The sequence below is a fragment of the Olsenella sp. An293 genome, assembly GCF_002159495.1.
In the GTDB taxonomy this organism is placed as follows: domain Bacteria; phylum Actinomycetota; class Coriobacteriia; order Coriobacteriales; family Atopobiaceae; genus Thermophilibacter.
In genome coordinates, this window is the sequence record NZ_NFIT01000004.1 from 169,255 (window position 1) to 210,067 (window position 40,813).

Here is a 40,813-nt window from a genome sequence, read left to right on the forward strand (position 1 = left end):
TGATGACGGTGTTGGAGAAGTCCACGTGACGGCCCTGGCCGTCGGTGAGCCGGCCCTCCTCCAGGATCTGGAGAAGCACGTTGAAGACGTCGGGGTGAGCTTTCTCGACCTCGTCGAAGAGCACGACCGAGTAGGGACGCCGGCGCACCGCCTTGGTGAGCTCGCCGCCCTCGTCGTAGCCAACGTAGCCGGGAGGGGCGCCCACGAGCTTGGAGACGGTGTGCTTCTCCATGAACTCGGACATGTCAAAGCTGATGAGCGCCTCCTCGGAGCCAAAGAGAAACTCCGCGAGCGCCTTGGCGAGCTCGGTCTTGCCCACGCCCGAGGGGCCCAGGAAGATGAACGAGCCGCCCGGTCGGCGCGGGTCCTTGAGCGGGGAGCGGCTGCGGCGGATGGCCTTGGCGACCTTGGTCACGGCCTCGTCCTGGCCCACGACGCGCTGGTGCAGCACGTCCTCGCAGCGCAGGAGCTTGGAGGCCTCCGCCTCGGTGAGGCTCGAGACGGGCACGCCGGTCATGGAGGAGACCACGTCGGCGATATCGTCCTCGTCGACGGTCACCACGTTGGCGGCGAGCCGCTCGCGCCAGGCGGTCTCGAGCTCGTCGCGCTGGGACACGAGGGCCTTCTCCTCGTCGCGCAGGCGCGCGGCGTCCTCGAACTCCTGGGCCGCCGCGGCGGCGGACTTCTCCTCGCGCACGCGTGCCAGGTCGGCGTCGACCTGGGCGATCTCGGGCGGCAGCGCCATCTTGTGGACGCGCGTGCGAGCGCCGGCCTCGTCGAGCACGTCGATGGCCTTGTCCGGCAGGAAGCGGTCCTGGACGTAGCGGCTCGAGAGCGTCACCGCGGCCTGGACGGCGTCGTCGGTGTAGCTCACGTGGTGGTGCTTCTCGTAGCGGTCCTTGAGGCCCTCGATGATCTTGACGGTGTCCTCGGGGCTGGGCTCGCCGATGCTGACCGGCTGGAAGCGGCGCTCGAACGCCGAGTCCTTCTCGACGTGCTTGCGGAACTCCTCGGCCGTGGTGGCGCCGATGACCTGGATCTCGCCGCGCGAGAGGGGCGGCTTCAAGATCGATGCGGCATCAATGGAGCCCTCGGCCGAGCCGGCGCCGATGACGGTGTGGATCTCGTCGATGAATAGGATGTCGTTCTCGGACTCCTCGAGCTCGCGCACGACCTTCTTCATGCGCTCCTCGAACTCGCCGCGATACTTGGAGCCGGCGACGAGACTCGCGAGGTCGAGCGTCCAGATCTGCTTGCCGCGCAGGATGTCGGGCACGTTGCCCGAGGCGATGAGCTGCGCGAGCCCCTCGACGATCGCGGTCTTGCCCACGCCCGGGTCGCCGAGGATGAGCGGGTTGTTCTTCTGGCGGCGCGCGAGGACCTGCATGACGCGCTCGATCTCGCGGTCGCGGCCGATCACCGGGTCGAGCTTGCCGTCCGTGGCCAGCTTGGTGAGGTTGCGGCCGTACTGCTCGAGCACGGAGCCCTCCTCGCCGGGCTGCTGCGGTCCGCCAAAGCCCGCCATGCGGACGTCGGCGGCCGCCGGCTGGCGGGGGGCCTCGCTTTGCTTGGAGGAGAGCTCGGCCACGGCGTTGCGGACGGCGTCGCCCGAGACGCCCATCTGGCGCAGGGCGTCCATCGCGCGGCCGTTGCCCTCGGAGACGATGCCGAGCAGTAGGTGCTCGGTGGCGATGTAGTTCTGGCCGTGCGTCATGGTCTCGCGGTAGGCACCCTCCAGCACGCGCTTGGCGCGCGGCGTGAAGGGGATGTGGCCGCCGGGGACGGGCTCGTTGTCGCTGGCAGTGAGGCCGCGGACCGTGGCGAGCGTCTCGTCGTAGGTGATGTCGAGCTTGGCGAGGGCCTGGGCGGCGACGCCCTCGCCCTCCTTGATGAGGGCGAGCAGTAGGTGCTCGGTGCCCACGTACATTTGCCCGAGGCTTCTGGCTTCGTCCTGCGCGAGGCTCATGACCTTGCGCGCCTTGTCGGTGAACTTCTCAAACATTGAGGTTGTCCTCTCGCGATAGTTTCACAGCTATAGTTTGTACCCACACGCCCGTCCGCGCAAACGGGGCGTCACTTCTCTGTGACGCACGTGACGATGAGCGCACTTCTCGCCGGAGCCCGGGAGCCCGCCCGCACTTCTCGCCTGAGCCCAGAAGCCCGCCCGAACGCCCGCCCGCACTTCTCGGCATCGGTCGAGAAGAACAACGCACTTGGAGACTTCGCGCATTGAGTGCGGGCTCCAACGCACTGGATGCGAACACTCGACGACAAATTCCGAGAAGGACCGCGCACTCGAGGTCGCCCCGCCCAAAAACCGCCCGCACTTCTCGCCCGCACTCATAAGTGCGCGCATAGAGTGCGGCCCAGCGCGCACTTCTCGCACAAGGCCTCCTCCGGGGACGAGCGCCAGCATCTCGCCTAATCCTTCGAACAGGCAAAACATCGCGACCCGTGGATTTCCCGTGCAGAGCCGCGCCCATCCCGCGCGAACGGAGCCCTCTTGTTCCGGTGCCGTGTCCTGCGCGGCCCCTCTCACCCGCGGCCATCCGAAAGCTGCGCGAAAGCTCCCACCAAGCTAAGACGCAGCTCTCCGTACGCTCGCCTTGCTAGGCTTTTCCGCCAAGAAGCCAACCCCCTTAAGGAGGACCACTCGAAAGGAGGCTCGCGTGGACGTCTTTCTCGCCGGAACCGACTCGCTCAAGCTGACGCGCATCGCTCGCAAGGACCCGGACCTCGCCCTCGTGCCCGCCGGCAACGCCCACCGCCGTTCCCGCCAATCCCCCATTGACATCGCCGCCCTCAGGCTCGCTCTACCGGAGGACCTGTGCTCGTTCTCTCCCGCCGAGCCTCTCTCGCTCACGTTCTTCTCGCGCGAAAGCCGCTCGTCTGCCGCGTGCCTCTCGTCCCGCGCCCTTCTCACCCGCCTTCCCGAGGACTCGTTTCTAGAGGTCATTCAGGCCAGCGGGGATCCTTGGCCCTATGCGGGGAGCGGCGAGCTCCACCTGTTCGTCGAGTCCCCCGGACTGAGCCTGGTGCGCATGGAGCAGCAGGTCCAGAGGCTCGTCAAACGTGACGCCCTCACGCCAAACGCCGCCTTCATCAAGCTGCTCACGTTTCCCATGGAGGCGTGCGGGCTATACGCCCGCGACCCAAGCGACCCCGCGCACGGTCCCTGCGCCTTCGAGCTCGAGCCGGTTCAATCACCCGAGAAAATCGTCGGGCTTCTGGGCAACCTCGAGGGAATCCGGGGGCTGAGACAGGCGCGTCACGCAGCCGCGCTCGTGCAGAGCGGCGCAGGATCGCCAGAGGAGACGCTGCTCTCGCTCGCGTTCAAGCTGCCCGAGCACCTCGGCGGCATCGAGGCTCCCGCCTTTCTTGAGAACGAGCCCATCGACTGGCCACAGGATGTGCACCATCTCATCGAGCACAAGCAGATGCGGCCGGACTTTAACTGGCCCGGACACCTGACTGCCGGGGAGTACAACGGCAAGGACCACATAAGCGAGGCGGCCTTCGAGGAGGACCAGCGACGGATTCGAGACTATCAAAGGTGCGGCATCTCCGTCTTCCCCGCGAGCTACAAGAACGTGCGCACCGTCCACGCCCTGAGCGGCTACCTCGCGAGCATCGCGCACTCGCTCGCCAAGACCGAGGGGCCGGAGTTCGAGGCACGGGTTCGACGCACGCTCGAAGACGCAGGGGCGACGCACGCGAGGAAGGTCCTTCTCAGCCAGACGCTTCCCGCCATACCCAGCGAGAAGCCCAGCTGGTAGTGAGGGCGCCCGGCACCCATTGGCCCGGCGCCCCTTGGCGTGGCGCCCCCCTGGCCCGGCACCCCTTGGCGTGGCGCCCCCCCATCGAGAAAAGCCCGCACTTCTTGCGCGCACTTACGAGTGCGGGCGAGAAGTGCGGGCGGGCTCGCAGGCGCGGGCGCTGCCGGGGAGGCGCTACTTGCCAAACGTGTCGCGGTCCGGCGCGATGGCCTGCATCGCGGCGATCGTGCGGGCGAAGAGCTCGTCGAGCTCCATGCCGCAGAGCTCGGCGCCCTGGCGGATGACGTCGCGGTTGCAGCCCGCGGCGAAGCGCTTGTCCTTGAACTTCTTCTTGAGCGACTTCACCTCGAAGTCCATGACGGACTTGCTCGGGCGCATGATCACCGCCGCGCCGATGAGGCCCGTGAGCTCGTCAACGGCAAACAGGACCTTCTCCATGGGCAGCTCCGGCGCCGGCAGGTCGGGGTTGTTCATCGAGTTGTGCGACTGGATCGCGCGCACCAGCGCCTCGGAGCCGCCCGCCGCGCGGATCAGCTCGCCGGCGTAGGTGGTGTGGCCCACGGGGTCGTCCGCGTGCTCCTCCCAGTCGAGGTCGTGCAGGATGCCCACGACCTCCCAGAAGTCGGCGTTGTCGGGGTCCTCCTGGAGCGCAAACTGTCGCATCACGCCGCCCACGGTCGCACCGTGCTTGAGGTGGAACTCCTCCTTGTTGTGCGCGGCGAGCAGGACGAGCGCCTCGTCGCGGGAGATCCCGGCGACAAGCGCCGCGGGGCCCTCGACCGCGGCCGCGACCTTCTCGCTGTCGGCGGCGATGGCGTCGACGGAGGCGGCCGTGTTGTCGGTCACGACGCCCGCGACCTGCGCCTCGATGTCCGCCTTGGTGATGGTCTCGGGCTTCATGGCCGGGAAGAGCAGCACGTCGCGGATGGCGGGCTGGTCGCAGAAGAGCATGACCATTCGGTCGATGCCGTAGCCGATGCCACCCGCCGGCGGCATGCCGTACTCGAGCGCGCGCACGTAGTCGTAGTCGTAGCCCATGGCCTCGTCGTCGCCCAGGCCCTTGGCCGCGACCTGCTCGGCGAAGCGTCCCGCCTGGTCGACGGGGTCGTTGAGCTCGGAGAAGGCGTTGGCGTACTCGTGGCCGGCGATGACCAGCTCAAAGCGGTCGGTGAGGCGCGGGTCCTCGGGCTTGCGCTTGGAGAGCGGGGAGACCTCCTCGGGGTAGTCGCAGACGAAGGTGGGGTTGACGATGGTCTTCTCGCCCAGCTCGTCGTAGAGCTCGAAGAGCAGCTTGCCGGGGCCCCAGCTCGGCTGGACCTCGATGCCGTTCTTCTCGCAGAGCTCGCGCAGGTGCTCAATGGGGGTGTCCATCGTAAGCTGCTCGCCCACGCACTCGGAGGCGATCTCGGAGAGCGGGCGGCTCGCCCAGGTGCCGGACATGTCGATCGTCTGACCCTGGTAGGTGATGACCTCGTGGCCCTCCTCGCAGCCGCAGACCTCGCGCGCGATCATCTTGAAGAGGCCCTCGGAGAGGCGCTTCATGCCCTCGAGGTCGGCGTAGGCGCAGTAGGCCTCCATCGAGGTGAACTCGGGGTTGTGCGTGAGGTCCATGCCCTCGTTGCGGAAGTTGCGGCCGATCTCGAAGACGCGCTCGAGGCCGCCCACGATGAGGCGCTTGAGCGGAAGCTCGGTGGCGATGCGCAGGTAGAAGTCACGGTCGAGCGCGTTGAAGTGCGTGACGAACGGCTTGGCGTTGGCGCCGCCGAGGATGGCGTGCATCATCGGCGTCTCGACCTCCATGTAGCCATCGGCCTCCATGAAGCGACGGATGAGGGAGACGATCTGGCTGCGCTTGCGGAAGACGTCGCGGACCTCGGGGTTCATGATGAGGTCGACGTAGCGCTGGCGGTAGCGGACCTCGCGGTCGGTGAGGCCGTGGAACTTCTCGGGCAGCGGCCGCAGGGACTTGGAGAGCATCGTGAGGCGCGCGGGCGAGACGGAGAGCTGGCCGCGGCGGGTGCGCAGGATGGTGCCCGTGGCCCCCAGGATGTCGCCGAGGTCGAGGTTGGAGAGAAGCGCCCAGCCCTCGTCGCCGAGCACGTCGTGGCGGCAGAAGAGCTGAATGGAGCCGCTCACGTCCTCGAGCACGATGAAGGCGGCCTTGCCCTGCTTGCGCAGCGCCCTGATGCGGCCGGCGACGCTTGCCACGTCCTCGGTGTCCGCGCCGTCCTCGAGGCCGGCGTACTTCTCCTCAAGCTCGGCGGCGTGGGCCGTCACCTCGGACGCGATGGGGTACGGGTTCACGCCCGCGTCAATGAGCGCCTGGCGGCGCGCGCGGCGCATCGAGCGCTCGTCAGTGGTTGCTGCGGTGCCGGCGGGGGCGCCGACGGTGGTCTCCTGGGCCATGGTCTCTCCTCATGTCTCACAGACTGCGCCCCGCACCTGCGATGCCGCAGACACGGGGCGCCACGTTTCACTTTTGCGGGGTCAGGGCACGCTAGCGGCTGATCGCCGTGATGGTGTAGCTCCTGCTCCTGCCGGACGGCGCCATGACCTCGATCTTGTCGCCCTCCCTGTGGCCCACGAGGGCGGCGCCCACGGGGGACTCGTTCGAGATCTTGTGCTCGAGCGAGTTGGTCTCGGTGGTGCCGACGATCGTGAAGCTCGTTTTGGCGCCCTTCTCGTCCTCGAGCTCGACCGTGGTGCCGATGGAGACGGTCAGCTCGCCGCTGCCGGCCTCGACGACCGTGGCGATCGAGAGGATCTGGCGGATCTCGTTGATGCGGGAGGCGTTGCGGGCCTCCTCCTCCTTGGCGGCGTCGTACTCGGAGTTCTCCGAGAGGTCGCCAAAGCCGCGTGCCTCCTTGATGCGCTCGACGATCTCGTCGTGCTTCTCGCCCTCGCGATAGGCGAGCTCGTCCACCAGGCGCTGACGGCCCTCGGGGGTGAGCTCGATCTTCTTGGTGTTGTCCATGCTCTGCTCCCTATCTGGCGCGTGAGGTTAGTCGAGCTTGGTGCCGCACTTGGAGCAGAAGCCCGCGTCGGCGGAGTTCTTGGTGCCGCACTTGGAGCAGAACTTGGTCTCGGGGGCGTCGGCGTCATCCTCGTCCTCGATGACCTCGACGGGCTCGTCGTGAGACTCGACGGGGCTCTCGGACTTGTCCTCGGAGCCCTCCTCCATGCCCTCGCGGACGTTCTTCACGGTCTTGCCGAGGGCGGAGCCGATCTTGGGCAGGTTCTTGGGCCCAAAGATGACGAGGATGACGATGAGGATGATGAGCAGCTCAGGGATACCCAGGCCAAGAATCATGATGAAGTGTCCTTCCGGTGCGATGTGTCTCGTGGGCGCACAGGCCCAATACAGCATCAGCTAGTATAGCCGACGTTGCACCCTACTCACAATCTCTAAACGCGAGAATTGCCGCGGCACGCGGGCTCGCGAGAGGCCCCGGGGAGGTCCCGTGAAAGAGTTCTTCATCGGCCTGGCGATCTTGACCGTTGTCTGCACGGCCATCCTGGCCGCGCTGCCATGGCTGCTGCGCCGGCGCGGCGTGGAGATGCGCCGGACCAAGTTTGGCCTCACGCTGGTCTTTGACTCCGCCGACGCCGACGGCACGCCCGTGCGCCTGCTCAACGTCAACGGAACCTTCCAGTCCGTGAGCTACGTGCCCGATGGCCTGCGCTTTGAGCTTGCCTGCGTCTACCACCGCGTCATGGCGTCCGTGATCGAGGGGCTGGACCGGCCCGTGCGCGTGATGGTCATGGGCGGGGGCGGCTACTCGCTGCCCAAGTACCTGGCGGCCTTTGTGCCCGCCGCACGCACCGACGTGGTGGAGGTGGACCCCGCGATCACGCGCCTCGCGCGCGAGCGCTTCTTCCTCGACGAATGCCTCGAGAAGACGGGGGCCGAGAAGGACGGGCGGCTCCGGCTGGTGACGGGCGATGCCTGGGCGTTTTTGCGCGCGGCGACCGAGCCCTACGACGTGATCGTCAACGACGCCTTCTCCGGCAAGCGCCCGCTCGGGCCGCTGGAGACCTCGGAGGGGGCGCGCGTGCTGCGCTCGCGGCTCGCCGAGGGCGGCGTCTACCTAGCAAACGTGCGCTGTTCCTGCGAGGGACCCGGTGACAGGCCGCTGCGCGAGGTGGAGGACGCCTTCGGGCGCGAGTTCGCACACGTGGCCGTGGTCCCCGAGTGGGCGGACGAGCCGCGCAAGCCCGGCAACAACGTGGTCGTGGCGACGGACGCGGAGCTGACGCTGCCCGAGGGCGCCGTCGTCGTGCAGTAGGGGCCGGGCCGTCTCGGGGCGGGCCGGCGCTCAGCCCAGGCGCGCGCCCAGCGCCAGCAGCGAGAAGAGCCGCTCGGCCGCGAGGGCGTAGAGCTCCTCCGCGCGGGAGAGCGCCTCCTCGAGCGGCATCGCGTCGATGGCCGTGGGCACCCACGCCGCGACGCCGGGCACCGATGCCGCCGCGTCCGCGCTCATGCCGCCCACCACCGCCACGCAGGGCACGCCCGCAGCCTCGCAGGCTGCCGCCACGCCAGCCACGACCTTGCCGCGCGCGGTCTGCGCGTCGGCGTGCCCCTCCCCCGTGACGCAGAGGTCCGCCCCCGCCAGCACCTCCGAGAAGCGCGTGAGCTCGAGGACGCGCGCCATGCCGCTGCCCGCCTGCGCACCGAGAAACGCCATCGCGCCCGCACCCAGGCCGCCCGCCGCGCCGGCGCCCGGCACGTCGAAGTCGCGCCCGAAGGTCCGCTCGAGCACGCGGGCGTAGTTTGCCATGCCGGCGTCGAGCTCGGCGACCATCGCGGGCGTGGCTCCCTTTTGCGGGGCATAGACTGCACTCGCGCCGTCCGGGCCCAGAAGCGGGTTGTCCACGTCGCACATGAGGTGGAAGCTCGTCCGGGCGACGCGCGGGTCGAGGCCGGAGAGGTCGATCGAAGCGATGCGCGCCAGGTCGGCGCCACAGCCCGCGAGCTCACGGCCGGAGACGTCCAGGAGGCGCGCGCCGAGAGCTCGCATGCAGCCGGCGCCACCGTCGTTGGTCGCGCTGCCGCCGATGGCGAGCGTCACGTCGAGCGCGCCGGCGTCGAGCGCGGCGCGGATGAGCTCGCCGGTGCCGTAGGTGCTCGTGAGCAGCGGGTTCTTCTCGCCCGGAGCGAGCAGGGGGAGGCCCGAGGCGGCTGCCATCTCGATGATGGCGCGTCCGTCGGGCAGCATGCCGTAGGCGGCCTCGACCGGACGGCCCAAGGGATCGGCCACGCAAACGCGCCGCAGGTCTCCGCCGCAGGCCGCGACGAGCGCCTCGACCGTGCCGTCGCCGCCGTCCGCCATGGGCACCGCCACGCAGGCGCAGCCGGGAACGTGTCGGCGCGCCGCCGCCTCGAGCAGGCGCGCCGCATCCGCAGAGGTCAGCGTCCCCTTGAACGAGTCGGACGCAAAGACGAACCTGGGCGAACCCGCCATGGGCCCCTCCTGATGAATGATGAAAAGTGACAGTCCTTTTTCATCAAGACTATACTTCACCGGGAAAACGACGAAGGAGACCTCTTGATCAAGCTCTTTGCGAGTGACCTCGACGGCACGCTCTTCAACGCCCTGCACCAGACCGACGGCGCCATCCTTCGCCGGCTGCGACGCGTGACCGGCGCCGGACGACACGTGGCCCTGGCAACGGGCCGCTGGTCGAGCACGGGCGCCGAGCTGGGCTTTGACGACCTGCCCCTCGAGGTGGTGAGCGGCAACGGCGCCTTTGTCTACGACGCCCGCGGCCAGCTGCTGCGCAGCGTGGAGATCTCCCCGGCGACACTCGAGGAGCTGCTCGGCGCCTTTCCCACCTGCTGCTTCACCTGCGTGGCGCCGGACGGGACGTTTGTGCGCGGCTCGCGCGAGAGCCAGCTGGCGGGGTATCTCCCCTCGCCCGGCCTGCTCGGGAGGTTCGTGGCCTGGCGCTTTCGTCGGCGCGGCCCCGCCGAGGACATGGTCTTCGACCAGACAGACGAGGACGTCCTGTCGCACACGATCTGCAAGGTCAACTGCCGCGTGCTCGACCCCGGGCTCAAGGCGGAGCTCGCGGCCTTTGTGGCCGAGCACGAGGACACGCTCGTGAACGCCTCGTTTGACGGGGACCTCTTCGAGCTCACGGAGGCGAGCGTCAACAAGGGCGAGGCGGTGGCCTGGCTGGCCGGGCATCTTGGCATCGCGGAGGACGAGGTCGCGGTCTACGGCGACGGAGGCAACGACATCGCGATGCTCGAGCGCTTCGAGCACGCCTATGCCACGCACAACGGCAGCGAGGACGCCAAGCGCGCCGCGGGCCACGTGATCGGCAGCTGCGCGCTGCATGCGGTGCCGCGCCACATGCTGGCGACGACGCGCCGGGAGGGGACGCTCTAGGGACGATCCCGCGGGGATGCCGAACTAAAACTCGACGAGGTCGCGCACCCTGACGCCAGGCGCGTCGGCAATGCGGCACAGGACGTCGATTCCTATGCTGACCCTGCCCGTCTCCACCTCCCAGAGGTAGGACTGGTTCGTCGACGCCATGAGGGAGAGCTCTCGTTGTGAGAGCCCCGCCACCTCTCGCGCCTCCCGAATCCGCCGCCCGAGCAAGTCTCTTCGTCCTCTCGTATCCATAGGAAGCCCTCGCACGCATCGTCATCCATCGTCGTCTTGACCTTGCTGAACTCGTAGAGCACCACGCCGGGAGAGGTGAAGTCGCGGCACGCACAGACGATCTTGCCGTCGCGGTACCCCAGGCGGGTCTCGTGCGTCGGGATGCCGAGAAGCGCGTAGATGTGCGAGCCCAGGTACTCGGAGAGAGGCGATGAGGTATACGAGGGCAGCCCGCGTCCGCGAAGATCGCGCGTCGAGCGCGGGTACTTGGCGAGCCAGGGCTCCCCATCGATGAGGATGCCCTCCTTGCGTCCGGCACGACCGCCATAGAGGCGCCCAGATGGCGGGCAGTCACGCAGATCTGCGATCTCAATCTGGCCCAGCCTCTCCGGAACGCAAAAGGGGTCGGGGGCTTGCGCCCTCGACCCCTGTCATTTCGTGGTCGGGTTGACTGGATTCGAACCAGCGACCTCTCGGTCCCGAACCGAGCGCTCTACCAAGCTGAGCCACAACCCGTAGCGAGGGAGTATTCTAGCAGATTCCTCCGGCAAAACCAACAGTTTTTGTCGACCACGCGCGCCAGCCGTACTCCTCGGCGCGGCGCGCCAGCTCGTCTGCCGTCCCGACGCCGTCGCAGATCGCAAACGAGCACGTCCCCGACCCGCTCACCTGAGCGCCGAGCACGCCGGGCTGGGCGCGCAGCCACGACTCGACGACCCCCGCCTCGGGGCAGAGCGCACGGGCGGCCGGTGCGAGGTTGTTGTGGAGGCGCGCCGCCATGGCCGCGACGCTGCCGGAGGCAAGCGCGGCGCAGAGCGGCTCGGGAGCCACGGGCCTCTCGCCCGAGCGGTCGAACTCGGCATAGGCCTCGACCGTGGAGCCGCCCTCGGCGCGGGGCATGACCAGCACGAGCGGCATCTCGACGGCGGGAAACGAGCGCGCGCGGACGTCGCCGGCGCCCGAGAAGAGCGCGGGGCGCGGGTCGAGGAAGAAGGGCACGTCGGCCCCCACGCGGCGCGCCACCGCGATCACGCGCGGGTCGAGCGGGCTTACGCCCCAGCGCGTCGCCAGCGCGCGCAGCGTCGCGCCGGCGTCCGCCGACGAGCCGCCCAGGCCGGCGCGCTCGGGGATGCGCGCGCAGACGTCTATCCGGACGCGCGGCTCCACGCCGAGCGCCTCGGCGAGCAGGGCGGCGGCGCGCCACACGCCGGTCTTCTCGGCAGGGATCGAAAGCGGCGGGTCAAAGCTCACGGAGAGCTCGGGGGCGTCGCTTACGCTCACCGTGTCGCACAGCGCAACGGGCACCATCACGGAGTCGACGCGGTGATAGCCGCGCTCGTCCTTCTCGGCATGCACGCCGAGGTACAGGTTGACCTTGCAGGGGGTCGTGACGACCGTGGCGCCCACGGCCGGCTACTCGGCGACCGACTCGACGAAGTCGAAGAGGCGCTCGCCGGTCTCGATGTCGAAGAGCTCGACGGTGCCCGTGAGGACGTCGACGTACTGATACGACTGGCGGGCCGTGCGGCCGCGGCGCTCCTCGACCTCGACGATGAACAGCGACGGGTGCGCGTGGACGAGCGTGCCCGTGCGCTCCACGATGCGAGAGCGACCCATGTTGGCCTTGACCCTGAGACGCTTGCCCTCGAGGCTCTTGAGCTCATCGCGAATCTCGTCAACCCGATTGACGGGCGGAATCTCGTTCTCCATTTGGACCTCCACACGCCCCGTGGGCGGAACCCCCATAATTCCGGAACTTTTATCATATGGCCCCAGACAACGCCAGGCAACCGCCTCAACCATCTGTCATGAGAAGACCACGCCCATGGCCGGCGCGGCGGTGCTACACTGCCCGCAATCAGAGGTCCGCGGCGAGGCTGCCGCCGACGGGGGAAGGAGCCCACATGGACGAGCGCCGCCTTGCGCGCGTGAGAGCAAACCTGGCTGAGAGGGGCCTTGCGCAGGCTCTCATCGTGGACCCGCTGTCCATCTGGTGGCTCTGCGGGTACTACACCAAGCCCTACGAGCGCTTCCTCGCGCTGCTCGTGCCCGTCGAGGGCGAGCCGGTGCTCTTTGCCAACCGCCTCTTCCCCGACGCCTCCGGCTGCGGGGCGCGCGTGACGTGCTTCTCGGACACCGACGACCCCGTGGCGCTCGTTGCCGCCGAGACCGCGCACGACCTGCCGCTCGGCGTCGACAAGGACCTCGCGGCCCGCTGGCTCGTGCCGCTCATGGAGTCGCGCGCCGCGAGCGGTTTTGTGCTCGCCTCCGACGTGGTCGACGACGCGCGCTCGATCAAGGACGCCCGCGAGCAGGAGCTCATGCGCGCCGCCTCCGCCACCAACGACCGGGCGATGGCGTGGCTCGTGGAGCAGGTGCGCCCCGGCGCGACGGAGCGTCAGATCGCCGACGGCCTGCTCGCCGAGTACCGCCGCCTGGGCGCCGAGGGCCATTCCTTCTCGCCCATCGTGAGCTTTGGCGACCACGCGGCCGACCCGCACCACGAGCCGGACGACACTCCGTTTGTACCCGGCGACCTGGTGCTCTTTGACGTGGGCTGCCGCCGTGACTGGTACTGCTCGGACATGACGCGCACCTTCTTCACGGCCGAGCCCACCGAACACCAGCGCGCGGTCTACGAGGCCGTGCGTCGCGCCAACGAGGCGGCCGAGAAGATCGTGCGCCCCGGCGTGACGTTTGCCCAGATCGACCGCGCGGCGCGCCAGGTCATCGAGGACGCCGGCTGGGGACCCGCCTTCAACCACCGCCTGGGGCACCAGATCGGCCTCGTGGACCACGAGCCGGGCGACGTCTCGGCCGCGCACGACGAGCCGGTCCGCCCGGGGCAGTGCTTCTCCATCGAGCCGGGCATCTACCTGTCCGGGGACATGGGCGTGCGCATCGAGGACCTGGTGATCGTGACCGAGGACGGCTGCGAGGTGCTCAACAGCTACCCCAAGGGCCTCACGGTCCTGTAGGGTCGCCGCACCCAACAAAATGCCCCGGGCGGAGGCGAGAAGAACCTCCGCTCGGGGCTTGCTTCGTACTGTGGGCCGTCCTACTCGGCCGGGCAGAGCGAGAGCGCGGCCTCGTCGGCGACGACCACCACGTTGGGGTGCAGCTGCAGGATGGAGGCCTGGCAGGACGGGGTGATCGGGCCATAGATCATGTCGTGGACGGCCTGGGCCTTGACCTCGCCGTTGGCCATCACGAGGACCGTCTTGGCGGCCATGATGGTGCCGATGCCCATCGTGAAGGCCTGGCGCGGCACGTCGTCGATGCTGTCGAACAGGCGGCTGTTGGCCTGGATGGTGGACTCGGTCAGGTCGACGCAGTGGGTGCCCTTGACGAAGGCGTCGCCGGGCTCGTTGAAGCCGATGTGACCGTTGTTGCCGATGCCCAGGAGCTGCAGGTCCTGGCCGCCGGCGGCGGCGACGGCGGCGTCGTACTCGGCGCAGGCGGCCTCGTAGTCCTCCATGAGGCCGTCGGGCACGTGGGTGTTGGCCTTGTCGATGTTCACGTGATCGAAGAGGTTCACGTTCATGAAGTAGCGGTAGCTCTGGTCGTGCGTGCCGGGCAGGCCGCGGTACTCGTCGAGGTTGTAGGTCTTGACCTGGGAGAAGTCGAGGTCGCCAGCCTCATAGCCCTCGATGAGGCGCTTGTAGGCGCCGATGGGCGTGGAGCCGGTGGCAAGGCCGAGAACGCAGTCGGGCTTGGCGACGACCTGGGCGGCAATGATGTTGCCGGCCTTGCGGCTCATGTCCTCGTAATCCTTGGCGCGAACGATTCTCATAACGCATCCTTTCCATAGGCGGCGGGCTCCCCACCCGCCGCGCGGCCCCATCGGCCGCGGCCAATGTGACTGCGACCACCAGGGCGAGGCCGCCAAAAGCTATGAGAAGGACCGCCGAGTCGAGGCCCCTGCCCGTCCACGGCGTCCCGAGGCGCATCGCCCCGGACAATTCCTAATCTTGCCGCATTGCGGGAGCGCTTTGCCACCCATTTTGGCGAGCGGTCCAAAAACGTCCGCGGCGGGGGTTGAGGGTTGACAATATAACCTGACGTGATTGTCAACCTACAGCTTGGCGGCGAGGTCCTCGAGGGCGTGGAAGCGGTGCGAGATGAGGTTCTTCTCGTCCAGCGTGAGCTCCGCCATGGTCTTGCCCGGGGTCTCCTGCGGAAGGAACAGCGGGTCGTAGCCAAAGCCGTGGTCGCCGCGGGGGACGCGGCCCACCATGCCCTCGCAGTCGCCGTCGCCGCGCAGGACCTCGTCGCCGCGCACCAACACGACGCTCGAGTGGAAGCGCGCCGTGCGATCCTCGTCGGGGACGTCGGCCATCTGCTCCATAAGCTTCACGTTGTTGGCCTCGTCGTTGCCATGCTCGCCCGCCCAGCGTGCCGAGAAGATCCCCGGCGCGCCGTCGAGGGCGTCCACGCACAGGCCCGAGTCGTCGGCGACCGCCATGAGAAGGCCCGTCTCGGCCTGCGCGGCGCGCGCCTTGATGAGGGCGTTGTCGAAGAAGGTCTCCCCATCCTCCACCGGATCAGGGAAGTCCCCCAGCTCGCCGAGGGCCACAAAGCGCACGCCAGGCATGACCGGCGCGAGGATGGTCTCGATCTCCACGACCTTGTGCGCGTTGCCGGTGGCAACGACGACCGTGGCGGCGGGGTCGAGCTCGTTGATTGCGACCTGAGACATGTTTTCTCCTTTGATGTGGCGGCTTGACAATATAACCTGACGATACTGTCAAACTAGAGGCGGTAGCCGGTTGCTTGCGACTGGAGCTCCACGAGGCGCGCGACGCCGGCCTGCCCGAGGTCCAGCAGCTCGTCGAGCTGGGCGCGGTCGAGGGTGGCGCGCTCGCCGGTCCCCTGGACCTCGACGATGCGCCCGTCGCCGGTGCACACGAGGTTGAGGTCGACCTCGGCGTGGCTGTCCTCGGGGTAGTCGAGGTCGAGAAGGGCGCGCCCGTCGACAAAGCCCGCGGACACGGCGGCGACCTGCCCCGTGAGCGGCAGGCGCGGCAGCTGGCCGGCCTCCACGAGGCCGAGCAGCGCCTGGTGCAGCGCCACCCACGCGCCGGTGACCGAGGCCGTGCGCGTGCCGCCGTCGGCCTGGATCACGTCGCAGTCCAGCGTGATCGTGATCTCTCCCAGGCGGTCGAGGCGGCACACGGAGCGCAGGCTGCGCCCGATGAGCCGCTCGATCTCCATGGAGCGGCCCTTGCGGCCGCGGTGCTCGCGCGGGGTGCGGCGGCTCGTCGAGGCGGGCAGCATCGCGTACTCCGCCGTCACCCAGCCCGCATGGGCCCCCTTGCGCCAGGCGGGGACGCCCTGCTCGACCGTGGCGGAGCAGAGCACGCGCGTGTCGCCAAACTCCGCGAGGCACGAGCCGTCGGCGTTTTTCATCACGCCGGGCGTGAGCGTCACGGGGCGCATCTCGCCCGCGCCGCGCCCAAACGAGCGCGCGACCTCAATCTCTGCCATGGGACCTCCCTGCAAAGAGGCCCCGCCGCAACGCGACGGGGCCGTGACGTTTCTGGTGGGCGATGACGGGTTCGAACCGCCGACCTTGTGCGTGTAAGGCACCTGCGCTAGCCGCTGCGCCAATCGCCCGTGCGTCTGCAGTTTACCATGAGCCGCACGGGGCCGACCGCCTCCGTCTTGCCTATACTGGAGGCATGAACACGACTACGCTCACAGAGCTCGCCGGCGACCTTGCCGCCGCGGGCATCCTCTCCTCCCCCGCGCCGCGCGCAGACGTTGCCGTGACGGGCGCGTCCTGCGACTCCCGCGTCGTCTCCGCAGGGGAGCTCTTCGTCTGCAAGGGAGCCGCCTTCCGCCCCGCGTTTCTCGCGAGCGCCGTCGAGCGGGGAGCCGTCGCCTACCTCTGCGACGAGGCCCACGCCGCCGAGCTCGCGGACGTGGCTCCCGGCGTGCCCGCGCTCGTCACGTCCGACCTGCGCCGCGCCATGGCGCTCTGCTCGGCCCGGGCCTTTGGTCGGCCGGACCGAGACCTCAGGACCGTGGGCATCACGGGCACCAAGGGAAAGACGACCACCGCCTACATGCTCCGCTCGATCGTCGACGCCGCGTGCGGCGCGCGGTCGTGCGGGATGATCGGCACCGTCGAGACCTATGACGGCGTGGTCGACGAGCCGTCGAGAAACACCACGCCCGAGGCACCCGACCTCTGGCGCAACCTCGCCCACGCGCGCGACTCGCGCCTCTCCGCCCTCGTCATGGAGGTCTCGAGCCAGGCGCTCAAGTACGACCGCACCTTTGGCGTGGGGCTTGACGTCGCCTGCTTCCTCAACATCGGGCTCGACCACATCTCCCCCGTCGAGCACGCGGACTTCGAGGACTACTTCTCCTCCAAGCTCAAGATCTTCTCGCAGTGCGAGACCGCCGTCGTGAACCTCGACTCCGATCACGCGGACCGCATCCTCAAGGCCGCCTCCCGCGCGCCGCGGACCCTCACCTTTGGCATCGAGCGCCCCGAGGCGGACGCCTGGGCGGACGAGCTCGTCGCCTCCGAGGAGGGCGTGAGCTTCACCCTCCACCTGGACGGATGGGAGCGCCGCGTGGAGCTGCCCTTCCCCGGGAGCTTCAGCGCCTCCAACGCGCTGGCCGCCGCGCTCTGCGCGCACCTGCTGGGGATTGGCCCCGAAGACATCGTCCGCGGCCTCGCCGCCACGCGCGTACCCGGCCGCATGGAGTTCTACCACTCGCGCGACCGGCAGCTCACCGCGATCGTGGACTTCGCGCACAACCGGCTTGCCTTCGAGTCGCTCCTCTCGGCCGTTCGGGCGGCGTTCTCGGGCGCCCGGATCATCGCCGTCTTTGGCGCCGTGGGCGGCAAGGCGCAGGAGCGCCGCCACGAGCTGCCCAAGGCCGCGGCGCCCTTTGTCGACTACCTCGTCTTCACCACCGACGACCCCTGGACCGAGGACCCGCGCGACATCTGCCGCGAGATGGAGCGGGCGCTGCCGGACGGCTTCCCGCACGAGGTCATCATCGACCGCGAGGAAGCCGCGGCGCGCGCCTTCGAGCTGGCGGAGGGACGGCGCAGCGTGGTGCTGCTGCTCGCCAAGGGCCACGAGACGCGCATGCACATGCGCGACGGCTACGTGCCCTGCCTCTCCGACGGCGAGCTCGCCCGCCGCGGCATCGCCGCGCACGACCGGGCGCATTCCGCAGACGCCGACACCGACGCCCCCAGCGCCCGCTGAGATGTCCTCCCCCGCGCTCATCGGCATCGTCGCGGGCGAGCACGACCGTGCCGTCGCCTCGACGATGCTGCGCTGCGCGCTCGAGCGCGGGGAGCCCTACGCCCACGTTGGCGTGATCGGCGACCACGAGGTCTTTGATGGGGTGGAGTATCGGCGCGGCGCCGATGCCGCCGCTGATCTCGAGCGCATCGACGAGCACCTCGCCAACGCCCGCGCGGCCGGCCTCTCCCATCTCGTGCTGGGGCTGCCGAGCCGCGTCCCGGGAGGCCCCGACCTCCCCGAGCTCGACATGCTCTGCTCGATTGGGGCCGGCGGTGCCGGGACGGTGCGGACCGCCGAGCGCGGGCTGAGCTTCTCCTCGCGCGGGCCGCTCGCCGACGTGGGCTCGAGCGAGGAGCGTGCTGGCTATGGCTACGTGCAGTTTGTTGCTCACACGCCCTCTTGGGAGGGAGGCGTCGCCGTGCCCCTGCCCGGCGTCTTCAACGTGACGCCCGCGCTCGCCGCCATCACGGTCCTCGAGCTTCTGGGCGTACGCGGCCGCGAGGTCCAGGAGGGCCTCTGCATGGCCGCGACCCAGGGCCACGGGGAGCTGCTCTTCCCTCCCGAGCAGCACGTCTGCGCCGTCGTCGAGCAGAGCCGCGACCCGCGGGACCGCCGCCAGATCGTCGAGGCCGCCCGTCAGGAGTTCGAGGGCTTCTCCACGGAGGTCGTCACGGAGCTCGCGGGGATCGAGCCGGCCGTCGCGCGCGGCCACGCCCGGGCGAGAAGCACGTTGCTGGTTCTTCTCGGCCGGCCCGGCGAGGCCTACGCCGACGCCTTCCAGGCCGCGGTCCGCCGTCACTTTGCGTGGAGCACGCCACCACGGGGCTGAGACAGCCGTTCGCAAGCTCCCGTTGTTTTGCGGAGAACCTTCTGGCGGCGCGGCGTCCGCCTGTCCTTTGCGCCGCATGTCGGGTATCGTGGATACCCCCGTTTGGAAGGAGAGGACGTGACGCTCAAGGGAAGGCAGGTCAGGCAGCTTCGCAGTCTGGCCCATCATCTGGAGCCTGTGATCATCGTCGGCAAGGCCGACGTCAACGAAGGGACCGTCGACCAGGCGGACAAGGCGCTCGAGGCGCGCGAGCTCATCAAGTGCTCCGTGCTCGAGTCCTCGAGCCTCGACGTGCGCGAGGCCGCCGAGGAGCTGGCGGAGCGCTGCCACGCCGAGCTCGTGCAGGTCATCGGCCGCAGGTTCGTCCTGTACCGAGAGACGAGCCGCGAGGGCGTCGAGAAGATCCAGCTCGTGCCGTAGCCGCGCGGGCGCGGCTGGCGCGGCTGACGCGATGGGCGCGCTTAGGCTTCCGCGCCCATCGCAGCGCGCGGGCCGGATTCGCTTACAATCCGCCACACGTCGCACGCCGCGGAGGCCCCGGCGCGACGGCGACCCGGCGGCGCCGAAAAAGGGGGCCGGACCCGTGAGCCCGACCCCCAAAGTTTCGCTGACAAGCAGCGCGCGAGAAGTGCCTGCGACTTAGAAGTCCACGTCGACGTCGTTGTAGACGCACTCGAGGAGCTTCTCCATCTCCTCGGGCGTGGGCTGGCGCGGGTTGGAGCCGGTGCAGGCGTCGCCGATGGCGTCAACGGCGATGCGGGACTTCTTCTCCTCGAACTCGGCGTAGTCGATGATGGACTCGTCGGCCTTCACGCCGCCCTTGCCGTAGTTCTTGATGCCCTGCGGGATGTCCAGCTTGTCGTTGAGGTCGCGGATCTCCTGCACGAGGGCGGCAACGAGCTCGTCCTCGGTCTCGCCGGCGAGGTGCAGGACCTCCTTGGCGATGTAGGCGTAGCGGCTCTTGGCGCGGGCGTCCTTGGCGTTGAACTGGATGACCTTGCCGAGGTACATGGCGTTGGCGCAGCCGTGGATGATGTGGTCGCCGGTGAAGGCGGCGCCGGTCTTGTGCGCCATGGAGTGCACGATGCCGAGCAGGCCGCTCGAGAAGGCGATGCCGGCGATGCACTGGGCCTCGTGCATGTGCTGACGGGCCTCCTTGTCGCCGGTGTAGGACTTGGGCAGCCACTCGACGATCTCGCGGATGGCGTGGAGGGCGTTGGCGTCGGTGAACATGGAGCCCGCGGTGGAGACGTAGGCCTCGATGGCGTGGGTCAGCGCGTCCATGCCGGTGTGGGCGCAGAGCTTCTGCGGCATGGTGTAGGTGAGCTCGGGGTCGACGATGGCCACGTCAGGCGTGATGTTGAAGTCGGCGAGCGGGTACTTGATGCCCTTCTCGTAGTCCGTGATGACGGAGAAGGCCGTGACCTCGGTGGCCGTGCCGGAGGTGGAGGCGATGGCGCAGAACTTGGCCTTGGTGCGCAGCTCCGGGAAGGAGAACGGGACGATGGCCTGCTCGAAGGTCTCCTCGGGGTACTCGTAGAAGAGCCACATGGCCTTGGCAGCGTCGATCGGGGAGCCGCCGCCGATGGCGACGATCCAGTCGGGCTGGAAGGCCTCCATGGCCTTGGCGCCCTTCATGACGGTCTCGACGGACGGGTCGGACTCGACGCCCTCGAAGATCTGGACCTCGAAGCCGGCCTCCTTGAGGTCAGCCTCAACGTCCTGCAGGAAGCCGCCGCGGCGCATGGAGCCGCCGCCGGTCACGATCATGGCCTTGGAGCCCTTGAGGTTCTTGACCTCGTGGCGGGCACCCTCGCCAAAGTACAGGTCACGCGGGTTGGTGAAACGTCCCATAACACTCCTCCAATTCCTGTGCCGTCGCCCCCGCGACGGATCTCAAACAGGGTTCTCCCCCTGTTTTTTACCGAACGAGAAGTACCGCGACCCGGCCACCAAAACTCCATGACTCGAGCCGCACACAGCATAGCAGAAACGCATTGGCAACAGACCTCTTTTTCGCCGCGCGGCGAACGGTCGCGCGCGGCTCCGCTACCATAGGACGCGAGAGGAGAACGAGATGGCGCACAACCCACAGCGCGAGGACTACCAGCGGCTCAGCCTGCGCTTTGCCCGCGAGCTTGACCGGCTCGACCCGGGCGAGGCGACGCGCGCGTTCGCGAGCTTTGGCCGGCGGTTTGCCCAGGACCGCGACAGCCTCCCGCAGTCGGACGCCGACCGCGCCTTCCACCTTGTGGTCCTTGCGACCGAGGTCGTTGACTACCAGCTCCCCTTTGCGACCGACGAGCAGGCGCCGGGCCTCATCAAGCGCGGGCGCGACCTCCTTGACGAGGCGCTCTCCCTTGACCCCGCCTGCCACGACGCAGCGCGCATGCGCTCCTCCTCCGAGGCGCCCTCCGTCGAGGCGCGCTACCGCCACCTCGCCGAGCGTGCCGACGAGGTCCGCGCCTCGTGCGAGCGGGCGCGCGACGAGGCCGTCGCCGGTCTCGACGACGAGCGCGCGAGCCTCGCCGCAGACATCGCGATGCGGCCATACCTGCGCTGGCTGGCGTCGCTTGCCGAGGAGGCGCTCATCTGCGGCCGCAACCGCGTCGCCGCCGACGTCGCCGAGCGGCTCCTGCGCCTGGACGCCCGCGACCTCTCCGACGCCCGCTTCACGCTCGCCTACGCGCTCGCCAAGCTCGAGGACGAGGACGGCCTCGCCGAGCTCGAGCGGCGCTACGCCTCGATCTCTCCCCTGCGCGGGCCCGATGACGCCTGGATCTTGCTCGCCCGCATCGCGCTCGCTCACAAGCGCTGCGACTTCGAGCGCGCCCGCGCCGACCTCTCCCGCCTGCTCTCGACCTACGCCGGCGCGGCGGGGACGCTCATCCGCCAGGTCGAGCTGCCCGACGGCGAGTTCGCCCGTCTCCGCGTGCGACCCTACAGCGAAGACGAGCTCATCCTCGCCGTGAGCGAGGGCATCGTCTTGCTCCAGGAGGGCAACGACCGCAGCGGCAAGGGCGTGCTCGGCACGTGGGTGGCACGCGAGGTCGCGCGCCTCGACCCCGAGGCGGCGCGCGAGGCGGCGCAGGCCGCGCGGCGAGAGGGGGCGCAGCAGGCATGAACGCGTGGGACGAGCTGGTGCAGCGCTGTGCCCTCAGGCGGCGCGACAAGATCGGCCCGCTCTCCGACGAGGCCTACGCCGAGCTCCTGCTCGCCGTCCGCGCCGACCCGGAGGCGTTTGTCGACACCTCGGTCGAGCGCTCCGCCCTCGTGATGGCGCGCGCCCTCGACGCGTACCGGGCGAGCTGCCGAGACGACGACCTCCTCGACGACGCGGCCTACGAGGCCGAGCGCGCCCGCCGGCTGGCCGCGCTCCACGCGGAGTGCGTGCTCGCGCGCGAGATCGACGAGAGCAGCCTCGACGCCAACCTGATGCAGCTGCTCACCGCCGACCTCGAGCCCGACCCCCTGCTCGAGGGGCTCCTTGAGCTCGAAAAGGACTTCTCCTGCGACGAGCCTCCCGCAGGCGACGCCTGGGACGACGTCTTCTATCGTCCCCACCTGCGCCTTCGTGCCGCCGTCGCGCGCACCTGCGCCGACAGCGCGCGCTTCAAGATGGCCCGCGACGCCGCGCTCTCGGTGATCGATGCCTCCCCGAGCGACCCGCTCGGCGCGCGGCACACCTGCATGCTCGCGTATGCCCGGCTCGAGGACGAGGCGGGCTTCGACGCCGTGAGCGCGCGCTTCTCGCGTCAGGAGAGCTCGTGGTCGCACCTCGCGCGCGCGATCATGCTCTACAAGCTCGACCGGATGCCGGCTGCCCGGCGCGCCCTGCGCGGGTTCGACGGCCTTTGTCCCGGCGGGGCCTACGCTCTGCTGCGCCCCACCTACGTGGAGCTCTACCTGCCCGACCGCCCCGAGGTGGCTCCCTGCAGCTTCGAGGAGAGCATGCTCGCGGTCCGCGAGGCGGAGCCCGTCATCGCCGACACGCCCGACTTCATCCCCTGGTGCCAGGATCAGGAGTGGCTCGTGGCGAGCGCGGCGCGCTTTGCCGAGGGCCACGACCTGGACTGGTAGCGGCCGCACGGTTCTTCTCGCCCGCGGGACGGAGCACCCGGGCCGCCTTGAGCTTTGAGCCTTTAGGGTATGTACACCCGCGCCTCAGGGTATGTACACGGTCCGATTTGAGACCAATAGCATTTGCGCAGGTAGATTGAGTGACGAGAAGAGCCGAGAGGCCGGAAAAGTGTACAAACCCTGAGAGCAGGGTGTACAAACCCTCGCGGGGCCCGGCAAGGTGCGCACGAAAGAGGCCCGGACCGCGCGTGACGGTCCGGGCCGCTGTGTCATGGTGCCCCCAACGGGAGTCGAACCCGTGTCGTCGCCTTGAAAGGGCGATGTCCTAGGCCACTAGACGATGGGGACGCACGGCAGAGTATACCAGAGGGCGGGCGAGAAGAACGTGGGCCCGAGACGTCGCCTAGGGGCGGTGGGCCTCCGCGTTCGCAGAGGCGTCGTTGGTAGGGGCGGTGGGACTCGAACCCACAATCCTTTCGGCCGAAGATTTTAAGTCTCCTGCGTATGCCAGTTCCGCCACGCCCCCGCGTGCGACTCAGAACATCCTAGCGCAGCGGGCGCATCGTGGGCTTCCAGATCACCGGCGAGTCCTCGCCGGTAAGCGCCGCCGCAGCCGTGGTCGCCAGGCCAAAGAGCAGGTCGGACTCGCTAGCGAGCAGCTCGGTGAAGCCAGTCTGGCGCATGAGCTCGGAGATGGCCACCACGCCGCCCAGGATGACCGGGGCGCGCTTGGCCTGAAGTCCCGGCAGCTCGGCGCGCTGCTCGACCGTCATACCCGCGAGGCGCCGCTCCAGCGTCTCGACCTCCTCGAGCGTGATCTTGCCGAGGTGGACGCGCGAGGAGTCGTAGGGCTCGAGCTCGAGGTTCATGGCAACGAGGCTCGTCACGGTGCCACCGCACACCACGAGCCGCTCGGGCGCGCCCTCGACGGCGCGCTCGGGGCCGGCGGCGACAAGCCCGCCCTCCTCGATGACGGGGGCAAAGGCCGCGGCCGCAAAGGCGTGCGCCGCCTCGAGGTCGGCCGTCGCGGGAAGGGGCTCCGCGGAGAGGTACTTCTCGGTCACGCGACGGCACCCCACGTCGACGGATCGAACAAAGCCGAGGTCAAGCGCACCATCGGTACGCAGCGACCCCAGCGCGAGCTCCGTGGAGCCGCCGCCGTTGTCCGCCACGAGGATGCGCGTGCCGGGAAAGTCGCGCGCGACGCCCAAAAACGTGAGGGCGCCCTCGATCTCGCCGGGGATGACGATGGGGTCGAGCCCCAGGGAGTCGAGCGCCGCGCCCAGCTCGCAGGCGTTCTCGGCGTCGCGGGCCGCGCTCGTGAGGGTGCAGCACGCCGCCTCGGCGCCGGCTTCGCGGGCGGAGTCGACGTAGCCGCGCACGCAGGCAAAGACGCGGCCCATGGCCTCCTCCGAGAGGCGGCCGGTGGCGTCCACGCCCTCGCCGAGGTTGCAGATCTCCGAGTGCTTGGCCAGGCGCACCACGCGCCCGTGCTCAACGTCCGCGACGGCGAGGCGCGCGGTCACGGTCCCGATGTCGATGCAGGCCACGCGGCGCATGCTCACTCCTCACCGTATCTGAAGACAAAGTCGCCCAGGGAGAGGTACCACGGGAGCTCCTCGGACTCGGGCGCGGCACCGTCTTCCTCGGGCAGGCCGACGGCCTTCACGCCCGACTCGCCCTCGTTGACGTAGCCGCGCTTGCGCGCCTCGTCCTCGATGCCCTCGCGGGTCTGGAGACGGTCGATGTCGCCCTGGTACTCGTCGATGCTCTCGTTGAGGCCGTCAAGGGTCTCCTGCTTTATGCCCTGGTCGCGCCAGGCGCAGTAGAGCCCCCTGGCCGGCCCGTACAGCGCCACGAGCACGACGAGCGTCACCGCGACCACGGCGAGGGGCACGGCGGCGCTGCCGAGGCTGTCCAGCGCGTCCGCGGCGCGCTCCCTCACGGAGCGTGCCGGCGCGCCCGCCTTGGGGGAGCTCTTCTTTGGCTTGGAGACGGCCTTGGGGGCAGGCTTTCGCGCACGCGACGTGGGGGTCGCGCGACGCGCGGGCTTGCGCGCCGACTTGCTCGCGGCGCCGCCCGTCATGGTGGCCGTCATGGTCTTCTCGCTCATGCCCGCTTCGTTTCTCGCTCGGTTCTGGCAGGGCCGCGGCCAAAGGGCCGCTCACACCCGTTATACCAGACGCACGCGCGCGGACGGGGCGCGTCAGGACATCTCCTCCGCCTTCGCACGGTCCCAAAGCTCGTTCAGGGCCTCGGTGCCAATGCCCTCGAGGTCAAGGCCCTCCTTCGCGGCGAGCTCCTCCATGCGGGCCCAGCGCGCCCTGAACTTGCGGTTGGCGTGCGCGAGCGCCTCCTCGGCGTCGATCCCCTCCCAGCGGGCCACGTTCACCAGCGAGAAGAGCAGGTCGCCAAACTCCGCGGCGCGCTCCGGGGAGCCGGGCGCCTCGCGCTCGAACTCCGCGCGCTCCTCTGCGACCTTGTCCCAGACGCCCTCCACGCTGGGCCACTCAAAGCCCGCCTTGGCCGCGCGCTTGGAGATCTTTTGGCACTGCATGAGCGCCGGCAGGGAGCGCGGCACGGAGTCGAGAAGCCCCTGGGGCTGCGCGTCCTTCTCGCCCGAGGCCGCGCGCTCGGCGGCCTTGACCTCGTCCCAGATGTCCTGGACCTCGTTGCCGTCGCCCGCCGAGACGTGCTCGCCAAAGACGTGCGGGTGGCGGCGCACGAGCTTCTCGTTGAGGCCGTGGACCACGTCGTCGATGGTGAAGGCACCCTCGTCGGCCGCGATCTGCGCGTGCAGGACCACCTGCTCCAGGACGTCTCCGAGCTCCTCCACCAGGTGGGCCGTATCATCTGCCTCGATGGCCTCAACGGCCTCGTAGGCCTCCTCGACCATGTGCTTGGTGATGGAGCGGTGCGTCTGCTCGCGGTCCCACGGGCAGCCGTCGGGCTGACGCAGGCGCCACATCGTGCGCACGAGGCGGTCGAACTCGAGGTGGGTGGTCGGCGCGCCGGGACGCGCGGCGTTCTCGGCGTCGACGCGGTCTGCGGTCTGGGACATGCGCGTTCCTCTCTGTTAGTTGGGGACAGTCCCCAATTTACATAAAACATTTGTGTGAATTGGGGACTGTCCCCAATTCACAGAGTGACGCGGCGGGCGGGATTCCGCAAGCGAGAAGAACGCGCTACTCGTGGTGATGGTGGTCGTGGTGATGGTGGTCGTGGTGGTCGTGGCGGTGCCCGTAGTCGAGCGACTCGTCATCGGCCGCCTCCGCGTGACCCGCGGCAACGGCGTCGCGCACGAGCGGCAGCAGCGTCTCGCGCAGCCAGGGCCTGCGCACCTCGGGCCCGATGAACGCCGCGATCGCGCCGTCCTTCTCGCCCTCCGCGGGCGGCTCGGCGCCGGTGACGGACCACGCCCGGTCCACCACGTCAAAGCGCAGCCACTGGCCGCCGCAGGGCAGCACGCCCTTGGCGCGCACGACCTCGCCAAAGACGCCCGCGACCAGCGCGTCCAAAAACCACAGCAGGTGATTCTCGGTAGGCAGCGACACCCCCGCCAAAGACAGGCTCTCGAACTCGTCCTCCGCGGGCGCCGCATCCGGGCGCGCCGCGGAGCGCCCCGGGTCCAAGTCGCGCTCAAGCAGCGCCGAGAAGAACTCGTCGGGCAGCCGGTCGTACGGGACGTCCACGATCCGGGCGGCAGGGTTCTTCTCGGCAACCCACGCCCGCGCGGCGCTGACCTGGCCCGGGCCCGCGTGCTGCACCTTGGAGAGCACCACCACGGGCGCCGTGGCAACCTGGTCGAGATAGATGTCAGAGAACCGCTCGCGCTGGCGCTCCCAGGCGACCGCGTCCACGACCACGAGCGGCGCGAGCAGCGAGATGCGCTCGTAGCTCACCTGGTCGACGTTCTCCAGCACGCTGGAGAGGCGCGCGACGCCCGTGGGCTCCACGACCAGGTACTCGGGGTCCAGCGTGTTGGCGATCGTGAGCACGGACGCGGCGAAGTCCTGCTTTCCCGAGCAGCAGATGCAGTTCTCGGTGGACTCCCAGACAGAGAGCTCGTCGGTCTTTGAGAGGACCTTGGCGTCGATGTCCGCCTGACCGTACTCGTTCTCGTAGACCACGAAGTCGCGCCCGGTGCGGCGGGCGAGCTCCTGGATGAACGTCGTCTTCCCGGCCCCGAGGAAGCCGGACACCACCAGCACGCGCATGTTAGCCTCCTCACAACCAGGTGCACCAATCAGCCGGAGCGCATCGATTCTCTCACATGTTGGTTGGGACCACGCTCCTACCATTATCTCGCAGCGTTAGCCCATCCATTCTGGCCCTGATCCGCATGGCCACACTTTGCAATATCACGATATCGTGATATTCTCTCTATACGAGAGAGATTGGGAGCCCACCCATGTTTCACAAGATAAAGGACGTGACGCCCCTGCCCGACCTTCGCCTGCGCGTGCTGTTTGCCAACGGGACGACCAAGCTCTACGATGCAACGCCACTCACCGAGCACCTCGACGCCTTCCAGGAGCTCAGGAGGGGTCACCTGTTCGAGGACGTAGAGGTCGACGCCGGCGGATACGGCGTCTCGTGGAACGACGACCTCGACCTCTCCTGCGACGAGATCTGGGAGCACGGCGAGCCCATAACGACGGAGTTCGACGGCCTGATGTCGTTCGCCGACGCGAGCGACCTCTGGGGACTCAGCGAATCCACGCTCCGCAAGGCGGTCTCGTACGGCAAGATCGTCGCCGGCGTCGACGCGAGGAAGTTTGGCAAGCAGTGGGTCGTCACCTCCGCCGCCATGCACAGGGAGTACGGGGAGCCGCTGAGCGCCTAGATGCATGAGACCCCCAGCCAAAACGAGCGGGCGAGGGCCGAGAAGGACCCCCGCCCGCAGCTCACCCTAAAGCGCTAGTCGATGACGACGACCGGCTTGATGAGGTCGGCCGGCTTGTCGCGCATGAGGAAGAGCGCCTCCTCCAGGTGGTCCCAGCCGTGGAAGACGTGGGTGGAGAGCGGCGCCACGTCCAGGCGGCCGGAGCTCACGAGCGCACCGAGCTTCTCCATGCGCAGGCGGCCGCCGGGCATGAGGCCGCCGCGGATGTCCTTGTGGCCCATGCCGACGCCCCACTCCACGCGCGGGATGGTGACGAAGTCGCCGCCACCGAGGTAGTTGACGTTGCCGATCTTGCCGCCGGGCTTGAGGGCCTTGACGGCGTCCTCGAAGGTCTGGCAGCCGCCACCGGCCACGATCACGCGGTCGACGCCCTTGCCGTCGGTCATCTCGAGGACCTGCTCGGCGATCGGGCCGTTCTTGTAGGAGATGAACTCGGTGGCGCCGTAGCCCTTGGCCGCCTCGACGCAGTTGGGACGCGTGCCCACGGCGATGATGCGGGAGGCGCCGCGCAGGTTGGCGCCGGCGACGCTCATGAGGCCGACGGGGCCGATGCCGATGACGAGGACCTCATCGCCAAACTGCACGTCGGCGAGCTCGACGCCGTGGAAGCCGGTCGGGACCATGTCGGAGAGCATGCAGGCGTCGACGGGGTTGATGTTCTCGGGCAGGTGGGCGAGGTTGCCGTCGGCGTCGTTGACGTGGAAGAACTCGCCGAAGACGCCGTCCTTGAAGTTGGAGAACTTCCAGCCCGCGAGCATGCCGCCGGAGTGCATGGAGTAACCGGCCTGGGCCTCGAGGGAGTTCCAGTCGGGGGTGATGGCGGGGATGAGAACCTTGTCGCCGGGCTTGAAGTCGCGGACGAGCTCGCCGACCTCATCGACGACGCCGCAGGCCTCGTGGCCCAGAATCATGTTGTGGCGCTCGCCGATGGCGCCCTCCCAGAGCGTGTGCACGTCCGACGTACAGATGGCGACGGCCAGCGGACGGACGATCGCGTCCATCGGCCCGCACGCCGGGCGCTCCTTCTCGATCCAGCCGGACTCGCCGATCTTGAGCATTGCGTAACCCTTCATGGGCACACCCCTTTCGGTCGGTGGTTCCCTGCCCCCGCGGCGCGGAGGCCCTACCGGGTCCCGTACCCACCATCGCGCCCCGGCAGACCCTCGGGGCGGCGAACGATATATGTGGCATCGCGAGTGGCAATTCTGGCGGGCGGGGCGCGAGGCGGCGCGACTCGCGGCCGTGGGACAAACACCCCGGAGGTTTCTGTCCCACTAGTCGAGCTCGTCGTCGCCGCCGACCTGCTCGAGCACGCCGAGCGCGGCCGGCATGACCTCCTCCTCGCTGCGATGGAACGGGTAGGCCACCTTCTTCGTCTTGGGGTACACGAGCGCGCCGCGCTCCTTGAGCTTGAGCGCAACCGGACGCGCGACCTCGAGCCCCTGGTAGACCAGCCGCCCGTTCGTAAGCGAGACCGCCGTGCACCCCAGCCGCTGCGCGCGGATGCGCACGCGGGCGCGGTCGAAGAGGTTGCGCCCCGCGAGCGGCAGCGCGCCAAAGTCCTTCTCGCACTCCTGCTGGAGCTCGTCGATCTCGGCCAGGTCCACGGCGGCGGCCAGGCGCCGGTACGCCAGCACGCGCTTGTCCACGTCGGGCATGTACTCCTCGGCCAGGAAGAAGTCGGCCGGCAGGTTGATGGTGACCTCGGCCTGCTCGACCTCGCGGGTCTCGCCGCGGGCCTCGGCCACGGCCTCGCCGAGCATCTGCGTGAAGAGGTCAAAGCCCACGCTCGAGAGGTTGCCGTGCTGCTCGGCCCCCATGAGCGAGCCGGCGCCGCGGATCTCGAGGTCGCGCATCGCGATCTTCATGCCCGATCCCAGGTCCTGGTACTCGTTGATGGCCGTGAGGCGGTCGGTGGCCTCCGGCGTGAGCGAGACCTCGCCCGGGAACATGAAGTAGGCATAGGCCTGCACCCGCCCGCGGCCCACGCGACCCTTGAGCTGGTAGAGCTGCGCCAGGCCCAGGCGCTGGGAGTCTTCGATGATCAGCGTGTTGGTGCGCGGATTGTCGATGCCGCTCTCGATGATCGTGGTGGCCACCAGGACGTCGACCTCGTGCTCCTGGAAGCGCAGCATCACGTCCTCGACCTCGCGGGCGCTCATCTTGCCGTGCGCCACGCCCACGCGCGCCTCGGGCGCGGCCTCCATCACGCGCTCGACCGCCTCGTCGATGGTGTGCACGCGGTTGGAGACGTAGTAGACCTGGCCCTTGCGCGCAAGCTCCTCGCGGATGGCGGCCGAGACCAGGTCCGGGTCCCACTCGCCCACCGTGACCTTGACGGGCAGGCGCCCCGGCGGCGGCGTCATGATGAGGCTCATGTCGCGCACGCCGCTCATGGCCATCTGCATCGTGCGCGGGATGGGCGTGGCCGAGAGCGTGAGCACGTCGACCTGCTCGCGCATGTTCTTGAGCTGCTCCTTGTGCTGCACGCCAAAGCGCTGCTCCTCGTCGATGATAACGAGGCCCAGGTCATAGGGGTTGACGTCGGCCGAGAGCAGGCGGTGCGTGCCAATGAGCACGTCCACCGAGCCGTCCGCGAAGCCCTCGAGCGCCCGACGCTGCTGGGCCGGCGTCACAAAGCGGGAGAGCACGCAGACCTTAAGGTCAAAGGGGGCAAAGCGCGAGAAGAACGTCTCGAAGTGCTGCTGCGCCAGGATGGTGGTGGGGCAGAGCACCATCACCTGCTTGGAGTCCTGGCAGCACTTGAACGCCGCCCGCAGCGCCACCTCGGTCTTGCCAAAGCCCACGTCGCCGCAAAGCAGCCGGTCCATGGGACGGCGCGCCTCCATGTCCGCCTTGATGTCGGCGATCGCCGAGCGCTGGTCGGGCGTGAGCTCGTAGCTAAAGCTCGCCTCCATCTCCTCCTGGACGGGGGTGTCCTGCGAGAAGGCGTAGCCCGGCACGGAGGAGCGGCGCGTGTAGAGGTCAACGAGGTCAAAGGCGAGCTTCTTGGCCGAGCGGCGCGCCTTGCCCGTGGCGCGGGACCAGTCCGCCGTATTGAGGCGCGTGAGGCGCGGGCTCGCGCCGTCGGGGCCCACGTAGCGCGTGATGCGGTCGACCTGCTCGAAGGGCACGTAGAGCTTGTCCCCGCCCGCGTACTCCAGCAGGAAGTAGTCGCGCTCGCGGCCGGCGACCTCCTGGCGCACGATCTCGGCAAACAGAGCGATGCCGTGCGTGGCGTGGACCACGTAGTCGCCGGGCTTGAACGGGAAGGTCACGCTCGTGGGGTCCACGCGGCGCGCGCGGCGGCGGTTCTTGGCTGTGCGGGCGGTGAGGTCTGAGACCGAGAAGACCGCGAGGCTCGCCGCGGGAATCACGATGCCGGCGGGGACGGGCGCGTCGATGAAGGTGACGCGGCCGCACTCCAGGGGCGGTGCCTGCGGGTCGTTGTTCTCGGCAGACGTGCCGAGGGACTCGACCACGGGGATGGACTCGTCGGTGAAGCGCAGCTCGAGCGACTCGCGGGCCGCGCGGTCCGGCACGGCAAAGAGCACGGCGGCGCGGTCCGCGACGAGCTGGCGCACGCGGCCGAGCAGCTTTGCGTCGGACCCGGCGATCTGGGGCTGGCGAACGGCGAGCTCGGCGGTGGCCGCGCCTGTGCCGGCACGAAGGATGGACGAGAAGGACAGGCGCTGCTGGCTGCCAAAGTCCAGCTCGCGCGGGGAGGTGTAGAGACCCTCCAGCGGGATGCGCGCCGAGCCCGCCGCGGCGGAGAGCTCGTCGTAGGCGCGCATGCAGTCGTCGAAGAGGGCGCGGGGCTCGGCGAGCACCACGAGGGTCTCCTGGCTGATGTGCTCAAGGGGGCTCGCAGTGGAGCCGTAGAGCTGGGGGAGGTAGCGCTCGAGGCTCGGGTCCGCCGCCCGCTGGCGAATGAGCTCGAGGTCGGCGGCCGTCTTGCTCGACTCCTGGGCCGCCTTGTAGAGCGCGCGCTCGGCGCGGGCGACGGTCTCGTCCGTGAAGGCCATCTCGCGGCACGGGGCCACGGTCACCGCGTCGAGCTCGCCGATGGTCTGGCCCGTGGAGGCGACCATGCGGCGAACGCGGTCGATCTCGTCGCCAAAGAACTCGATGCGCACGGGGCTTGCGGCCTGTGCGGGAAAGACGTCGACCGCGTCGCCGTGCACGTGGAAGGAGCCCGGGGCGTCGACCTCGCCGTTGTCCGCGTAGCCCATGCCCACGAGCAGCGCGGGCACGTCCTCGAAGGGGACCTCCTCGCCCACGGCGAACGTGCTCGACGCAAAGTAGCCGCTGCCCTTGGGCGGGACGCGGCGCAGGAGGGCGTGGGCGGAGGCGACCACGACGCAGCGCTCGCCGGCGGCGAGGCGCGACACGGCCCGACAGCGCGCTCCGATCACGGCGTCGTCGGGGGTGGCGTCCGCCCAGGGACGGTCCCGGCGCTCGGGGTAGCGCGAGACGCTGTCCTGCCCGAGCCACGCCGCGAGCGCGCGGGCCGTGCGGTCGGCCGCCTCCTCGCCGGAGACCACGAGCAGGCACGGGCGCGGGTCGCGCGCCCAGAGGGCCGCGAGCGCGAGCGGGCGGGCCGACTGCGCGACGGCGAGCGTGGCGTCATGCCCCGCGGCAAGCTCGCGCAGGAGCGGGGCGAGCTCGGGCGCGCCGAGCAGTTGGCGAGAAACGCGGTCGATGAGCATGGGGCGGACTCCCTCTGCATGACTTTGGGCCGGCGCCCGGTGGGGCGTCGGCTGCGACGGGTGGTTCTTCTCGCCCCATTGTAGCGAGCGAGACGTGGTCTCACAGGTTCTTCTTGGCAGGGCTTGGCCGTTGCCGCCCATACGGGAAACGGGACCGCGGAGAAGAGCGTGCCGCCTCGCACCGGCCCCGCCTCCACTCGAAACGGCATCTGGGCAGAGGGCCGGCGGGCGTCCAACCCGAACAGGCCAGTGAATTGCGCGCGTTCACAACATATACCCAAGAATACTTTGCTAAAGAATTGTTTGGTAAAATAGACTACGGTAACATCGAGAAAGGTGGGACAGTGTTCATCGGGAGAGAGCGTGAGCTCGCACTGCTGCACAGGCGCTACGAATCTGGCGGCTTTGAGTTCATCGGGCTGTACGGCCGCCGCCGCGTGGGAAAGTCCGCCCTCTTGAGTGAGTTCACGCGAGACCTGCGCTGCGGCTGGTGCGCCGCCGTGGAGGACGACGCCGCCATGAACCTGCGCCTCCTGAGCCAAGCCGTGTGGTCGCTTCAGAACCCAGACGCCAGCCCCGAGAGCGCCCCCGTCTATGCTGACTTCCGGCTGGCGCTCGAGGCGGCCTTTGATGCGACGCGCGAGGAGCGGGGCGTCCTTGTGATAGATGAGTTTCCCTATCTTGCCAAGTCAGACACGAGCTTTCCCTCCGTGTTGCAGACGGTCATTGACCGCAGGAAAGACCGGTCACAGCTGTTTCTCGTGCTCTGCGGCTCCTCTCTTTCGTTCATGAAGGAGCAGCTGCTGAACAAGGAGAGCCCGCTCTACGGACGGCGCACGGCCCAGATTGAGCTCAAGCCCTTTGACTTCTTTGACTCCCTGAGGTTCTTCCCGCACATGACGCCTGAGGATGCCGCCGCGATCTATGGCATGGTGGGAGGCGTGCCGCTCTATCTCCTACAGTTTTCAGAAGAGAGGGGGCTCTCGGAGAACATCGCGGACGCGTTCCTTGACCCCAGCTCCATTCTCTACGAGGAGCCCGAGAGCCTGCTCAAGCAGGGAGTCAGCAAGGTGGCGCCCTATAACGCCGTGGTCTCGGCAATAGCAGGGGGAGCCTCGCAACACAACCAAATCGCAACGAGGGCGGGCCTCTCGACAGCCGCGCTTGACTACTACCTCAAGGAGCTCGCGCGCATTGGCCTGGTTGAGCGAGAAGAGCCGATTCCCGCGCGCGGGGGGCGCAAGGCGGTATGGCGGCTCTCCGACAGTCTCTTCAGGTTCTGGTATCGCTTCATCCGGCCATATCGCGCCCTCATCGAGCGCGGCCTGGGTCAAACGGTGGTCGCCCGCATCGGAGAGGGCCTACCCGAGCATCTGGGACCCGTCTTTGAGGGAATCTGCCGCGACTGGCTCTGGCGTCAGCTTGCGCAGGGACGCCTGCCGTTCCCCATGACCGACGTCGGTCGGTGGTGGGGCAACGATCCCCAGGCGCGCTGCGAGGCGGAGATCGGCCTCGTTGCGGTTGACGGCTCACAGACCGTCATGGTTGGGGAGTGCAAGTGGCGGGGCGAGCCCATGGGAGCCGATCAGCTTCTCAAGCTAGACCGCCGCGCCCATCTCGCGGGGGCCAACAGTGCGGACGCACGATGGGCCTTCTCGCGCTCCGGGTTCACGGCCGGCTGCGATGAGACGGCACGCGAGCTTGGCGCCCGCCTCGTGACGTTTGACGAGATGTGCGAGGGCGTGTCGCGCCCCCGCTGAGGCCAAGACGCAAACTAGACGATATGTGGGGAGCGGCAGGAACCCCACATATCGTCTAGCGCGGGCAAGAAGGACATCAGCGAGGTGCGGATTTCTAGCCCGCGCGGCCCGCGCCATCCCCCGCGCGAAGCGTCGCCAGCTCGCGCAGGCGCTCGGACGCGGCGTCGACGTCGGCCCACTCGGCCTGCCAGGACCAGTTGCCCTCGGCCACGCCGGGCACGTTCATGCGCGCGGCGTCGTCCAGGCCCAGCACGTCCTGCAGCGGCACGATGACCACGTCGGCCTCGGACGCAAGCGCTCGCCGCTCGAGCTCGTCGGCAAGCTCCACGGCCTCGTCGCCCTCGACGCCAAAGCGGCTCTCGCAGAAGCCCACGAAGGTCTGGTTGTCGTGCGTGCCCGTGTAGCAGACAGTCTCGGGCCGCGGCGCGTAGCCCTCGCGGACGTCGCCGTCGGAGAACTGGACCACGTCCATGCCCGGGATGCCCGTCGCGCACACCAGGGCACGCACGGCCGGCGTGATGGCGCCGAGGTCCTCCGCGATGAACGGCAGCGGGCCAAACTGGCGATGCGCGGCCTCGAAGAGCTCCATGCCCGGGCCAAACGCATACGAGCCCTCGCTCGCGGGCTTGCCCGCGGGAATCGAGAAGTACGACGAGAACCCGATGAAGTGGTCGAGGCGCACGTAGTCGTAGAGCGCGAGCGCGCGGCTGAAGCGGCGCAGCCACCAGCCGTAGTTCTGCTCGCGCAGGATGTCCCAGCGGTAGGTGGGGTTGCCCCAGACCTGGCCCTCGGGCGCGAAGGCGTCGCCGGGGGCGCCGGCCACGCGGCGGGCGTGCCCGTACTCGTCCAGGTCGAAGATGTCCGGCTCGCTCCAGACGTCGGAGGAGTCGCCCGAGACGTACATCGGCATGTCGCCCACGATCTGCACGCCGCGCTCGCGCGCGTACTCGCGAAGCTCGTTCCACTCGCGGTCGAACTCGTACTGCAGGCGCTTGTGGTTCTCGGCCGCCATGGCGATGCGGGGGTTGCGCGTGTGGCTCGGGCTGTAGTGGCGGTAGCGCGCCGGCCACGTCTGCCAGGGCGCCCCGCCCAGCACCTCCTTGATGGCGCAGAAGATCGCATAGGGCGTGAGCCAGTAGTCGTTCTCGTTGCAGAACTGGACGTAGTCCTCGTCGTTGCCGATCTTCTCGAGACGCCTGAGAACCGTCTCGACGTCGTCCTCGAGCAGCGCGACGTTGCCGGCGAACGCCGAGACGCCCGCGTAGGGGGAGCCGTACTCGTCCGTGGGGTTGACGGGTAGGACCTGCCAGTAGGTCTGGCCGCCCGCGGCGAGCCAGTCCACGAAGCGGCGCGCCGGGGCGCCGAGCGTGCCGGGACGGCCGTCGTTGGGGACGGAGGTGATGTGGCAGAGCACGCCCATCCCGCGCTCGAGCGGCTGCTGCAGGCGCTCGGAGCGGTGGAAGTGGAGCACCGCCGTGCCGAGCGGCCACAGGAAGATCTCCGCCTGGCCGTTTGCGACCTTGGGCGTCTGGCCCGAGATGACGTCGGCGACGGCGTCGCCGATCATCGGCACCTTCACGGCGTGGGCATTGGAGAGCGACCCGTTGGCCAGGACGCAGACCGCCTCGCCGTCCTTGCGGCGCCAGAAGCCAAAGATGTCCTCACCGGAGGCGAAGGGCTCGAACTCGCCGTCCACAAAGAGCGGCAGCGTCCGGCGCACGGCGATGGCGTTGCGGTAGATGCTGGTGCAGTCCGCGCGGCCGCCGTCCCAGGGGAAGGGCGCGCGGTTGTAGGGGTCGCGGAAGCCCTCGACGCCGCGCTCGTCGCCGTAGTAGACGCACGGCACGCCGGGAAGCGTCATCTGGAGCAGGGCCACCACCCACAGGCGCGCCATGGCAAGACCCGCCTGGTCGTCCGTGAGACGAAAGCCCGCGCGCTCCTCCTCCGGCACCGAGTCCGGGTCGGGGGCGCCGCCGAGCATCGTGAACAGGCGCTCGCGGTCGTGGCTGCCGATGAGGTTGAGGGCGGAGTAGAAGTTGTCGCGCGGGTAGTTCTCGCGCAGCTGCTCAAGACGCGCAGCAAGCTCGGAGGCCCCGATCTCGCCGCGTATGAAGGCGAGAAGCCCGGTTCGCAGCGGGTAGTTCATCGTCCCGTCGAGCTCGGCGCCCTGGAAGTACTGGCGCAGCTTGCCGTAGGCGAGCTTGTTGGAGGCGTCCTCCCAGACCTCGCCTATGAGCACGCCGTCGGGCTTCTCGGCGAGAAGGGCGCGCTTGATCTGGGCGATGAACTCGTCGGTGAGCTCGTCGGCCACGTCGAGGCGCCAGCCGCGCGCGCCGGAGCGCAGCCACCGGCGAATCACGCCGTCGCGCCCGCACACGAGCTCGTGGAACGGCTCGCAGTCGGCGCGGAAGCTCGGGAGGTTTTGGTCGCCCCACCAGCCGGCGTAGGTGCCGTCGTCGTTGAAGGTGAACCAGTCGCGGTACGGCGACTGCTCGCCCTGCCACGCGCCGGGCTCGCGGTAGGTGCCAAAGCGGTTGAAGTAGCGCGAGTCGGCTCCGCAGTGGTTGAAGACGCCGTCCAAGATGACGGAGATGCCGTGCTCGGCGGCGTCCACGCACAGCGCCCTGAAGCTCTGCTCGTCGCCGAGCATGGGATCGACGCGCAGGTAGTCCGCCGTGTCGTAGCGGTGGTTGCTCGCCGCCTCGAAGATGGGGTTGAGGTAGAGCACCGTCACGCCGAGGCTCTCGAGGTAGTCCAGCTTCTCGCGGATGCCCTCGAGCGTGCCGCCGTAGAAGTCCCAGTGAGCGATGCCGCCGTCCTCGGTGCGGGCGTAGGTCGGCGGGGTGTCCCAGTCCTCCACGAGCTCACGGCCGGGGCCGCCCTTGCGGTGCACGGCAAGCGAGGCGGCGGCGCGCTCGCGCCAGTCCTCGCCGCGCGCGAAGCGGTCGGGGAAGATCTGGTAGACCACGCCCTCGCGATACCACCGGGGCTGGTGGGGGCGCGGCTGGTACACCGTGATCTGAAACGACGGCGGGTCGCCGTAGGTGAAGGCGCCCTCGCCGGTGGTCCAGCCCTCGCGGGCGCCGTAGCGCCACACGGCGCCGTCGCTCGCCTCGATGTCGAAGTTGTACCAGACGACGCCGGTCGTCGCCGGCTTGTAGCTCGCCGTGAAGCGCAGGTGGTCGCCCTCGTTGGTGCCGCGCATCTCGATGAGCTGCTCGCCCTGCGCGTCGGTCCAGGCGCGCAGGGTGCAGAAAACGACGTCGTCGCCCCATACGTCGATGCTCAGCGAAACGGTGCCGCCCAACTGGACGGCACCGAAAGGACTTCTGTACTCAGGCTCTGAGGTTACGTGACGTGCTTTCAAGCGCTACCTATCTCTTCTCTTGTTGTACCTGATGATCTCCGGGTGAAGACCGTGGTAGATGTCCATGTAGTCGTTCGCGGCGCGACGCCAGCTGAAGTCGGCGTCCATCGCCTGAAGCATGAGCTTAGTCCACGCGTCCTGATCCGTCCAGAAGATCTCGCAGGCGCCGAGAAGGGTGTCGGCCATCTCGTCGGCGTTCATGTTGGCAAACGAGAAGCCCGTGCCCTCGCCCGTGTACTTGTTGTACGGGGTAACCGAGTCGCGCAGGCCGCCGGTCTCGCGCACGACCGGGAGGGTGCCGTAGCGCATGGCGATCATCTGGGAGAGGCCGCACGGCTCGAACTCGGACGGCATGAGCAGGAGGTCGCCGCCGGCGTACATGCGGTGAGAGAGCGCGTTGTCAAAGGCGATGCGCGCGCACATCTGGTCGCCGTACTTGGCGTCGAAGTAGCGGAACGCGTCCTCGTGGTCCTTGTCGCCCGTGCCCAGGATCGCAACCTGGACGCCGCGCTGCATGAGGTGGTCCATCGCGTAGCGCACCAGGCCCAGGCCCTTCTGATCGGTGAGGCGGCCGATGGAGACCACGAGCGGGCGCGTGGGATCTTGGGCGAGGCCCAGCTCCTCCTGCAGCGCGCGCTTGCACTCGGCCTTGTTCTCGAGCTCCTTGGCGGAGTAGTTGGCCGGGATCATCGGGTCGGTCGTCGGGTTCCAGATGGTCTGGTCGATGCCGTTCAGGATGCCGCTCAGGACGTCGCAGCGACGGCGGAAGATGCCGTCGAGGCCCTCGCCGTAGAAGGGCATCTGCAGCTCGTTGGCGTAGCTCGGGCTCACCGTGGTGAGGTAGTCCGCGTAGCAGAGCGCGCCCTTCATGTAGTTGACCGAGTCGCGGTCGCAGTAGAGCTGGTCGCGGGCCGCGGGGATGTGGGCGAGGCCCAGGACCTCCTCGAGGACCTTGTCGCTGTACTGGCCCTGGAACTTGACGTTGTGGACCGTGAAGATGGTCTTGACGTTGGCGCACTGCGGGATCTGCTGGTAGAACTCGCGCAGGAAGACGCAGCACAGCGCCGTCTGCCAGTCGTTGCAGTGCAGGATGTCGCACTCGAGCTCGGGGACCTTGGCGATGGCCTCGCAGATGGCCTTCGAGAAGAATGCGAAGCGCTCGCCGTCATCGAAGTAGCCGTAGAGGCCGTCGCGCTTGAAGTAGGCCTCGTTGTCGATGAAGTAGAAGTCGAGGTCCTGCAGCGTGAGCTTCTCGATGCCGCAGTACTCGTTGCGCCACGCGAGCGGAACGTAGAAGTCCGCGACGTGCTTCATCTGGTCCTTGTACTCCTGCGGGATGCTGGCGTACTTGGGCATGATGACGGCGGCACGGGCGCCGGCGTGCTTGAGGGCGCGGGGCAGCGAGCCCGCGACGTCACCCAGGCCGCCCGTCTTGGCGAAGGGCACGGCCTCGGAGGTGGCGAAGAGCACGCGAATCTTCCTGCGCTTTGCTTGTGTGGACACGTCCATCCCCTCGATCCTAGTCGCGAGCCTTTTCCTTGATCAGCACGTCCTCGGGGGTGCCCCTCAGCTCGGTGCCGGCGGGGACGACGTTGCCGCGGTCGACGATCGCGTTCTCGACGCGAGCGCCGCTCTTGACGACGCAGCCCTGCATCACGATGGAGTTGCGCACCGTGGCGCCCGCCTCGATGATGACGTTGCGGCCGAGGATGGAGTCGCTGACGTTGCCGTAGATGCGGTCGCCGGATGCGACGGCGGAGTGGCAGACGTGGCTGCCGACCTCGAACTTGGCGGGCGGCGTGTCGTGGGTCTTGGTCTTGATGAAGCGCTCCTCCACGAAGAGCTCGCCGGTGATGCGCGGGTCGAGCAGGTCCATGTTGGCGCGGAAGTAGGCGCGCTTGTTGAAGATCGGGGCGACGTAGCCGTCGAAGTCGTAGGTGCGGACGTTCACGCGACCAAAGTCACCGGTCATGGCCTCGAAGAGGTCCAGGTAGTCGGTCGCCGCGTACCAGTCGAACATGTCGAGCAGCAGGTGGCGATTGATCACGAAGCAGTCCAGGAACATCGTCTCGCCAAAGGCGGTGCCGTGGTGGACGCCGCAGACGCGGCCGTCCTCGACGTCAAAGGCGGTGACGTCGGGGTCCTTCTCGGAGGCCGTCTTGGTCAGGACGGTGATGTCCGCGCCGGAGGCCTTGTGGGCCTCGTAGACCTTGTCGAGGTCGATGTTGTAGACAAAGTTGGCCGTCGAGAAGAACACGGCGTCGGAGGTGCTGCGGGTGAAGTAGGCCTTGTTGTGGACCAGGTCGCGCAGCAGGAAGCGGGCGCCGGTGCGGGACGTGCCGAAGGCGGAGCCGGGCAGGATGAACAGGCCGCCGTTCTTGCGGTCGAGGTCCCAGTCCTTGCCGGAGCCAACGTGGTCGATGATCGAGCGGTAGTTGTACGGCATGACCATGCCCACGGTGCGGATGCCGCAGTTCACGAAGTTGGAGAGCGCAAAGTCGACGAGACGGTAGCGGCCGAAGTAGGGCAGCGACGCCATCGGGCGGCTCTCATTGAGCGGGCTGGACTCCTTGGCGGAGTAGTTGCAGGTAATAAGGCCGATGACCTTTTCCATGATTAGTTCTCCCCCTTCCCGACGACCACGTCGTTGCCGATGACGGCGGTGTCCTTGGTGGTGTCGACGCTGCCGACGCTGACGTTCTCCTCGACCGTGGAGTTCTCGCCCAGGATGGCGCGCACGACGTTGGCCCCGTCCTTGACGACGGCGCCCGGGAGCAGCACGGAGTCGATGACCGTGGCACGCTCGCCAACGTAGGCGTCGGTCGAGAGGATGGAGTGCTTGACGGTACCGTAGACCTGGCAGCCGTTGGCGACGAGGCTGTCGTCGATCGTGGCGTCCTTGCCCACGAACGCAGGCGGGCGCGTGGAGGCGTTGCTCATGATCGGGAAGGTGGTGCTGAAGATGTCAAAGGCGGGGTTGGGGCCAAGAAGGTCCATGCTCGTCTCGTGGTAGCTCGAGATGGTGCCAACGTCGCGCCAGAAGCCCTCGAACTTGTAGGTGAACAGGCGCTTGCCGTCGGCCAGGAGCTTGGGGATGATGTCTCCGCCAAAGTCGTGGCTGGAGTTCTGGTCGTTGGCGTCCTCCTTCAGCGTCTCGACGAGAAGGTCGGCGTTGAAGATGTAGATGCCCATGGAGGCGAGGTTTGAATCGGGCTGCTTGGGCTTCTCGGAGAACTTGGTGATGCGGCCGTCGTCCTCGGCGGTGAGGATGCCAAAGCGGGAGGCCTCCTCCCAGGGCACGGGCATGACCGCGATGGTGAGGTCGGCGTTGTTGGCCTTGTGCGTGGCGAGCATGTCGTCATAGTCCATGCGGTAGAGCTGGTCGCCGGAGAGGATGAGGACGTACTCGGGATCGTTGGTCTCGATGTAGCCAAGGTTCTGGGTCACGGCGTCGGCCGTGCCCTCGTACCAGGCGCCGCCGGTCTGCGTGGCGTAGGGGGG

Annotated in this window: 33 protein-coding genes and 4 tRNA genes (1 of these 37 cut by a window edge); 11 read left to right on the top strand and 26 right to left on the bottom strand. The window is 68.7% G+C overall.

What is annotated here, in order from left to right; translation table 11 throughout:
• On the bottom strand, positions 1-2,002 hold the 5' portion of the coding sequence (locus B5F85_RS03900; RefSeq protein WP_087314578.1) for an ATP-dependent Clp protease ATP-binding subunit. It extends 578 nt beyond the left edge of the window; the window shows 2,002 of its 2,580 coding nt (coding positions 1-2,002); it begins with the start codon at positions 2,000-2,002; its stop codon lies off the left edge, out of view.
• A gap of 667 nt (positions 2,003-2,669) precedes the next feature.
• Here B5F85_RS03900 and B5F85_RS03905 point away from each other — a divergent pair.
• Complete coding sequence (locus B5F85_RS03905) at positions 2,670-3,776, top strand: hypothetical protein (protein WP_087314580.1); 1,107 nt, start codon at positions 2,670-2,672, stop codon at positions 3,774-3,776.
• Positions 3,777-3,950: 174 nt separating this feature from the next.
• On the opposite strand, the gene lysS is transcribed toward B5F85_RS03905, so the two are convergent.
• The 3 genes from lysS to tatA all read right to left on the bottom strand — a co-directional run bounded on the left by lysS (position 3,951) and on the right by tatA (position 7,086).
• Complete coding sequence (lysS, locus tag B5F85_RS03910) at positions 3,951-6,182, bottom strand: lysine--tRNA ligase (protein ID WP_087314582.1); 2,232 nt, start codon at positions 6,180-6,182, stop codon at positions 3,951-3,953.
• Between the two features lie 91 nt (positions 6,183-6,273).
• The gene (gene greA / locus B5F85_RS03915; protein WP_087314584.1) at positions 6,274-6,750 is read right to left on the bottom strand and encodes a transcription elongation factor GreA; all 477 of its coding nucleotides are present in this window, start codon (positions 6,748-6,750) and stop codon (positions 6,274-6,276) included.
• 27 nt (positions 6,751-6,777) lie between these two features.
• Complete coding sequence (tatA, locus tag B5F85_RS03920; protein ID WP_204204620.1) at positions 6,778-7,086, bottom strand: twin-arginine translocase TatA/TatE family subunit; 309 nt, start codon at positions 7,084-7,086, stop codon at positions 6,778-6,780.
• A gap of 151 nt (positions 7,087-7,237) precedes the next feature.
• On the opposite strand from tatA, the gene B5F85_RS03925 reads away from it, so the two are divergent.
• Complete coding sequence (locus tag B5F85_RS03925; RefSeq protein WP_087314586.1) at positions 7,238-8,062, top strand: fused MFS/spermidine synthase; 825 nt, start codon at positions 7,238-7,240, stop codon at positions 8,060-8,062.
• A 30-nt stretch (positions 8,063-8,092) separates the two neighbouring features.
• On the opposite strand, the gene B5F85_RS03930 is transcribed toward B5F85_RS03925, so the two are convergent.
• On the bottom strand, positions 8,093-9,238 hold the full coding sequence (locus B5F85_RS03930; protein ID WP_087314588.1) for a glycerate kinase: 1,146 nt from the start codon (positions 9,236-9,238) through the stop codon (positions 8,093-8,095).
• Positions 9,239-9,322: 84 nt separating this feature from the next.
• On the opposite strand from B5F85_RS03930, the gene B5F85_RS03935 reads away from it, so the two are divergent.
• Positions 9,323-10,168 carry an HAD family hydrolase gene (locus B5F85_RS03935; protein WP_087314590.1) on the top strand — a complete coding sequence of 282 codons (846 nt, stop codon included), beginning with the start codon at positions 9,323-9,325 and terminating at the stop codon, positions 10,166-10,168.
• A 24-nt stretch (positions 10,169-10,192) separates the two neighbouring features.
• Here B5F85_RS03935 and B5F85_RS03940 read toward each other — a convergent pair whose 3' ends face one another.
• The 4 genes from B5F85_RS03940 to B5F85_RS03960 form a co-directional block, all read right to left on the bottom strand.
• Positions 10,193-10,408, bottom strand: coding sequence for a helix-turn-helix transcriptional regulator (locus tag B5F85_RS03940; protein ID WP_087314593.1), 216 nt, complete (start codon positions 10,406-10,408; stop codon positions 10,193-10,195).
• A 418-nt stretch (positions 10,409-10,826) separates the two neighbouring features.
• A tRNA-Pro gene (locus tag B5F85_RS03950) sits at positions 10,827-10,903 on the bottom strand.
• A gap of 15 nt (positions 10,904-10,918) precedes the next feature.
• The gene (locus B5F85_RS03955) at positions 10,919-11,794 is read right to left on the bottom strand and encodes a 4-diphosphocytidyl-2C-methyl-D-erythritol kinase (RefSeq protein WP_239386655.1); all 876 of its coding nucleotides are present in this window, start codon (positions 11,792-11,794) and stop codon (positions 10,919-10,921) included.
• Positions 11,795-11,800: 6 nt separating this feature from the next.
• Positions 11,801-12,097: a Veg family protein gene (locus B5F85_RS03960; RefSeq protein WP_087314595.1), complete on the bottom strand. Its 297-nt coding sequence runs from the start codon at positions 12,095-12,097 to the stop codon at positions 11,801-11,803.
• Positions 12,098-12,291: 194 nt separating this feature from the next.
• Here B5F85_RS03960 and B5F85_RS03965 point away from each other — a divergent pair, with 194 nt between their 5' ends.
• Positions 12,292-13,365, top strand: a complete 1,074-nt coding sequence (locus B5F85_RS03965; protein WP_087314597.1) for a Xaa-Pro peptidase family protein — start codon at positions 12,292-12,294, stop codon at positions 13,363-13,365.
• 80 nt (positions 13,366-13,445) lie between these two features.
• Here the strand turns inward: B5F85_RS03965 and nagB are convergent, their stop codons facing one another.
• From nagB to B5F85_RS03985, 4 genes are all read right to left on the bottom strand, one after another.
• Complete coding sequence (gene nagB, locus B5F85_RS03970) at positions 13,446-14,180, bottom strand: glucosamine-6-phosphate deaminase (protein ID WP_087314599.1); 735 nt, start codon at positions 14,178-14,180, stop codon at positions 13,446-13,448.
• 282 nt (positions 14,181-14,462) lie between these two features.
• Positions 14,463-15,086 (bottom strand): RdgB/HAM1 family non-canonical purine NTP pyrophosphatase, encoded by a 624-nt coding sequence (gene rdgB / locus B5F85_RS03975; protein WP_087314601.1) that lies wholly within the window; start codon positions 15,084-15,086, stop codon positions 14,463-14,465.
• A 53-nt stretch (positions 15,087-15,139) separates the two neighbouring features.
• Positions 15,140-15,874: a ribonuclease PH gene (rph, locus tag B5F85_RS03980; protein WP_087314603.1), complete on the bottom strand. Its 735-nt coding sequence runs from the start codon at positions 15,872-15,874 to the stop codon at positions 15,140-15,142.
• A 53-nt stretch (positions 15,875-15,927) separates the two neighbouring features.
• Positions 15,928-16,003: transfer RNA gene (locus B5F85_RS03985), tRNA-Val, on the bottom strand.
• Positions 16,004-16,068: 65 nt separating this feature from the next.
• Here B5F85_RS03985 and murE point away from each other — a divergent pair.
• The 3 genes from murE to yhbY all read left to right on the top strand — a co-directional run bounded on the left by murE (position 16,069) and on the right by yhbY (position 18,910).
• Positions 16,069-17,619: a UDP-N-acetylmuramyl-tripeptide synthetase gene (murE, locus tag B5F85_RS03990; RefSeq protein ID WP_087314605.1), complete on the top strand. Its 1,551-nt coding sequence runs from the start codon at positions 16,069-16,071 to the stop codon at positions 17,617-17,619.
• 1 nt (position 17,620) lies between these two features.
• The gene (locus B5F85_RS03995) at positions 17,621-18,490 is read left to right on the top strand and encodes a hypothetical protein (protein ID WP_087314607.1); all 870 of its coding nucleotides are present in this window, start codon (positions 17,621-17,623) and stop codon (positions 18,488-18,490) included.
• Between the two features lie 117 nt (positions 18,491-18,607).
• Complete coding sequence (yhbY, locus tag B5F85_RS04000) at positions 18,608-18,910, top strand: ribosome assembly RNA-binding protein YhbY (RefSeq protein ID WP_087314609.1); 303 nt, start codon at positions 18,608-18,610, stop codon at positions 18,908-18,910.
• Positions 18,911-19,129: 219 nt separating this feature from the next.
• On the opposite strand, the gene B5F85_RS04005 is transcribed toward yhbY, so the two are convergent.
• The gene (locus B5F85_RS04005) at positions 19,130-20,344 is read right to left on the bottom strand and encodes an iron-containing alcohol dehydrogenase (RefSeq protein WP_087314610.1); all 1,215 of its coding nucleotides are present in this window, start codon (positions 20,342-20,344) and stop codon (positions 19,130-19,132) included.
• A gap of 223 nt (positions 20,345-20,567) precedes the next feature.
• On the opposite strand from B5F85_RS04005, the gene B5F85_RS04010 reads away from it, so the two are divergent.
• Together B5F85_RS04010 and B5F85_RS04015 are read left to right on the top strand one after the other, a co-directional pair.
• Positions 20,568-21,614, top strand: a complete 1,047-nt coding sequence (locus tag B5F85_RS04010; RefSeq protein WP_087314612.1) for a response regulator receiver protein — start codon at positions 20,568-20,570, stop codon at positions 21,612-21,614.
• Positions 21,611-22,570, top strand: a complete 960-nt coding sequence (locus B5F85_RS04015) for a hypothetical protein (protein ID WP_087314613.1) — start codon at positions 21,611-21,613, stop codon at positions 22,568-22,570. Before B5F85_RS04010 ends, B5F85_RS04015 begins: the two co-directional genes overlap by 4 nt.
• Positions 22,571-22,842: 272 nt before the next feature.
• Here the strand turns inward: B5F85_RS04015 and B5F85_RS04020 are convergent.
• The 6 genes from B5F85_RS04020 to B5F85_RS04045 form a co-directional block, all read right to left on the bottom strand.
• A tRNA-Glu gene (locus B5F85_RS04020) sits at positions 22,843-22,918 on the bottom strand.
• A 93-nt stretch (positions 22,919-23,011) separates the two neighbouring features.
• Positions 23,012-23,096: transfer RNA gene (locus tag B5F85_RS04025), tRNA-Leu, on the bottom strand.
• Positions 23,097-23,115: 19 nt separating this feature from the next.
• Positions 23,116-24,129 (bottom strand): phosphatase, encoded by a 1,014-nt coding sequence (locus B5F85_RS04030; protein ID WP_087314615.1) that lies wholly within the window; start codon positions 24,127-24,129, stop codon positions 23,116-23,118.
• A 2-nt stretch (positions 24,130-24,131) separates the two neighbouring features.
• Positions 24,132-24,683 (bottom strand): hypothetical protein, encoded by a 552-nt coding sequence (locus B5F85_RS04035; protein ID WP_087314617.1) that lies wholly within the window; start codon positions 24,681-24,683, stop codon positions 24,132-24,134.
• Between the two features lie 93 nt (positions 24,684-24,776).
• Positions 24,777-25,631 carry a nucleoside triphosphate pyrophosphohydrolase gene (gene mazG, locus B5F85_RS04040; protein WP_087314619.1) on the bottom strand — a complete coding sequence of 285 codons (855 nt, stop codon included), beginning with the start codon at positions 25,629-25,631 and terminating at the stop codon, positions 24,777-24,779.
• Between the two features lie 124 nt (positions 25,632-25,755).
• The gene (locus tag B5F85_RS04045; RefSeq protein WP_087314621.1) at positions 25,756-26,787 is read right to left on the bottom strand and encodes a GTP-binding protein; all 1,032 of its coding nucleotides are present in this window, start codon (positions 26,785-26,787) and stop codon (positions 25,756-25,758) included.
• Between the two features lie 194 nt (positions 26,788-26,981).
• Here B5F85_RS04045 and B5F85_RS04050 point away from each other — a divergent pair, with 194 nt between their 5' ends.
• Positions 26,982-27,416, top strand: coding sequence for a DUF2442 domain-containing protein (locus B5F85_RS04050; protein ID WP_087314623.1), 435 nt, complete (start codon positions 26,982-26,984; stop codon positions 27,414-27,416).
• A gap of 74 nt (positions 27,417-27,490) precedes the next feature.
• Here the strand turns inward: B5F85_RS04050 and B5F85_RS04055 are convergent, their stop codons facing one another.
• Complete coding sequence (locus B5F85_RS04055) at positions 27,491-28,549, bottom strand: NAD(P)-dependent alcohol dehydrogenase (protein ID WP_087314625.1); 1,059 nt, start codon at positions 28,547-28,549, stop codon at positions 27,491-27,493.
• Positions 28,550-28,750: 201 nt separating this feature from the next.
• Positions 28,751-32,185, bottom strand: coding sequence for a transcription-repair coupling factor (mfd, locus tag B5F85_RS04060; protein WP_087314627.1), 3,435 nt, complete (start codon positions 32,183-32,185; stop codon positions 28,751-28,753).
• Between the two features lie 344 nt (positions 32,186-32,529).
• On the opposite strand from mfd, the gene B5F85_RS04065 reads away from it, so the two are divergent.
• The gene (locus B5F85_RS04065; RefSeq protein ID WP_143786126.1) at positions 32,530-33,945 is read left to right on the top strand and encodes an ATP-binding protein; all 1,416 of its coding nucleotides are present in this window, start codon (positions 32,530-32,532) and stop codon (positions 33,943-33,945) included.
• 94 nt (positions 33,946-34,039) lie between these two features.
• Here B5F85_RS04065 and B5F85_RS04070 read toward each other — a convergent pair whose 3' ends face one another.
• The 4 genes from B5F85_RS04070 to B5F85_RS04085 all read right to left on the bottom strand — a co-directional run.
• On the bottom strand, positions 34,040-37,252 hold the full coding sequence (locus tag B5F85_RS04070; RefSeq protein ID WP_239386657.1) for a 4-alpha-glucanotransferase: 3,213 nt from the start codon (positions 37,250-37,252) through the stop codon (positions 34,040-34,042).
• A gap of 63 nt (positions 37,253-37,315) precedes the next feature.
• The gene (glgA, locus tag B5F85_RS04075) at positions 37,316-38,821 is read right to left on the bottom strand and encodes a glycogen synthase GlgA (RefSeq protein ID WP_204204621.1); all 1,506 of its coding nucleotides are present in this window, start codon (positions 38,819-38,821) and stop codon (positions 37,316-37,318) included.
• 10 nt (positions 38,822-38,831) lie between these two features.
• Positions 38,832-39,926: a glucose-1-phosphate adenylyltransferase subunit GlgD gene (gene glgD, locus B5F85_RS04080; RefSeq protein ID WP_087314633.1), complete on the bottom strand. Its 1,095-nt coding sequence runs from the start codon at positions 39,924-39,926 to the stop codon at positions 38,832-38,834.
• A 2-nt stretch (positions 39,927-39,928) separates the two neighbouring features.
• Positions 39,929-40,813, bottom strand: an 885-nt coding sequence (locus B5F85_RS04085; RefSeq protein WP_087314634.1) for a sugar phosphate nucleotidyltransferase, incomplete at its 5' end; no start/stop codon positions are given.

What these genes read in the sequence shown, in the direction of transcription:
- B5F85_RS03960 (WP_087314595.1), bottom strand. Translation starts at nt 12,097, where the DNA reads ATGGAGAACGAGATTCCGCCCGTCAATCGGGTTGACGAGATTCGCGAT.
- rph (WP_087314603.1), bottom strand. Translation starts at nt 15,874, where the DNA reads ATGGCAGAGATTGAGGTCGCGCGCTCGTTTGGGCGCGGCGCGGGCGAG.
- B5F85_RS04035 (WP_087314617.1), bottom strand. Translation starts at nt 24,683, where the DNA reads ATGAGCGAGAAGACCATGACGGCCACCATGACGGGCGGCGCCGCGAGC.
- tatA (WP_204204620.1), bottom strand. Translation starts at nt 7,086, where the DNA reads ATGATTCTTGGCCTGGGTATCCCTGAGCTGCTCATCATCCTCATCGTC.
- mfd (WP_087314627.1), bottom strand. Translation starts at nt 32,185, where the DNA reads ATGCTCATCGACCGCGTTTCTCGCCAACTGCTCGGCGCGCCCGAGCTC.
- B5F85_RS03940 (WP_087314593.1), bottom strand. Translation starts at nt 10,408, where the DNA reads ATGGATACGAGAGGACGAAGAGACTTGCTCGGGCGGCGGATTCGGGAG.
- B5F85_RS03930 (WP_087314588.1), bottom strand. Translation starts at nt 9,238, where the DNA reads ATGGCGGGTTCGCCCAGGTTCGTCTTTGCGTCCGACTCGTTCAAGGGG.
- B5F85_RS04010 (WP_087314612.1), top strand. Translation starts at nt 20,568, where the DNA reads ATGGCGCACAACCCACAGCGCGAGGACTACCAGCGGCTCAGCCTGCGC.
- glgD (WP_087314633.1), bottom strand. Translation starts at nt 39,926, where the DNA reads ATGGAAAAGGTCATCGGCCTTATTACCTGCAACTACTCCGCCAAGGAG.
- B5F85_RS04055 (WP_087314625.1), bottom strand. Translation starts at nt 28,549, where the DNA reads ATGAAGGGTTACGCAATGCTCAAGATCGGCGAGTCCGGCTGGATCGAG.
- greA (WP_087314584.1), bottom strand. Translation starts at nt 6,750, where the DNA reads ATGGACAACACCAAGAAGATCGAGCTCACCCCCGAGGGCCGTCAGCGC.
- glgA (WP_204204621.1), bottom strand. Translation starts at nt 38,821, where the DNA reads ATGGACGTGTCCACACAAGCAAAGCGCAGGAAGATTCGCGTGCTCTTC.
- B5F85_RS04005 (WP_087314610.1), bottom strand. Translation starts at nt 20,344, where the DNA reads ATGGGACGTTTCACCAACCCGCGTGACCTGTACTTTGGCGAGGGTGCC.
- murE (WP_087314605.1), top strand. Translation starts at nt 16,069, where the DNA reads ATGAACACGACTACGCTCACAGAGCTCGCCGGCGACCTTGCCGCCGCG.
- lysS (WP_087314582.1), bottom strand. Translation starts at nt 6,182, where the DNA reads ATGGCCCAGGAGACCACCGTCGGCGCCCCCGCCGGCACCGCAGCAACC.
- rdgB (WP_087314601.1), bottom strand. Translation starts at nt 15,086, where the DNA reads ATGTCTCAGGTCGCAATCAACGAGCTCGACCCCGCCGCCACGGTCGTC.
- B5F85_RS03965 (WP_087314597.1), top strand. Translation starts at nt 12,292, where the DNA reads ATGGACGAGCGCCGCCTTGCGCGCGTGAGAGCAAACCTGGCTGAGAGG.
- B5F85_RS04015 (WP_087314613.1), top strand. Translation starts at nt 21,611, where the DNA reads ATGAACGCGTGGGACGAGCTGGTGCAGCGCTGTGCCCTCAGGCGGCGC.
- B5F85_RS04030 (WP_087314615.1), bottom strand. Translation starts at nt 24,129, where the DNA reads ATGCGCCGCGTGGCCTGCATCGACATCGGGACCGTGACCGCGCGCCTC.
- B5F85_RS04045 (WP_087314621.1), bottom strand. Translation starts at nt 26,787, where the DNA reads ATGCGCGTGCTGGTGGTGTCCGGCTTCCTCGGGGCCGGGAAGACGACG.
- nagB (WP_087314599.1), bottom strand. Translation starts at nt 14,180, where the DNA reads ATGAGAATCGTTCGCGCCAAGGATTACGAGGACATGAGCCGCAAGGCC.
- mazG (WP_087314619.1), bottom strand. Translation starts at nt 25,631, where the DNA reads ATGTCCCAGACCGCAGACCGCGTCGACGCCGAGAACGCCGCGCGTCCC.
- B5F85_RS03995 (WP_087314607.1), top strand. Translation starts at nt 17,621, where the DNA reads ATGTCCTCCCCCGCGCTCATCGGCATCGTCGCGGGCGAGCACGACCGT.
- B5F85_RS04050 (WP_087314623.1), top strand. Translation starts at nt 26,982, where the DNA reads ATGTTTCACAAGATAAAGGACGTGACGCCCCTGCCCGACCTTCGCCTG.